Genomic DNA, 57,671 nt, shown 5'->3' on the forward strand with positions numbered 1-57,671 from the left:
GTTATTCAGGCAGTAAAGACGTTGCGAAAAAGATCAGTTCAGAAACAATTTCACACAGTGAAGATAAGAAAACACTGTATTATCTTTCACCAGAAAAGTCACTTTCTATTGCGAAAGAGGATGCTATAGATTATGAGAAATATGGCATCTCAAACGTGGCGATCGATACGAGTGGTTATACATTGTTCTCTGACTATAGCAAAAAGAAAACGAGCGATCGAAATCAGACGATCTCGACTTATCAGAAGCTGTTCAGCACGCTGAATAAAAAGGTAGGGAACGTTGCTTTATATGAACCGAACACGTACTTATGGAGTCAAACAGACAGATACCTCGACATTCCGATGAATGCGTCAAACTATGTGTTTGAAACAGACACCGTGCCGTTTCTGCAGATCGTGTTAAAAGGGTACATGCCATACTACGCACCGTTCTCGAACTTTCAGTCAGATTCAGAAGATCAGATGCTGCGCATGATCGAGTACGGCGCGTATCCGTCGTATCTTTTAACGAATGAACCGTCACATCTTTTAGCTAAAACAGCGTCGAAGGACGTTTATACATCTGAATATTCAATCTGGAAAGATAAGATTTTGTATCAGTACGAAAACATCAAGAAAAGTCTCGGTGAGGTAGAAGGCGAAGAGATCGTGAGCCGTCATGTGCCTCAAACAGGTATCGTGGAAGTGGGATATACAAACGGAAAAGTGATCATCGTCAACTACACGAACGCGGCTTATAAAAATAACGGAGTCGAAGTAGAGCCAAAGAACTTTGTTGTAACAGAAAGGGGAGAAAGCGATGAAACGACTAGGCAATAATAGAAATCTTACTGGATTGCTGTTTGTTTCACCATGGATCATCGGCTTTCTCATCTTTACGGCTTTTCCGCTTTTATACTCACTCTTTTTAAGCTTTCAAGAAGTAAAGATCACAACGAACGGCATCAAAACAAACTTTGTGAAGTTTGGAAACTATCAATATGCGTTTACCGTTGACGGAACATTCGTAGACCGTGTATTAACGTATTTAGAAGAAATGGTTATATCCGTTCCGATCATTATCGTCTTTTCGTTAATCATCGCTCTTTTGTTGAACCAGAGAATCAAGTTCCGTGGCATGTTCCGGACGATTTTCTTCCTGCCTGTTATTATCGCGAGCGGACCGGTGATCAAAGAGTTGATCGACCAAGGAATCACGACCATTCCTTCTATTGAACAGTACGCAATCTATCAGGCATTAAACGATAATCCGGATGGTTTCTTTAACGGCATACTGCTTTATCTGATCAAAAATCTGATTGTAATCCTGTGGTATTCAGGTGTACAGATCCTGATTTTCTTGGCGGCCTTACAAAAGATGGACAAGCAGATTTTTGAAGCCGCAAAGATCGACGGTGCAAGCAACTGGGAGTTCTTCTGGAAGATCACCCTGCCAAGCCTTACGCCGATGATCATCGTAAACCTGATCTATACGATCGTCACTTATTCCGTCTTCTCGTTGAATCCGATCATTGAGCACATACAAAAGAACATGTTTAAAGTAGACACGGGCTATGGCTATGCATCGGCTCTGTCTTGGATCTATTTTCTGATCATCGCAGGATCGCTCGCAATCGCGGTTGGTGTGATGACGGTAAAAAGAAAGAAAAAATACACCTAAGAGGATGTGATCAACGTGCAAACCAAAACACAGCAAGTAAACAAGTATTACTTTAAAACAAGACGGATGTTTTTGGGCATGCAGGGGACGGATGGTCTTCTCTATAAGCTCTTGATCTACGGACTCTTAGTGGGGATCGGGTTCGTGTATTTGTATCCGCTTCTCTACATGGGTGTGTACAGCTTTAAGAGTTTGGACGATCTTTTGAATCCGCTCGTAAACTGGATTCCAACACAGTTTTATACCGGAAACTATGAGCAGGCGAATACCGTTCTAAACTTTTTCTCAACGTTGATGGAAACGCTGTATGTGACGGTCCTTCCTGCGTTGGCACAGACTGCTGTTGCAGCGGTCGTCGGTTATGGACTTGCTCGATTTGATTTTCGCGGGAAAAACATGATGTTCGTTCTTGTGCTCGCAACGTTTATCATCCCGCCGCAGGTGACACTCATTCCGAGATACATCTTCTTTAATGAGCTGAATATACTCGGAAGTTTGAGTGCGTTCTTGCTTCCGGCAACGTTCGGACAAGGATTGAACAGCGCGATTTTTATCTTGATCTTTTATCAGTTTTTTAGAGCGGTACCAAAAGCACTGGAAGAGGCAGCACAGCTGGACGGAGCAGGGCATTTTCGGATCTTTTTCACCATCGCATTGCCGATGGCGGCTCCTGCGATCATCATCTCGTTTTTGTTCTCGTTCGTTTGGTATTGGAACGAAACGTATCTCGCGGCGATCTATTTTGGTGATGCGTTAACGACTCTTCCACTGCAATTGCAGAAGTTCGTCGCGACGTATCAGCAGATGTTTCCTGCTGAGATGGGAGTGAGCGGCGGCAACCAGTTAAACGAAGGAATCAAGATGGCAGGAACGGTCCTGTCGATTCTGCCGCTTTTGATCGTGTACTTTATTACACAGCGCTGGTTTGTTGAAGGTGTGGACCGTTCGGGGATTACTGGGGAGTAATGTTTTGGTCCTCACTCTTTTTGTGAGATTCTTCTTAGAAAAAGTGGAATGGAGCAGAAGGTGTGAGACTCCTGCGGGACGAGCGGGCAGGTGAGACCCTTAAGGGCGCAAAGCGGCAAGGGGCTCACCGGTCGCCCCGCGGAAAGCGAAGCACCTGGAGCGTAATGAAACGCTCTTCACTCGGATGGTTTGAAAGACCCACAAAAAAGAGAGGGGAATAACGATGGATACACAGAAACTATTGGACCTTGAAGCAAAAGGATGCTTTGATTTCTTTTGGAAAGAAGCAAACACGGATAAAGAGAGCCCTGGATATGGGTTGATCCTCGATCAGTCAGCGAACAAAAAAGTAGCAAGTATCGCATCAAACGGCTTCGGATTAACCGCGATCATCATCGGAATCGAGCGCGGATGGATTACGAAAGAAGAAGGCTATGAACGCACAAAAGGGACGCTTGAAACATTCCTGAACAACGTAGAACACGCGAGCGGTTTCTTTTACCACTTTTTAAACATGCAGACAGGGAAAAAGAACGAAGAGTGGTATGATTGTGCGTCGATCATCGATACGGCAATCTTTTTGTGTGGAGCTGTAACGTCAGCTGAATACTTCGGCGGCGAGATCGCAGAGCTTTTTGAGAAAATCTATGCTCGCATCGATTGGAACGTGTATTATGATGAGCCGGTGAACCAGTTCTATATGGGATATAACCCGGAAACAGGCGGCTTCCACCATTGGGACATGTACGCGGAGCAAATGATGACGTATGTGCTTGGTGTCGCATCTCCTACACATCCGGTTCCTGCCAAAATCTATGAAGGATTTCAACGCAGAAAAGGAACGTACAAAGATTATGAGTACATTCATGCGCCAGGCAACGCGATGTTTGTTCATCAATATTCACATGCGTTCATCGATTTTAGAAATATCGTGGACGGAGACGGAATCAACTGGTTCGAGAACTCGGTAAAAGCATCCCTAGCAAACCGTGCGTTCTGTAAAGAAAAATCGAGTGAGTTCAAGACCTATCATGAAAACGCTTGGGGCTTAACCGCTTGTGCGAGTCCGACCGGCTACCGCGTTCCTGGTGCTCCTCCTTATTATGAAGGGTGTGAGCCAGAGCTCGAAGGAACGATCGCACCGACTGGAGCAGCGGGATCGATTGTTTTCACGCCAGAAGAGTCGATCGCGGCGATGAAGTATTTTTATGAAGAACATCCACAGCTTTGGGGTGAATATGGCTTCCAAGATTCTTATAATCTGGATGTAACCCCTGCCTGGTATTCAGACCATGTCATCGGGATCGACAAAGGCATCACACTTCTCATGATTGAAAACTATCAATCAGGTCTCGTGTGGGATCTGTTTATGAAAAATAAGTACGTGAAGCAAGGTGCTGATCTGTTAGGTTGGAAAAACCAGAAGGAAGTCCTGCAAAATGATTGAGATCAAGAATAAACAGATCATCATCGACGGAAAGCCTGTCCTGATCACGTGCGGTGAGATTCATTACTACCGTCTCGATAAAAGCGATTGGCAAGACCGGTTGGACAAATTAAAAGAGACAGGATGTAATGCCGTTGCGACATATGTGCCATGGCTTTGGCATGAGCCTGTCGAAGGACAGTTCGATTTCACTGGAAAGACGCGTCCTGAAACAGACCTTGCCGGGTTCATCGATCTTTGTACGGAAAACGGCTTTTATTTCTTCGTTCGTCCAGGTCCGTTCATCATGGCCGAGATGAAAAACGAAGGACTGCCCTATTGGGTGTACGAGAAGCATCCTGAAATCATTCCAGTAGGGTGGGACGAAAGCGAACCAACAACGCCGACCGTGGATTATCTTGCACCAGGATATTTACAAGAAGTTCGTAAATATTATGAAAAAGTAATGGAAGTCATCACGCCGCGCATCTATCCGAACGGCGGGAAGATCATTGCGTTTCAGCTTGATAACGAGATTGGAATGCTGTCATGGGTGAGCAATACACCAGATTTGACGGACAACGTGTTGAACGATTTATCAAATTGGCTGAGCGAACGATACGGCGATAACGTTTCAGTCCGCTATCCATTTTCGTTGGAAGAGGGTGCTGAGCGAAACGCTGCATTCCGTTCTCCAAAAGAAGAGTATGCAGCCCAGCTTTTAAAAGATCTTGGGTACTACATGCGCTATCGATTCGCAAAATATATCGCGATTTTGAGAGAGTACGCGGAAGAGTTCGGCGTAAAAGACATTCCTTTCGTTGTAAATATCCACGGAACGGGCGGGGGCAGAGGCCTGACGTACCCAATCGGAATCAGTCAGCTTTATGAATCGTACACACAAGGACCAGGATACATCTCTGGATCTGATATTTATTTTGGCGACCTTGACATGAAAACGTTCCAAGATCTCTACATTATTAACGGTCTGATGGAAGCCGTTCATGATAAAGACCAACCGTTAACGTCTGTTGAGTTCAACTGTGGTGACGGAAACTTTGGTGAGACACTCGGTGAACGATATGATCCGTCGGCTGCCGATTTTAAATTGCGCATGTGCCTTGTTCAAGGAAACCGATTGATCAACTATTATCTGTTTGCAGGTGGAAAAAATGCAAGGCTCGATACGCTTGTTGACGATGGCAACGACCGCATCGCATCAACGGGTGAACGTCATGGTTTTGCGGCCCCAATCGGTCCAGAAGGAAACTACAACTATACGTTTCCACGCATGTCACGTGTAAACCAAAGTGTGATGGCGGTGAGTGATAAGCTCGCGCGAATGGATGAAGAACGTGATGAAGTATCGTTCGCGTTCATTCCGGATTATTATATGACAGAATACCGTTATCCGAAGAGTGACGTGATGCGTGAGATCATCTCAAACATTGAAGCAAACCGAGGTGCTGGAGCTTGGGAGATTATGGGACGAGCCATGCTATTAAATGGCTACCGTTTTACCGCAGTCGATGTGCAGAACAAACCGCTCGATGCAGCTGTGACACCAGTCCTCGCTTTACCTTCTGCTCGTTATATGGACAGCGCGATTCAGGAGAAACTTGTAAGCTATTTGAATGATGGCGGACGGATTCTCCTGTACGGTGAGGTTCCACTTTTTGATATGGAAGGGAAAGACTGTACGATACTAGCGGAAGCGCTTGGTGTGACGTATAAAGGCACGAGCCGTGATGGTCACAGAAAATACCTTTCGATCTATGGAGACAGCTGGGCTTCAGCGCAGCCAGAGATTCGTTCAGGATTCGTACAGCGTTTTGATGTAGGGCCAGATGTGACTCCAATTTTAAGGGTATACGGATCTGGTGATGTGTGTGGCTTTGAGTCTGAAGTGGGAAGTGGACGTGCAATCGTTATTGCAAGTTCCTATCGTTGCGATCTGCCTTTCTTTAAAAAAGCATTTGAACGATTAGGCAGTCATGTAAAACTAACGCACGACTATCAGCATCACGGTATCTTTATGACATCGACTGCTGATGAGGAAGGCGAACGTTTTATTCATCTTTTAAATTTAGACGGCTTCGATAAAGAATTTACCGTTTATGAAGATGGGAAAGCGTTGTTCGGTGGTAGGAAGCTGTTGTTGCAGAGCAAAGACGGTGTGATGCTGCCTATGAATCTAGCTGTGGGCAACGCGAAGATTGCTTACGCGACAGCAGAAATTACTGGTGTAAGTGCAGATCACATTGATTTCCGCTTAACACAGGTGCAAGATGTGATAGCTTTTGACCCTGGAACGAAGATTTTACCGAGCGCTGATTATGTGATTGAAGAAAATAATGAGTTGACGCTTGTTCGCAGTAAGAAACACGCAAAAGTGGACGTTCAACTTCGGGTATGGTTGGGATAGTAAGGTGAGGCCGCTCTTAGGGAGCGGTCTTTTTCTATGTATTTAGATAAAAAGTTGTTTATGGAGGTTGAAAATAGCATGTTTAATTGCTCTTGTAAGCAACTTCAGGCCTTTTATAGTGAAAATACTGGGTAATATAAGTGGATTATTAATGATCTGAGCGCCATTGAGCGAAAACATGTGTTGACTGAGCGAAACGTAAGGTCTATTGAGCGAAAACAAGGGTTCACTGAGCGAAACGAAGGGTCTATTGAGCGAAAAGTGATCATGACTGCGCGAACGTGTAATACATATAAGAACACGTACCGTAAAAACACAAAAAAAGGACTGCTCAACTCTAGAGCAGTCACTTCAAATCCATTATTTAACCAACCTAAAAGGAACACTCACAACATCATGACTGTTTTTCCCGATAAACGCCTCAAACTTACCAGCATCACTCTTAAACTCAAGGTTCTCGTGATGGTAGCGAAGCATTTCCTCTGTGATCTCGAACGTAACTTCCTCCGACGCGCCCGGCTCAAGAACAACCTTCTTATAACCTTTCAACTCTTTCACCGGACGAACAACATCACCAGCAATATCGCGAATGTATAACTGAACAAGCTCTTCACCAGCAACATCACCTGTGTTCGTTACCGTGACAGAAGCCGTAATGAATCCATCCTCCGTCAACACATCACTAGACAATTTCACATCATCATATTTAAACTCCGTATAGCTCAATCCAAATCCAAACGGGAATAGAGGCTCGTTTGGAATGTCGAGATAATGCGAGAGATAGCGCTCTTTATTGTCTGGAGTTGGCTGAGGACGACCTGTGTTGAAGTGGTTGTAATAAACAGGCACCTGTCCAACCGAGTACGGGAACGACATCGATAAGCGGCCAGACGGATTCACGTCTCCAAATAAAAGATCCGCAATTGCAGCACCCGCTTCAGTCCCAGGGTACCAAGCTTCCAGCACAGCGTCGACTTGATCTGTCACACCATGCAGGTCAAGCGGTCGGCCGTTAAACAGAACCGTCACGATCGGCTTACCTACCTTTTTCATTTCTTGGATCAATTGAAGCTGAATTTCAGGCAGACGGATATCAGCGCGACATCCCGCTTCACCGCTCATAAACGAAGCTTCTCCAAGTGCAAGCACGATCACATCTGCATCACTTGCAGCTTTAACAGCTTCAGCCAGTTGCTCAGCTGTTCCTGACTCCACTTCACAGCCTTCAGCAACTGTCAAAAGAGAAGGATCAGCTAACTTGTTTAACAGACCTGTGTCCACTTTTACGACATCATCATAGGCACCTTGCCACGACCATGGTCCCATCAGATCGCCGTTTGTCGCGAACGGGCCGATCAGTGCAATTTTTTGCGTTGGTTGAAGGGGAAGAACGTTACCTTCATTTTTTAATAAAACACAAGACTTAGCACCGAGTTCACGTGCAACTTCACGATGCTCATCACACAAAATGACTTCCTCCGCACGCTTCTCATCAGCACCGCGATATGGATCTTCAAAAAGTCCGAGCTTCTGCTTTAACGTTAAAATTCGTTCAACTGATTCATCAACAAGAGATTCAGATAACTTGCCGCTTTCCACAAGCTCCTTCACGTGGTCGATGTAGCATGTTGTCATCATCTCGATGTCAACACCAGCCGTGAGCGCTTTATATGCCGCTTTTGCTTCATCTTCAGCTACACCGTGCGGAAGCTGCTCTTTTACAGCACCCCAGTCCGAGATGATCACACCATTAAAGCCCCACTCGTCACGAAGTAGGTCGCGCATCAGCTTCTTGTTTGCCGTTGCCGGAATGCCATCTACTGTATTGAACGCCGTCATCACCATCTCACAGCCCTCATCAAGCGCCGCTTTATAAGCAGGGAGGTAAGATTCGCGAAGTTGGCGCTCAGACATGTTCACCGTATTGTAGTCGCGTCCGCCTTCAGGAGCACCGTATGCCGCAAAGTGTTTCACGCAAGCGGCAACACGGTCTTTGTCGTTCGTGAGGTCTGTTCCTTGGAAACCACGAACAAATGCACGAGCAAACTCGCTGTTTAAGAAACCATCTTCACCCGTAGATTCCATAACACGACCCCAGCGCGGGTCACGAACAAGATCGACCATTGGTGCGAACGTCACGTGAACACCAGAAACGGAAGCTTCTTTTGCAGCGATCTCCGCACTTTTTTCAGCAAGATCCATATCCCACGAACAGCCGATCGCGAGAGGTACAGGAAAGATCGTCTTAAAACCATGTACGATATCAGCCATCATCAATAAAGGAATGCCATGACGGTTTTCTTTTAGATGTGCGTCTTGAATGTTTCTCGTTTCACGAGCACCTGATCCGCCAAGAACAGACCCCGTATTGCGGACCACCTCATCCGAAATCCCCATCTCCTGCATAGGACCCGTGATAAAGCCTTGATCAGATGAACCTTTAAAAAAAGGAGTAGCAAGCTGAACCAGCTGTCCGATCTTTTCTTCTAATGTCATGTCTTGAATGAGATGTTGCACGTTTTGCTTAAGCATAAAGATAGTACCTCCTATGAGAACGGTCTAGTTAATCGAAACGTTTCGATTGTTTTCTTAATAAAAATTATAAGCGCTTTCATTTTGAGAGTCAATGAAAAATCGAAACGATTCACCAAATGGTAAAAGGGGCACCTCTTCATGATAAAAAAACAAAAACCCGGTCTCGATGCCGGGTTTCTCATTTTACTAATTCATTTAGTTTAGCATTGCGTTCTTCTCTTTCCGTTTCATCCGCAAGATCATACTTCTTCAAAAGATGAAAGACTTCATTTAAGTATGCTTGATCAGCGTCAGTAGATAAAGAATCGCCAACCTCCATCACCAGTTCACGCGGCATAAAAGCAGATTGTTCTGCAAGCTTTTGCTGCACATCTTTGAGCGGGTGGTCGATCGTACATTTGCCCATTTCAATCCGATCTCCTTTCAATTCTTTGTTTACTATTGAGAAAATCGTATCATATTTAGCTATACGATTGGAAGAATAGTGTCCTTCATGGGATTCATGTTACGCTATTAAGGTAATAAAAATAATGGAGGTGTCGTTAAACATGCGTTTAAAAGGTAAAAAAGTAATCAGCCTCGTGCATCATGATTTTGAAGATCTAGAGTTATGGTACCCGATATTGCGTTTGCGTGAAGAAGGAGCAGTGGTTGAACTTGCCGGTGAGAAGGCAGGCGAAACATACATCGGAAAATATGGTGTTCCAGCGGATGCGGATTTTGCTTTTGGTGATGTCGATGCAAACGAGTACGATGCGATTTTAGTTCCTGGCGGATGGGCGCCTGACAAGCTCCGCCGGTTTCCTGAAGTGATTGAGATGGTTCAGCACATGGAGGAGCAGCAAAAGCCGATTGGCCAAATCTGTCATGCAGGCTGGGTTCTCGTGTCAGCAAAAGTTTTACAAGGTAAAAAAGTAACAAGCACGCCAGGCATCAAGGATGATATGGAGAACGCTGGTGCTGAATGGATCGACGAACCGGTTGTCGTAGACGGACATCTCGTATCAAGCCGCCGTCCGCCTGATTTGCCGGATTATATGAGAGAGTTTGTTGAAGTTTTATATAAGAAATAATCAAATAAAACTGACTGATTAGTAGAGGTTTTATAAAGCTGCTAAAAGTCAGTTTTTTTATTTCGTAAAAAAGTATTGAAAAGTCAGAATATTTTGTATACATTTAATATGCAGACTGTCGACAGGCGACATGAATACTTCCACTAAACCGAATGGTCTGCACAAATCCCTCCACCAAAAAGCATATTTCAATCTCAACTCAACAAAATTTTTATAAAAAAACAGATTCACTTATTCCTTATTAACAACAGATAGGAGACTGATCTTCAAATGAATCAGGGAATGCTGCAAAAAGCAATACCTTATTATGAACAAGTACAACAAACCTTAAAAGAGCGAATCTTCAATGGGATTTATGAACCGGGGGATCGGTTATATGAGGTTCAGATTGCTAGAGAATTTGCTATCAGCCGCAGTCCGGTCAGGGAAGCTATTAGAGCCTTGATTAATGAGGGTTTGTTGATTATGGATGATAAGTCTCAAATCTATGTTTATGAACCTTCTTTAAAGGATGTATATGAAATCTACGAATGCCGAGTAGCTCTTGAATCTACTGCTGTTACATTAGTGGCTCAAAAAGCTAGTGAAGATCAAATTTTACAGCTCGAGAAAACGTTATCTGATTCTGCTTCTGCAATTAAAAAAGGCGAGAAGGAAGAGATGGCATGTTTAAACGCAAAATTTCATGAGCTCATTATTGATTTTAGTGACAATATGAGGTTGAAAAAGCTTGTAAATGAACTTAAATCACTTACAAACTATTATCGATTTTTAAACTTGGAAGGAGAGGATCGGCCAAACGTTATATATAAGGGGCATTTTGATATTTTTCAAGCGATAATAGAAAGAAATCCTGAAAAAGCATCTCAGAAATTAAAAGAACATACGCATGATGACCTTGAAAATTTGGTAAACCTATTAAACCATAAAAGGGAGAGATAATCTTGCGAGTCGTTCATGTTAAAGAACTGACGGAAACTGTAGCAAAACTTTGCTGGGAAGCGTGTTATTATTTGCCGGATGATGTATTAAATGGGTTTAAAAAAGCAGAACGAACAGAGGCATCTCCAATTGGAAGGTCCATTTTGCAGCAGTTAGTTGAGAATGCAGAGGAAGCGAAGGCGAACCATATGCCTTATTGCCACGACACGGGAATGGCAGTTGTATTTGTGGAATTAGGTCAAGACGTACATGTCACGGGAGGTGACCTAATGGACTCTATTCAGGAAGGAGTGCGGACCGGATATCGAGAGGGCTACCTTCGAAAATCGGTTGTCGGTGATCCACTTTTACGTATTAATACGAATGATAACACACCAGCCGTTGTACATACGGATATCGTTCCTGGCGATTCTGTGAAAATCACTGTGTTGCCTAAAGGCGGAGGAAGTGAAAATATGAGTGCCATGAAGTTTTTGCTGCCGGGAGAAGGTGCTGAGGGAGTTAAAAACTTCGTCTTGCAAACGATCAAGGAAGCAGGAGGGAAGGCGTGCCCGCCAATTGTAGTCGGTATCGGAATTGGTGGTAGTTTTGATAAAGTAACATCACTAGCGAAACATGCTGTTTTGAGAGAAATTGGTGTGCATCATCCAGACCCGCATATTGCGGAATTGGAAAAAGAGCTTTTAGAAGAAATCAATCATACAGGGATTGGACCACAAGGGCTTGGAGGAACGAACACAGCGATGTGGGTTCCTATCGAAACATTCGCATGCCATATTACAGCACTACCGGTTGCTGTAAATATCCAATGTCATGCTGCTCGTAAAAAAACGGCAGTGATTTGAGGAGGAAGTGAAAAATGGCTGAATATCGATTAAAGACTCCATTATATGATGAGGACATTCAAAACCTGAAAGTTGGTGACAGTGTACTTCTAACAGGCAGGATTTATATGGCCAGAGATGCCGCACATAAACGAATGATAGAGCTTCTTGATAAAAACGAATCATTACCTGTGGACTTAAAAGGTGAGATTATTTTCTATGCAGGTCCATGCCCTCCTAAGCCTGGTCAGGTTATAGGCCCTGTAGCTCCAACAACTGCATTTAGAATGGATCCATATGCGCCTGCTATGTATAAATATGGTGTAATAGGAACGATTGGTAAAGGACCAAGAAGGCAGATGGTGAAAGATGCTTGCAAAGAGTACAATGCGATTTCTTTTGCAGCCATCGGTGGATTATCTACAATTTTAAGCAGAAAAGTAAAGTCCGAAGAAGTCGTAGCATATGAAGATCTTGGACCTGAGGCAATCAGAAAGTTAGAGGTAGAAGACTTTCCTGTCTTAGTGGCATATGATGCACATGGACAAGATCTGTATGAACAAGAAATTGCGAAATACGAAAACTATAATAAACAATCCAAAGAAGGAGCTGTAAATTATGAAAACGTATGATATCGCAGTAATACCGGGAGATGGGATCGGTAAGGAAGTCGTTCCTGTATCATTAAAAGTATTGGATACAATCGCTGAGATTCACGGTGGTTTGAAGTTCAACTATACGGAGTTTCCATGGAGTTGTGATTATTACTTAGAGCATGGCAAAATGATGCCTGAAGATGGTATTCAGACCCTTAGCAATTTTAATGGAATTTTCCTCGGTGCAATTGGAAATCCAAATGTTGTTGCTGATCATATCTCATTATGGGGACTATTAATAAAAATCAGAAGATCTTTTGAGCAATCTATTAATATACGGCCAGCGAAATACTTTAAAGGATTACGTTCACCTTTAGTAAACCCAAACGATTTTGATCTGATTGTAGTCAGAGAGAACAGTGAAGGAGAATACAGTGAGGTCGGAGGCAGAATCCATAAAGGTGAAGATGAAATTGCGATTCAGAACGCTGTATTTACCAAAAAGGGAACAGAGCGTGCGATGAAATATGCATTTGAATTAGCGCTGCAGCGAAGAGGACATGTAACATCCGCAACAAAATCTAATGGAATCTTTCATTCGATGCCGTTTTGGGATGATGTATTTAATGAAACCAAACAAAAATATTCCGATGTTCAGACGTCTTCCTATCATATTGATGCTTTAGCAGCCTTTTTTGTGACCCGCCCTGAAATCTTTGATGTTATCGTAGCAAGTAACTTATTTGGTGACATACTCACGGATATTGGTGGAGCGATCATGGGAAGCATTGGGATTGCACCAGCGGCCAACATCAATCTGAATGGAAAATACCCATCTATGTTTGAACCTGTACACGGATCTGCTCCGGATATATATGGTCAAGGGATTGCGAATCCAATTGGACAGATATGGACAGCGAAAATGATGCTCGACCATTTTAGAGAAGCAGAACTGGGTAAAAAATTATTAGATGTCGTAGAAGACGTTACCAATGATGGATTCAAAACCCCTGATATTGGCGGAAAAATGTCTACAATAGAAGTGGCTGATGAAATATGCAGTCGTTTGCAAAAAACATATTCACTTTCTTAAGCATAAAGGAAAAATGGCTCTGCTTGTCGTTGTACAACGATAACAGAGCCGTTATTTTATTTATTGTCATCAAAAAAGAACTGACCTCATCCATGGCCAGTTCTTTTAACGTATTACTTACTCTTACTTTCAGCATCTTTGATAATGTCTGCGCCGATCTTTTCAGCCCATTCACTATAGACAGGTTCAAGGTGCTTCTTAAATGCGTCGATTTCACTTTCAGAGAGTTCGTGAATTTCAACTTGTCCGCGATCTTTTAGCGTTTTTAATGCCTCATCATTTAAATCAGCGGCAGAATCTCTTGCTACTTTTGTTGCTTCTTCTACCCCTTTTTCAATAATTTTTCTTGTTTCATCATTTAAGCCATCCCAGAACTTTGTGTTTGTTAGTAATGCATAATCAACACGTGTGTGGCCCATTACAGTCATATACTTTTGTACTTCATCGAATTTCTTGGATTCAATATTGCTGAACGTGTTTTCTTGCCCATCAACTGTTCCTTGCTGTAAAGCAGTATAAAGTTCCCCAAATGGAATAGAAGTTGATCCTGCACCTAAGTCACCATATAAGGCTTCAAGAAGCTGTCCACCTTGCGTACGGATTTTCATTCCGTCCAAGTCCTCTGGGGTTTTAATCGCCTTTTTCTCATTCGTGATATGTTTTGCTCCGTTCGGCCACATAGAAAGTCCAAGAACACCGTCTTTTTCTAGGCGTTTAAAGATTTCTTGCCCTTTTTCCCCGTCCCAAAATGCGTTAGCCGCCTCATCATCTTTAAATAAGAAAGGCATAGAAGGAATATTGAATCCAGGATCATTCCCTACAAGCTTTGCCATATCTGGAATAATGAATTGAACGTTATTCGCTACAAGGTTTTGATATTCATCTTTATCTCCAAATAACTGGCTGTTTGGATACACCTGCACTTTGATTTTTCCGTCTGATTCTTTTTCAATGTATTCTTTCATCGCCAATGCGCCATGTTGCTTAGGTGTGTTTTCGGCCACAACGTGTGAGATTTTTATTGTGAGTTCTTGCACACCATCAGCTTCACCACTTCCGCCTGAATCAGAATCAGCAGAACTACAAGCCGCAAGACTAAATACCAGAGCGAATGTCATTAGGGCCAGATACAATTTCTTCATTTTCTTCACGAGAATTCCCCCTTTTTAATAGATAAGAAGTTACATAACGGTAGATTTCCGTATGATCTGCAAGTGATTCCAATGCTAGACTCGCTTCCTCAAAACGTTGATGAACGACGCGTGGCAGAACGGTTTCTGCTCCATAATCTTCAAATAACCGCTTAGCCATCTCTACATCTTTTTTCATTAATTCAAGACTAAAGCCTGAATCAAACCTCTCGTTTAAAATAAAGGATGGAAATTTGTATTCTGTGGACCCGCTTCTGCCTGTGCTATGATTGAAAACCTCAATCCCCTTTTCGGGCTGCACACCGTAACGTTCCATTAGTTGTACGGCTTCACATGCAGATAGAAGGTGGGTGGCAGATAAGTAATTATTCAATGCCTTAAGTAAGTGGCCGCTTCCAAGAGGTCCAATATGAAAGACTTGTTTGCCTAACGAATGAAGCAAGCGCTTACATTTTTTGAAAACCTCTTCTTCTCCTCCTGCCATAATGGTTAAAGAGGCAGACCGAGCTTTTTGGATACCACCGCTGACAGGTGCATCCATAAAATCAATCATGCGTAATTTTAGTTTTTCGTAGTTAGTTTTTGTGTCATGAGGATACGAACTGCTCATATCAATAATGGTTAAGCGTTCTGTTTGATTGGAATGCATAGTTTCATATGTAGCTAGAATCTCTTCTATTACATGGTTGACTATTGTGGAGGAAGGAAGCATCAGTATGATGGTTTGAACAGCAGGTACCCAGTTTGAAAAATGACCGGTTTTCCCGCCAGCTTTTTGAAGCTCGCTCGCGGAGGCGGGATTCACATCGGATCCATAGACATGATAACCGCTGTTCAATAGATTCATAGCCATTGGAAGACCCATTTTACCTAAACCGATAAAACCGATGTTTTCATTGTTTTCATTCATGAGGGAAACACACCCTCTAGTTCTTTATGCAGCGAGCCAATGCGCGGGTGTGCCCGGCCGCTTGAAGTGACAACTGCAGCTATGACAATTTCGTCATTTCTTGGAGCGTCAGGGATTCTTACTTCAAAGGTCATATGATGGCTTCTAATTTTCGGATCCATCTTATGCTTGATAGCTAAGTCTAGACTGCTTCCTGCTGCACCTCTTTTTTCTGCCGATGGAAGCAAAGTTTCTGCTTGGTCACATTGGGAACGAAACGGGTTGCCAAAGGTAAGAGTATGAATAATGGCAGAGCCATGTTCAATTTCTCCGTCGAGGCCTACTAAAGCTCCCTTACCGTATGCTTCGACTTCCTGACCTGAAATTCCTAAGGCTGCTATTGCCTTTTGTGGTAATATCTCGCCAAGTTTTTCAGAATAAGTTTTAATGAGAGGCAGTAGATCCTCTACATATTTCCCTGCATAAGGATTTTTAATAACAGCTAAAGCGGCAGCAATACGTACTGGTTTAGCAGATTTCTTAAATCCTTCAATAAATGTTTCTTCACAGATCGTTACGACTTTTCTAATCTCAAGTTCCATCGTTTCACCTCCTTTAATTTTTGGATCTTGGATACAATTTAAAAAAACAGATGTCCTAATCTTTAGATGTTAAAAAGAGTATAACAAAACTATAAAGTATTGTGAATACTTAAAAAATTAATAAAAATAAAAATTTTCTGTTTTCTTTTATGATTACATTTAGTATATTGGAAATTAAGTATAAAACTAAGATTGGATACAATCCATCAAAAAGGAGTTGAATGGAATGAAACTCTTTAAATGGCTTGATCGCATCGAAGAAATACTAGCAGGGACGCTGTTTATTGGAGGGGTACTGGTAAGTTTGTATGGAGTATTCACAAGGTATGTGTTAAATGCACCTCAAGCTTGGATTACGGAAATTTTTGAGTTTTTACTTGTTTGGTCTATTTTTATCGGGTTCGGTATGGCTTTAAAAGACAATAGACATATCCAAGTAGAATTAGTATTCGATATGTTATCCACCACTTTTAAGAAAACCTTAGCTGCAATAAGTAATATAATAGGTGGTATCTACTCCTTCTATTTAACTTTTTCATCTTTTGAATTGATAACGCTTACAAAACTACAAGGAATTAAAACAATTGATGTTGGTATTCCGTTATGGATAACTTATTTAATATTACCTATTGGTATGGGACTGCTGGGTATTTATTTCTTCGTTAAAGCAGCTAAAGCAATCCGCGGGGACAAGAGTGAAATTACAGGCGAACTTGAAGTCATGTATGAGACCTTAATAAAAAATGATGAGTTAGAAACTGAAACTAAAAAGAAAGGGGTAGGAGCATGAGTCCTGTACTAGTATTATTTTTATTGTTTGCCTTTCTTTGCTTAATCAGGGTCCCTATTGCGATCTCTTTAGGTTTATCGAGTGTAATCGCTCTTTCTATGATTGATTTTACCCTCTATACAGTTATCCAAAAAATGTTTAACTCACTGAATTCTGCCACGCTTATGGCGATTCCTGGATTCGTTTTTGCCGGGATTATCATGTCAAAAGGCGGGATATCTAAATACTTAATCGAATCATTGAGATCATGGGTTGGTCATATTTCAGGCGGCCTAGCTGTTGTAACCATTCTTTCATGTATGATATTTGCGGCTATTTCCGGTTCGAGTCCGGCAACTGCAGCTGCTATAGGGAGCATTATGATTCCAGGTATGGTACAAGCAGGATATGATAAAAAGTATGCAATGGGTTTGGTGGCAGCATCAGGAACACTAGGAATCTTAATTCCTCCCTCAATACCTCTTATCATCTATGCCTCAGTAGCAGAAGAATCAGTAGGTAAGCTATTTGCTGCTGGAGTAATTCCTGGATTGCTGCTAGGTGGGATTCTTCTCGTTTCTGCGATTATTCACGCAAGAATAAAGAAATATGGAAAATTACCGAAAGAGAGTATGGAACAGCGTGTAAAAAAGACATTAAAGGCCATACCTGGTTTTTTGCTTCCAATTATCATTCTTGGCGGGATTTATTCTGGTATCGTAACGCCTACAGAAGCAGCATTTCTTGCTTGTCTATATGGCGTGGTCGTATCTGTATTTATTTACAAAGAACTATCATTCCCCGTATTTAGAGAAGTACTGAAGGAATCTATTAATATTACATCTATGATATTCCTAGTTATCGCATCTGCAATGATCTTTGGAATGTTTCTTACTACAGAACAAGTTCCTCAAGCTTTCGCACAATGGATTGAAGAAAGTACGACGAATAAGTGGATCTTCATGCTTGGTGTGAACTTCATGTTCTTTATCATGGGAATGTTCTTAGAGGCCGTGGCTATTATCTTGATCACACTGCCAATCTTATTACCTGTATTGGTGATGTTTGATATTAACGTCATTCATTTTGCGATCATTATGACGATTAATATGGAATTAGCAATGATCACTCCGCCGGTAGGGCTGAATCTATTTGTGGTAAGCGGTATATCCAGAGAAAAAGTAGGCGCTGTCGTAAAGGGAGTTATGCCATTCTTTGCACTGATGATCTTAGCTTTAATCCTAGTTGTCATTTTCCCGCAACTTTCCTTATATCTAGCAAAATAAAAAACTACAAAATCAGCACAGAACTTGAGAGGTACAAAAATGAAACAATCTATTGATTTTACAACATTGCAGGAAAAAGTAACTGCGACAATAAGAGAAGCCATCTTCACTCAAACATTTAAGCCTGGTGAACGACTCATTCAAGATGAACTTGCAGCAAAACTGGGTGTAAGCAGAATGCCTATACGAGAAGCATTGCGTTGCCTCGAGAGAGAAGGGTTAGTTGAGGTGCTTCCTCATAAAGGTGCTCAAGTAATTGGGATTTCCAAAGAGGATATTGAAGAGCTCTATTATCTTCGTTCCTTTCTTGAAGGAGTGACGGTTCAGAAATCGATGAATTTCCTTACATCAGGTGACAGGGAAGAATTGCAGCACCTTGTAGAAAAAATGGATCAAGATATCCGCAATAACAATCTCGATCTATTCGTTACTCACAATCAGGAGTTTCATACTTTACTGCAAAAAGGGTGCAGCTGGAAAAAAGTGAAGATGCTTAATAAGCAATTTATTGAAGGATACCCAGCGCATGTTCCAAGTTTAATTCCTCATTCTATGCAGGTTTCGAATGAAGAACATAAAGCGATGCTGGAAGCCCTTGACCAAAAAGATCCTGTAAAATTACGTCAACTTGTTGAACTTCATATTATGAGAGCTGGAGAAAAGCTTACTCAATTAATTGAGTAAGTTCGTTCTTCGCTTAAAATTGGATCCAATATCCTTAAAACGGAGGTTCTTTATATGAATACTCATTTTCGATCTTATTTATTTGTACCCGCTGCCTCAATAAAAATTATGGATAAGGCACTAAACAGCGAGGCGGATAGCATAATTGTTGATTTTGAAGATGCTGTAGCACTTGCTGAAAAAGAAGCCTCAAGAGAAAGAGCCAAAAGCCATCTGCTTAGCAGACAAAACGAAAAAACAGTCTTTATTAGAATCAATGACATTACAACACCTTTTTGGAAAGAAGATTTAGAAGCTGCCATTTTAGCTGGGGTTTCAGGCGTGATCGTTCCTAAAGCAGAAAATGCAGGGAATATGCAGGTAATATGCCAAACAGCACTTTATTATTTAAACAAAGTGAACCGCACCCCTGATTCGTTTGAAGTATTGGCATTGATCGAAACAGCGCGTGGTGTGCATTTTGCCTATGAAATTGCTTCTTCCCATTACCTAGTGAAACGTCTCGTTTTTGGTTCCATTGATTATTCTCTCGATGTGAATTGTGAATTAACTCCTCATGGAACGGAGCTGCTATTTGCTAGATCCCAGATTGTTAATGCTTCAAAAGCTGCCGGTATCGATAGCCCTGTTGATGCCGTTTATCCTGATTTTCAAAATGAACACGGATTGAAAAATGAGGCGGAACGCGCAAAATCTCTCGGATTCACCGCAAAACTCGCTATTCACCCTAAACAAATTCCTATCATCCATGACACCTACACACCTACACAACAAGAAGTTGAATCGGCACTTGAAATCGTAAAAGCATTTGAAGAAGCAGAACAGCAAAATATCGCTTCTATTTCAGTTGGAGGAAAGCTTGTTGATTATCCCGTTTATAAAAAAGCAAAAGCCCAACTGCAATTCCTGAATAGGGAAGGAGAGCAAAAAGTATGGTAACAAAATCGTTAGTCACTCAAATTATTGAAACACGGTATGAAGATATAAGTGAGAATGCTCTTTATGAAGCAAAGCGCAGTCTGTTAAATTGGCTTGGTGTCGCCATTGGAGCTGCAAATCATGAATCCATGGACAAACTTTTTGCCGTCGCTAAACGGATGGGCAGTCAACCCCAAGCCACAGTTTTTGGCAGAGAAGAAAAAACAGATCTCCTATTTGCATCATTATTAAACGGTATGTCCTCTCATGTATACGATTTTGATGATACGCTGCTTGATACAGTCCTACATCCTTCAGCTCCTGTATTTCCAGCTATTCTGGCTGTGGCTGAAAACAAAGGGAAAAGCGGAAAAGATGTGCTTGAAGCTTTTGTAATTGGATGTGAGGTAGAAGCCCGGCTTGCACTAGCCGTTTATCCATCCCACTATTGGAGAGGCTGGCACATTACAGGAAGTGTCGGCGGGATTGGAGCAGCTGTGGCGGTCAGTAAATTATTAGATCTGGATCATGAAAAAACGTCTTTTGCGATCGGGATTGCTGCAACTGAGCCTGTAGGTTTAAGAGAAATGTTCGGAACGATGACTAAACCATTTCATCCTGGAAAAGCGGCGATGAACGGCTTGCTGGCAGCACTTATGGCTGAGCAGGGGTTCACAAGTTCTCATCAATCCTTAGAAGCAGAACGTGGATTCGTAAACGTTCTTTCAGAGGAAAACAAACTGGACATTCTGACGGAAAAATGGAATGAAAAATGGGAAGTAGAAAAGAACAGTTATAAACCATTTGCAAGTGGAATCGTCACACACCCAGCAATTGATGCGATTATCTCCTTACAATCTAGATTTCAATTTAAACACGATCAAGTTGTCTCGATTCACATTATAGGACATCCTCTTGTAAAAGAACTGACAGGCAAACAAGTTCTTAATACCGGACTGGAAGGTAAGTTCAGCGTCTTTCACTGTGTAGCTGCAGCATTTATTTACGGAAAAGCAGGTGTTGATCAGTTTACCGATGAGTGTGTTAATAATGAAACAATAAAGAATTTACGTAAAAAGATCACATTAGAAGTGGACGAAAAGAAAAAAGAAGATCAAGTGGAATTAATTATTAAACTAGCAGATGGCAGAGAATTTACTGAATTTGTAGAACATGCTATCGGAAGTGCGGATAAACCGATGACGAATGACCAGCTCATCGATAAATTTCTTGATGTTACAGGAGACATAATTAGTTCTGATGCAAAAAGAGAACTGGTGGATCTAATCTATAAGATAGAGGAACTGGAGAATCTAACTCCTTTCTTTGAATTGTGCCAGCCTGCAAAGTCGTTAAATAAGCATTAAACATATAAATTGTGTTCTCTTTGATGAGTTGAAAGGAGAGTACGTATGAGTTCTCCAAAGCCTCGAGCAAATATAGAACCTGTAACGGGCTCATCTGCTGTAACGAAAAATCATATTAAAAAAACACTTGTATTAATTCTGGGTGTAGCTCTTGCAGCTATTGTTTATAAAATTTTGCCGGCAGAATATGCTGAACCCGCGAGGATTATGCTGGCTTTTCTGGTACTTAGCGTTTTTTACTGGACGTTCGAACCGGTTCCTTTAGGTTTAACTGCCCTGCTGCTGCTCGTATTGATGCTGGTATTTCACGTTGTTTCAACTGATATTGTTTACAGCGGCTTCTCCTCTCCTGCTGTCTTTTTAATAATAGGTGGCATGATGCTAGCAAAAGGAGTGAATGATACGCCGCTTGCCAGGCGTGTTGCTTACATTTTTTTGGCCAAGTGGGGAGGAAGCGCAAAAGGGTTATTAGCAAGTATTATGATCATCCCGCAGATTCAATCTTTCTTTATTCCAGCCGCTGCGGTAAGAACGACATTGCTTCTGCCTGTGGCCCTCATGTCGCTCGATACGATTGGGGAAAGAGGGAATGGGAATCTTAAAAAAATGATCCTTTTAGGCGTTGCATTTGGAGGAACGATCAGTGGTACTGCAGTAATGACGGCGGCGATTGGCAATATATTAACCGTTGAATTATTAAAAGAGTTTGTTGGTATAAAAATCACGTATCTTCAGTGGTTTCTATATACGTTTCCGCTGTGGCTTGCGCTCATTCCTGTTGCCTGGTTGTTACTTATAAAGAAATTCCCTTTAACTGACAAGGAAAAAGAATTTCCTCATTTAAAAGCTGAGATGGGAAAAAAACTGGAGAACTTAGGGAAGATGAACAGTCAGGAAAAAAGGTGCTTAGTCATACTGATTTCCATCGTCAGTTTGTGGTTAACAGAGCCCTTTCATGGACTACATCCCAGTGTACCCGCATTAATTGGTGTTATCTTGATGGCTCTTCCTATTATTGGGTGCACTACATGGAATAACCTGATAAAAATCAATTTTGACACGGTTCTCTTGATGGGAGTTACCTTATCACTTGGGTATGCTTTTAATGAATCAGGTGCCGCCAAGCTTGTCGGGGAAAGCTTAAGTGCTGGATGGATCATCGAGCTTCTGAGATCTCCGTTAATAGCGGTAGCCATCGTATTAATCATTACACACATCTTGCATCTGGCTGTAGCCAATGTATCAACTGCAGTCGTTACGCTAATCCCTATTTTTATTGGACTTGCTGCCAAAGCAGGAGCGGACCCGGCATTAATCTGTATTACCGCTTCATTAGCTTGCTTGCATGGCTATATTCTTGTTGTTGAAGCAACTCCTAATATCATTGTCCATAGCTCAGGTGAAATCGAACAAAAGGAATTTTTGATTCCCGGAGTCATTCTTACACTCATTATGAGTATTTTTACTATTTTTTTAGCGGCAACTTGGTGGAAGTGGATAGGTTTTCTGTAAAAAGAAGTCTGAATATTATAGACATTTTATTTTGGATCCTGTATCCTAAATACAAATTAGAAACAAAGGAAGGTACTATACAGAATGCCGCCAAAGTATGATTTACGGATTGAAAATAGAGATACTCTTCACTTAAAAGTATCAAATGTGATAAGAGAAGCCATTATTAGAGGTGACTTTAAGCCAGGAGAACGTTTAAAGCAATCTGAACTCGCGGATACGCTAGGCGTAAGCCGAATGCCGGTCAGAGAAGCATTTCGAAAACTGGAATCTGAGGGACTTATCGAGCTGGAGCCACATAAGGGAGCTATCGTAAAATCAATTCAAGTCAATGATATTGAAGAGATCTACACATTACGAGCAGAGCTTGAAAAGATGGCCGTCTATCAAAGTATTGATTATTTTTCAGAATCAGATTTGAAAGAATTAAATGAATTAGTGAACAACATGGATGCTGCAGAAGATGTTGAGGACTTTGTTTTGTATAACATTGAATTTCACAAACTCTTAATCAAGCGGTGCAATTGGAACAGACTAAACACGTTTATCAGCACATTATGGAGCGGTTTTCCTCAGCAGACTCCGCATCTGATTAAAGGGCAGACGAAAACATCTAACAAAGAACATCGTCAAATCGTAGAGGCTATCATGAAGAAGGATAAGGTGAAAGCTGGCGATCTCGTTTCGGACCATATTTTACGTACAGGACAACTATTAATAAAAAGCTTAAAAGTTGATGCGCGAAAATAGCGCGTTTCTTTTTAAGGGGAATTGGATCCAATATCCACAATAGGAGGGAAAGTTCATATGGGAAGAATGTTGGAAAATGCGAGTAAGAAATTATTAAAAGAAAACGGTATTCCTGCTCCAAATCATTGGGTGATCCATAAAAGTGACGAAATACAAGCGTTACATCTTAAGAAACCGTGCGTGTTAAAAGCATTGGTTCCTGTCGGGAAAAGAGGAAAGGCTGGGGCTATCAAGTTTGCAGACTCCGTACACGAAGCTCAAGAAAAAACGGAAGAACTGCTGAAAATGACAGTTAGAAATTATGAAGTGAATAGTGTCCTGCTAGAAGAAAAACTCGAAATCGCTGAAGAATGGTATATTTCCATCACGATTGATCCTCAAAAACAGATGCCGGTTATCATCGCAACAACTGAAGGAGGAGTAGAGGTAGAAGATCTTGTTAAGGAAGCTCCTGAAAAGGTAGTCATCTATCATGTGGAACCATTCTCCAAACTCTATTCCTATCAGGCGAAAGAAATCTGGAGCAAACTTGGTGTAACAGGAAAACCTCTCATTCAAGCCACCACCGTTTTATGCGGACTTTATGACACCTTTTTAAAATACGACTGTTACATATTGGAGATCAATCCGTTAGTGCTGACGAAAGATCAACAAGTTATGGCAGCGGCTTCTGTTATGGGTATTGATGACTCTGCGCTGTTTAGGCAGCCTGAGCTCGCAGGGCTAGTGGAATCGGGAAGTGAACGTTCGTGGAGGCCATTAACTGAACTTGAAAAAGCGATGGTTCAAGTGAATGATGCTGATTACAGAGGGACAGCCAGGTATACAGAAATGGATGGAGGCAGCATCGGTTTTATGTGCGGAGGGGGAGGAGGCAGCTTGCTCAGTTTTGATGCCCTTACCTTCTTAGGTGCACAACCTGCGAACTACACGGAGACCGGTGGAAATCCTTCAGAAGAAAAAGTGTATGGTCTTACAAAAGGAATCCTTTCTAAAGAAGGAGTGAAAGGACTGTTTGTTGCTCACAACATTACAAACAATACACAAATCGATGTTATGGCTAGAGGTATTGTAAAGGCTGTTCAGGAGCTGGGAGTAAAACTTGATGAGTTTCCTATTGTTGTCCGTGAAGCTGGTGTGAATGATGAAGAAGGCAAGCGGGTATTTGAAAGCGCTGGCATTACGTATTACGGGGAAGAAGTGACGATTGAACAAGCCGCCGCTGAAATGGTGAAAAAGATGGAAGGGGTGATCTAAATGGCAATTCTAATTGATCAGAATACAAGGATGGTGATTCAAGGAATTACCGGCCGTGAAGCGCAGATGGTAGTTGATCATACACTTGCTTACGGTACACGCATCTATGCAGGTGTTACACCCGGGAAGGGCGGACAAAATGTATTAGGTGTACCTGTATATGACACGGTATGGGAAGCGGTAAAAAAACAGAATGTAAATGCTAGCTTAGTTGTTGTCCCCCCGGCTTTTGCACTCGATGCTGTTTTAGAGGCAATTGATAACGGAATCAAACTTATTGTCGTAACAACAGAAAACATTCCGCAGCTTGATTCGGTAAGAATGCTGTATGAAGCTCGGAAGAAAAATGTTGTTATCATCGGTCCTAATACGGTCGGCATCATTAATCCAAAAGACAAAGTGAAGATGGGATCGATTGGCGGAGACCGGCCGGAGCGCTGCTTTGTTCCTGGCAATGTAGGTGTTATCTCAAGAAGCGGCGGAATGACAGCTGAAACATCCTGGATGGTGAAGCGTGCCGGATTCGGAGTTACAACCTCTGTCGGAATCGGAGGAGATAGCTTTATCGGATCAACCATAAAAGATTTACTTGCCTTGTTTGAAGAGGATAAAGAAACAAAAGCAGTCGTAACTTTTTCAGAACCAGGAACTTCTTTTGAAGAAGATGCGGCACAATTTTTAAAAGAAGGCGGATTTACTAAACCTTTAGTTTCATACGTGGCAGGGAGATTTACAGAATCCATGCCAGAAGGAACGGTGTTTGGTCATGCAGGTGCGATGATCTCCGGAAATACGGGGAGACCTTCACTAAAAATGAAAGCACTCCAAGATGCGGGGGCTCACGTGATCGAACGCTATGACGATGTGATATCTGTTTTGAAAACGGTACTTGGAGAAAGGGTTGGGGGAGTAAAATGACATTATCTCAAACTTTAGCAAGCTATGTTAATCGTACGCGCTATGAAGATCTACCGGAAAATGCCGTTGAATTTACAAAGCTTTGCATTCTCGATTGGTATGGTTCTGCAGTTGCGGGTAAAGATACGAAGCCCATTCAGGCGATAAAAGAACTTGTTGAAGAATGGGGAGGAAAGGAACAGGCGAGTCTTGTAACAGGTGGTAAATCTTCAGTTGCAAACAGCATTCTAGTAAATGCGGCGTCGAGTCATATTGTTGAATTGGACGATATTCATAAGTCATCTATTATTCATGCAGGTACAGTTGTAATCCCTGCTGCAGTTGCCGTTGCAGAAGCGTATGGGTTAAGCGGTAAAGAACTCATCACAGCGATAGTAACAGGTTATGAGGTTTGCTACAGAATTGGAGAAGCGGTTTCTCCTTCTCACTATTACTATTTTCATAACACAGCTACGTGCGGAACGTTTGGAGCAGCAGCAGCTGTCGGTAAATTGTTAAAATTGAACGATGAACAGCTAGCGCATGCTCTAGGGAACGCCGGATCGCAAGCTGCTGGGTTATGGGAATTTATTGAAGATGGAGCGATGACCAAACAGCTTCATACTGCTAAAGCAGCTTACAATGGAGCAATAGCCGCTCTGCTCGCAAAAAAAGATTTTACAGGCGCAAGTCAGATTCTTGAAGGAAGACGCGGATTCTTTCATGCTATGGCAGAATCAGTAGACCCTTCAAGAATTACGAATGGACTCGGCCATGTCTATAAAATAGTAGAAAATAGTTTTAAAATACATGCATCTTGCCGGCATACTCATCCGGCAGTAGATTGCATCCTCGACATCATGGCAAATCATGACATCAAGCATACATCCATTCAAAAAATTATGATCCATACGTATCAAACCGTATTGAACATCACAGATAAACCTAACCCTGACACTGTATATGCATCTAAGTTCAGCAGCCAGTTCTGCGCAGCCCTCGCAGCCGTTAAAGGCAGCGCTACCTTATATGACTTTGATGAAGAGACACTAAGAAGACCAGAGATTAAACAATTAATGAACAAAATAGAGGTTCATGCTGATCCTTACTATGACAATCTGTATCCAGAAAAATGGGGAGCAAAGGTAGAAATTGAGTTGCAGAATGGCAAGGTTTATACCGAAGCGACCGACTATCCAAAAGGCGATCCTGAAAAGCCAGCCAGTAAGGAAGAATTGATTGAGAAGTTCTTATCCATGACGTTTTCTAAGTTAGAAAATGCGGAAAAGCATGCAGAGAAAATTCTAAAGCTAGAAAGGATAACGGTAAGAGAGTGGCTTGCTGAAGAAACGAGGGATGAAGCGTGCAATCCAATTCATTAACAGTGGATCCTCAACCAGTAAACAGAAACATAAAAAAACGTTTTGTCCTTTCAAGGCTTCACTCTCTAGCTGGTATCGTTCCATTAGGAATCTTCATGGTAGAGCATCTATTAACAAATTCAACTGCTCTGTTTGGCAGTGAAAAATATAACGAACAAATTCATCTGATTCAAAGCATTCCTTTTTTGCCGTTGCTTGAGATCTTTTTAGTTGCCATCCCGCTTATTTTTCATGCAGGGTACGGAATCTATTTGTCTATGATTTCTAAATCAAATATTCAAACATACAAGTATGAAAGAAACAGATTGTTTTTCTTTCAGAGAGTCACGGGAATAACGACACTCGTTTTTATTATTTATCATGTCTGGTCTTTTCGATTAGCACCTGTGTTTTATGGGACCGAAATAAATTTTGATCTTGTGAATAGTCACCTGGAAAATGTATTTATCTTTTCTTTCTATGTGATCGGAGTAGTTGGGGCAGTTTTTCATTTCACAAATGGTATACGTACAGGATTAATAACATGGGGAGTGACGAAAGGTCCTGCCTCTCAGCGAATTGCACAAAAAATTTGTTTACTATTATTTGCGGTGTTCGGTGTTCTAGGCGTAACGAGCTTATTCGCATTTATATAAGAAAATGGAGGTGAAACATCTTGGACAATCAAGAATCAATCGTAGTTGGCGGCGGACTTGCAGGACTAATGGCAGCGATTAATCTTGCTGAAGCCCAAAAAAAGGTAAAGCTCTTCTCATTTGTACCTGTTCGCAGATCCCATTCTGTTTGTGCTCAAGGGGGCATCAATGGAGCGGTAAACACAAAGGGAGAAGGAGATTCAGTCTGGGAGCATTTTGAAGATACGATTTATGGCGGAGATTTTTTGGCGAATCAGCCTCCTGTAAAAGCAATGTGTGAAGCAGCACCAGATATCATCTATCTCCTTGCCAGAATGGGCGTACAGTTTAATCGGACTGAAGAGGGACATATCGACTTTAGAAGATTAGGTGGAGCAAAGTATTCCAGAACCGCTTTCGCAGGATCCACAACTGGTCAGCAAATCCTTTATGCGCTTGACGAACAAGTAAGAAGATTTGAAACAGAAGGTTTAGTTGAGAAATTTGAGTACTGGGAGTTCCTTTCACTTGTTATCGATGATGACGGCAGGTGCCGGGGGATTTCGGCTCAAAACTTAAAAACAATGGAGATTCATACGTTTAAATCAGATGCCGTGATTCTTGCGACTGGCGGCATCGGTAATATTTTCAGAAAAAGCACGAACTCCATTATTAATACAGGCAGTGCACATAGTATTGCTTATCAGCAGGGCGTTCGTTATGCCAATGGAGAGTTCATCCAAATCCATCCGACCGCGATACCTGGAGATGACAAGCTTCGATTGATGTCAGAATCAGCAAGAGGAGAAGGTGGAAGAGTATGGGTGTATCGCGACGGGAAACCATGGTACTTCCTTGAAGAAAAATATCCTGCGTACGGCAACCTTGTCCCAAGGGATATCGCAACACGTGAAATTTTCCATGTATGTGTTGATTTGAAGCTAGGAATCAATGGTGAAAACATGGTTTATTTAGACCTCTCACACCTTTCACCTGAATTACTAAATAGAAAGCTCGGAGGCATTTTGGATATTTATGAAAAATTTGTTGGTGATGATCCTCGCAAACTGCCTATGAAGATTTTTCCAGCCATGCACTATTCTATGGGAGGTCTTTGGGTAGATTATGACCAGATGACGAATATTCCTGGATTATTCGCATGTGGAGAATGTGAGTATCAGTATCATGGAGGAAATCGCCTTGGCGCCAACTCCTTAGTGTCAGCGATATATGGCGGAATGGTTGCAGGTCCGAATGCCGTTAATTATATGAACGGCTTAGAGGTAAAGTGTGAGGACTTACCGGATTCTATTTATCAAACGGAATTAAAGAAACAGAAAGAAGAATATGAAAAGCTTCTTAACATGGACGGAAACGAAAACCCTTATCAGCTTCATGTGGAAATGAGCGATTGGATGGTTGATAACGTTACGGTTGTCAGACATAATGACCGGCTTCAAAAAACAGATGAAAAACTTCAAGAGTTGCAAGAGCGGATGAAAAACATTGGGATAGACGATCGAAGCTCATGGCAAAACAGAACAGTCCCTTTTGTACGCCAGTTGAAACACATGCTGGAACTCGCAAGGGTCATCACAGTTGGGGCACTGCATCGAAACGAGAGCAGAGGAGCCCACTACAAACCAGAGTTTCCGGAAAGAGATGATGAGAACTGGCTGAAGACAACGATTGCTACATACACACCATCAGGACCAAGTCTTTCCTATGAGCCTGTAGATATTCAACATTTGAGACCAAGACCGAGACGGTATGATGTGGTTACGTCGAGCAAAGAATTTTCAAAAGCCTAAATGAGGCAGAAAGGAGAACGGTATGAGTGCTGAAAAGGTAATACGGCTAAAAGTAAAAAGAAAAGACAAGATGGACAGTGAATCGTACTGGGAAGAGTTTGCGATTCCTTACCGCCCTAACATGAATGTCATCTCTGCTTTAATGGAAATACAGCGAAACCCTGTGAACACAGAAGGAACTCAAGTGCGTTCTGTTGCATGGGAATATAACTGTCTAGAAGAAGTTTGCGGAGCATGCAGTATGAGAATTAACGGGAAAGTAAGGCAAGCCTGTTCAACTTTAGTGGAGAAGCTCAAACAGCCAATCCAGCTAGAGCCTATGGAAACATTTCCTGTTGAAAGGGATTTAGTCGTAGATCGTCAGCGGATGTTTGATGCTCTGCAAAAAATAAAAGGATGGATCCCAATCGATGGTACATATGCAATGGGATCAGGTCCATTAATTTCGTCTGGGGAACAACAAGAAGCATATAAATTTTCAACCTGTATGACTTGCGGCTGCTGCCTGGATGCTTGTCCCAATGTAAACAGCGGCTCTCCATTTATTGGCCCTCAGGCGCTGGCTCAAACAAAGTATTTTAACATGCACCCCACTGGAAAATTAACAAAAAATGAACGCCTGGAAGTGGTTATAGGTGATGAAGGCATTTCGAATTGCGGGAATTCACAAAACTGTGTTGAAGTATGCCCGAAAGATATTCCTTTAACAACGGCTCTTGCAGAATTAAATCATGAAGCCAATCGTTATGCATTATGGAGCTGGCTGAAAAAGTAGAGCTTAGTATGGAGGTCATTTTGATGTCAGATAAATCTTATCATTTTGATGTGATTGTAGTTGGCGGTGGCCACGCAGCATTAGTTGCTGCCATTTCAGCATGGGATAGCGGTGCATCTGTTGCACTCGTTACAAAAGGGAAAGCAGGACTCGGAGGATCATCTGTGATTTCTGACGGTGTGTATGCAGCCATTTTTTCTGAACATGATTCTAGTGACATTTATTATACGGACATTTTAAAAGGCGGAAAGGGATTATCCAATCCTCGGCTAGCAAAAGTGCTCGCAGAAGAATGTACAGAAAGAGTGATGGAGCTTGAAAGTGTTTATGGTGTGGAGCTGCAGTTTGAAAAGATTGTTGCTACCCCAGGACACTTCTATCCAAGAAGGGTATATGCCGGAAAAGGAATCGGGAAAACGGTAACGAAAGCGCTAAGAGATGCTGCTATTGACAAGGGTATAACCCTGTTTGAAAATTATACTGTGCTTGATCTGATTAGTGACGGAAAACAAAATTATGGAGTGGTCGCACAAAAAGATAATCAAATATACGAGTTTATAGCCCCTTCTACCATTCTAGCAACAGGAGGATTTGGCGGACTTTATACATCAACAGACAATCCAAGAGATATTACAGGTGAAGCGATCGGAATGGTTTGGCGGCACGGTATTGAATTAATAGATATGGAGTTTGTGCAATTTTATCCTTATCGTTTGAAGTCACCTGCAAATATCGACGTTATGACGAAAATTTTCGGCAAAGGTGCCATTTTACGAAACGAAAAACAAGAACGGTTTATGGAGAGATATCCCAAAAAAGAACTGGAAACCCGGGACGTTCTTAGTTATGAGATGTTCCAGCAAAAAGAGGTTTATTTAGATTTTTCAAACGTATCAGAGAATGATTTAGAAATAGACAGTCCAGCCCTTTTTCGTCTTATAAAAAAAGGTCATGAGGGAAAATGGATAATGAGTCCCGTACAGCATTATTGTATGGGCGGAATCAAAGTGGATGAGTGGGGAAAAACCAGCTTGAACGGGTTATATGCTTGCGGCGAATGTACAGGAGGACTGCATGGAGCAAATCGTCTTGGAGGAGGGTCCATTACTGAGGCTCTTGTATTTGGAAAACGGACAGGATATGCTGCTGCAGAAAACAAGAAAGAGATCACCTTATTTAATTATACAAAGACCGTTAGTCCAACTGATATTGAGGTTAATAGAGAACTAGAAAAAGAGATTTATACAAAAGTCAGAGAAATTATGTGGGAGAAAGCAGGAATTGAACGGACAACCCAAACACTTTTACAAGCAAAGGAAGAATTAAATCAACTTGCTGAAGAAACTTCTTCTGTACGATTAAAGGATAAAATTCGAGCAGCCTGGGCTTCCGTTTATGCGGCTTCCATTCGTATAGAAAGCAGAGGAGCACATAAACTTCAAAATGCAGCTTCAGAAAAAAAGGAATGGGAAGGTAATATTGAAATTCATAATAAAAGTGCCCGGTTTATTCCTGCAGCATTAGATGAAGGCAGGAGAAAAAAGGAGCAGGTAGCTTATGAAAATCATCAAGTATGAGGAAATAGTAAAGCACGTTTCAAAAATGTGTCAGGAAGCAAACTTTGATTTAGGTCAAGATGTGGTCAATGCCTTTCAATCGGCTCTAAAAAAAGAGAAATCAGAAACAGGAAAAGATATTCTGGAACAGCTGATAGCCAATGCTGATATTGCAACAAGTGAGAGAGTCCCCATGTGCCAAGATACTGGTGTTTCTGTTTTTATTATCGAGCTTGGGCAAGACTGTCATATCACAGGCGGCAAGCTGTATGATGCCATCAATGAGGGTGTCAAAAAAGGGTATGAAGAAGGGTATTTACGGCATTCAATCGTAGACCACCCCATTACGAGAGAAAAAAGTAAAGGGTATAACACACCTTCTATTATTCACGTTGAACTCGTTGAAGGAGACGAGTTGGTCATTCATATGTCCGCTAAAGGCGGCGGCAGCGAAAACATGAGTACGTTAAAAATGCTTAAACCCTCTGATGGTGTCGAAGGTGTGAAAAATTTTATCCTCGACACAGTCAGAGTGGCTGGTCCTAATGCCTGTCCACCGCTTGTGGTAGGCGTTGGTGTTGGAGGGAACTTTGAAAGAAGTGCCTATTTAGCGAAAAAGTCGTTATTCAGACCAATCGGACACAGAAATGAACGGACAGAAATAAGTGAGCTTGAAATGGAACTGATGGAGAAGATTAACCAGCTAGGTATCGGACCGCAGGGAATGGGCGGAAGTACAACTGCATTAGATGTAAAAATAGAAATTGAGCCCTGTCACATTGCAGCACTGCCGGTTGCGGTAAATCTGAATTGTCACGCAAGCCGACATAAGGAAATCCGCTTGTGAAAAGGAGAGTGAAAACATGGCTGCCATTCAATTAAGCTGTCCAATTTCAGATGAAGAAATTAAAACATTAAAAGCAGGTGACAGGGTATTGCTGAGCGGAACCATTTATACAGCCCGCGACGCTGCTCATAAGAGAATGTCAGAAGCACTCCAAAACAGTGGGAAACTGCCTGTTCAGATTGCAGGACAGATTATATATTATGTTGGTCCTACACCTGCAAAGCCCGGTCAGGTGATCGGATCAGCTGGTCCCACGACAAGTGGAAGAATGGATAAGTACACACCAGCATTGCTTGAACTTGGTTTGAAAGGAATGATCGGAAAAGGATATCGTAGTGATGAGGTTGTTGAATCGATCAAAAAAAATAAAGCTGTATACTTTGGTGCTATTGGTGGATCAGGTGCATTAATAGCACGAACGATAAAGTCCTCAGAAATCATTGCTTATCAAGATTTAGGGCCAGAAGCAATCTATAAATTAGAGGTGAAAGAATTTCCTGCCATAGTTATTATAGATAGCAAAGGAAACGATTGGTATGAAATCGGAAAGCAGCAGTATCAATCATAATACTGTGCGTGTTTAAGCAGCCCTATGCAGGCTGCTTTTTTTGTTCCCAATCCCTTATCCCATTTATACACTAATTAATAATAATGTTGAAAGGTAGGGGGAGACTTATGCAGTCCAAGGATGAATTCATCAAAAGCGAAGGAACATCGTTTCCAGGAAAAACCTATGTCGATCATCTGCTTCGTCCTGTTTTTAACGTTCAGCGGGACTACTTATTTAAACAGATGTTTAACATTCATCGTGCTCATGTTGTGATGCTTGCTGAACAAGGTATTTTAGATAAAAAAGAAGCGGGTGTAATTCTAAAAGAAGTTGAGGAGGTCGCTCAAACCGACTGCCAAAAACTCGAGTATGACCCGCAATTTGAAGATCTTTTCTTTATGATGGAACATAAAATCAGTGAACAAATTGGCCCGGACCTTGCAGGGAAAATGCACATCGCCCGAAGCCGAAACGACATGGGTGTGGCTATGTACCGACTTGTTTTACGAAAACATATCTTGATGCTGGTGGAAAGTTCACAGCTTTTGGCGGATGCTCTCCTAGAAAAGATAGAAGAACACGCAGAAACCGTTATGACCGCTTATACCCACACTCAGCCCGCACAGCCGACAACACTCGCACACTACTTAAACGCAATCTTAGATGTTTTCCTCCGAGATATTAAAAGACTTTGGTCTGCTTATGAAACTGTGAACCGATCTCCAATGGGTGCAGCTGCTCTATCAACAACTGGCTTCCCGATAAATAGAAAAAGAGTCCGCGAACTTCTAGGTTTCAGTGAACTCGTCGAGAATTCCTATGATGCAATAGCTGGAGCGGATTATCTCGTTGAGTCCGCAACGGCTGTACTGTCCATGATGGTTAATTGCGGCAGATGGATTCAGGATTTCCTGCAACTTGTAACGCGTGAACATAACATCATTAAAGTGGCTGATCCATACGTGCAAATCAGCTCAATTATGCCGCAAAAACGAAACCCTGTTTCCATTGAGCATTCACGCGCACTCGCCAGTTCATCAGCAGGAGAAGCACTCGCTACCATTCATATGATTCACAACACACCGTTTGGTGACATCGTCGATACAGAGGATGATCTTCAGCCCCACCTTTACCGAAGCTATGAAAAAGCGAACAGAGTGTTACACCTTATGCACGCGGTCATACGTACGATGGAAGTAAACAAAGAAACTGCACTGAAACGGGCAAAAACGTCATGCATCACGATTACCGAGCTCGCTGAATTTCTCGCAAAAGATAAGAACGTCCCGTTTCGAACCGCACACCAAATTGCAAGGAGCATCGCAAAAAATTGCTCCAAACAAAATACAGAGCTCTATGAACTTCCGATTCAAACAGTAAATGAAATCATCCAAAACCAACAAAATGTATCACTCACTCAAAAAGAATGGAATGAGATCATCTGTCCTGCCGAATTTGTTGAGAGGCGCAGCATACAAGGCGGGCCGAATCCGGATGAGGTGAGGAGGATGGCAACAATGAGAAAACAGAGATTACTACAAATAAGTAATAAGTTAAATGATGAGCTTAATAGACTCAGTTCATCAGAACAAAGCTTAAGTGAGACAGTAAAACGAATGATTGTAAGTCCACAATAGGTTATGGTTTATAAACACGAAAATTTCCGCTTAAATTCTACACGTTTCAACAATTTTCTTGTATTAGAAAAATTTCCCCTTTATGATTAAGGTAGACTATTTAAGGGGCTGGGACGAATGAAGAAACGGCGATTTTTTACTATACTGGTCATTTTTGCATCTATAGCAAGTGTGGCTGGCGGTCAGATCTATTACAACAATAAATTAGAAAAAACTGTATACGCAGCAAAGCGTGAATTAGCAGATAAATCGATCGGGACAGAGGAAAAAAACAAATGAATCCGTGAAAGAAGTGGTTCATTTTAAGAATGCACCCAAAGACCTCTCAGAAAGATATAATCAAAAGAAAGCCGCTGGTGAAGTTTTTGCTTTTCATTTGATTGGTTCAACAAATACTTCTCAAGATGAGGGAACGTGGGCAAAGGTTTTTACAAGCGAAATGAAGAATATATATAAAGAAGACATCTCGATTCAAACGAGTAGTTTTGCAAAATATACAAGTACTGAGCTCATCAAAAATAAAATCTATGATGATATTACCGCAATAAAAGCTGATGTCGTTTTGATTGAACCGCCTTTATTAAATGATAATGAAGGCATCAGTATGAAGGATACTTTATATGTTCTCAGTAATATGATTGCAGATATTAGAACGACGAACCCAGAGTCGATTATTTTACTTCAACCTTCAAATCCGATTTTTTCACCTGAAAAATATGCGAACCAAATAGCGGAGTTAGAACAGTATGCTAAGGACAAAAACGTTTCCTATTTAAACCATTGGACTAGCTGGCCAAGCGTGGATTCAGAGGAAATTAAAGACTATTACGACAGCAGAACCTTAATGCCCAACGAAAAAGGCCACAAGCTATGGGCAGACTATATGATTTCTCTGTTTAAATAGCAGTTAAGACTTCGGTTATCCGGAGTCTTTTTTGATTGCTAGGATATGTTATAGTTACTAAACGTACTATTATTAAACAGGTGGTCTCTCATGAAAAAAATCTTAATCTACTGGCTGCCAGTCCTCCTTTGGATAAGTATTATCTTTTATGCCAGCTCTCAACCCTATGAAAAACAAGATCTTCGTCCTGCGCTCTCAGCGAATCTGGACTTAAGTATTATAGAAAATCTGTTTTCATCGGTCACGTTTCATTACGCGGGTGACGAAATTAGTATTCAAGCGTTAGGCGCAGCTCATTTTCTTGAGTTCTTTATCAGAAAAGCTGCACACTTTTTTACGTATTTCGTCTTAGGATTCTTAATAAATCGTGCTTTAAGCTATCATTTTTTAAACAACCGTTTAACATATATGAGTTCTTGGTTCTTAACCATTCTGTACGCCATCTCTGATGAGGTACACCAAAGCTTTACACCGAACCGAACGCCGCATGTAGAGGATGTAATGATTGATGCTGCTGGTGGACTGATCGGGGTCACTCTAGCACTCTTTATCTACAGAAAAATTCGTACAAAAAGAATTTAGATTAGTGCTACAATAAAGAAAAAAGAATGCAGGTGATAACATGCAAATGCCGATGACAATGCAATCTAGCCTAGTGACGATTGGAAAAGAAAAGCGATTAGAAGGTAATGTGTTCGAAATTTCACTAGAAGGTTATAAGCTGTTTATTTTGGATCATCCTGTACCGGTGCAAAAAAAGGAAAACAGCTCTCCGGTAGGGAAAGCTGTTATAAAAGAAGTGACGTGGAAAGAAGACTCCACTCGTTTAGTCTATGAACTTATTGATCTGCATGGTGTAAATTAAGAAAGAAGGAACTCGGAGATTCCGAGTTCCTTCTTCTACTTATAAGTAATCGCCTGCGATCCCATCTGTTCCCAAGCCATTACAAAATCCGCTCGCGGCAACTTCCGGTTTTTCTCCTTTTTCAGCGGATCATTCACATAAACGTGTTTCTTATCGAATCCAGTAATCACAACAGAATGTTCTTTCCACGTAATCTCAACTTGTCCTGATGGAGTATTCCATGTTCGAAATTCGCTATCAGGTAATGCCCTAAACTCTGCATTTATAATAATCCAAACGGGTTTTCCTTTTTCCACTTTAGCCAACAATTCATCGAAAGACCCACCGCTCATATCTTCAATTCCGCCAGGCAAGTATTCCTCAGCTAGTTCAGCCACTGGACCGTGATAAACACCATATCCCATGTTATCAAACGTATAGATGTCACCGACAAATCCATCGTTCGGGTTGCCGTAATAATAAGTTCCATTTTCGTTTTTGTAAGGTGTTTCCACTTTCCTAATCTTTTCAGCAAGCTCCATTTTATCAACATCTACACCAGCGTGCTGAAGGACCATAGCCAATGATGTCACTTCACAGCCGCGATCGAGCTCAGGCATTTGCTGTATTAGAGGCACATTATCTACCGTAATTCGTCCTTTTTCCTTAGTAACCCCTGTAGACCTACTCTCTGCGGTTAATTCTAATTTCTCATTTTCAGTTTGTTTTTTATTTTGCTGAAAGCCTAAGAAACCTCCAAGGATAAATGCTACAAACAAGACAATTAATAGTTTTTTCACCTTAATACTCCTTGTCTTCAAGTTACTACATATATTACCAAAATATTAATTAAATAAGCATAAATTGAATCAATCCAACAACTTCAAACAACTAACTACTAATATATTGCATATTTATTCTGTAATTTAGAAGGAATTTGTCGATAAAAGAAGAAGTGAGACTTATTGAAAATTAGTAAAAGGAGGAAGAAATGGAAAATAAAAAGGTTTTAAAGCGTTTTATTATGACTTCTACTTTTGCTGGAGCATTTTTGGCAGCACCGGTTATTGGAGAAGCTGCACTCGGGGACCAAACTCTTAAGTTAGGACAAACAAATAGTGATGTAAAGGATCTGCAATCCATTCTAAAAAGTAAAGGGTACTTTCATTATCAAGAGACCACCACTTATTTTGGACCGATAACAAAGAAAGCCGTAATGGACTTCCAAAAAGCAAATGGTCTTGTTGTTGATGGAATTGTGGGAAAGCAAACCTACGGTAAATTGCTGCAGAATTCCCATCAGGAAGAAAAACCAACAGTACAAAAACCAACAGTACAAAAACCAACAGTAAAAAAACCAACTGTGCAAAAGCCAACTGTCTCCACTACTAAGCCAGCTGGAACACAACAAACCCAACAAGCTGGAAAAGTATTAAAACTTAATTCAACAGGTCCTGAAGTAAAACAACTTCAGACAGATCTCAAAAGTCTAGGATTCTTTACTTTTTATAAAACGACTGATTTTTACGGAACGATTACAACAGAAGCCGTTCGAAAATTCCAAATCAACCAAAAGTTAAAGGCAACAGGGGTGGCTGATCAAATAACACTTGATCGTGTTCAGAAGCAAGTGGCGGCAAAGAAGGCACCAAATACCACAACACCGATCACAGCAACACCGCCAAAACCTACCGCTTCAACACCTGCGCCGCCTCCTAAGGAAACGGTCATACTTAAATTTGGCAGCAAAGGAACTCAAGTTATGCAGCTTCAAACACGCCTCAAAAAGCTTGGTTATTTTACATACCCTATGATTACTGATTATTATGGAACGGTAACAGAGGAAAGTGTTGAAAAGTTCCAAAAAGCAAGTGGTCTTCCGGTTACAGGTGAAGTAACAAATTCGGTGTTAACTAAGCTATCTCAGGCAGAGAAAAACCAGACATCAAAACCAAGCAAGACGCGTGATCAAATTACAATCAACGTGATTGCTAATGCTTCTGAACTTATGGGTGTTCCTTATGTGTGGGGTGGTACGACAACAAATGGGTTCGACTGTAGCGGATTTATCCAATATGTTTATGCTAAAGAAGGGGTGCAGCTTCCTAGAACCGTTGCACAAATGTGGAACGCAACAACAACTGTAAGTAATCCAGCAGTAGGAGATCTTGTTTATTTTGAAACGTACACAGCAGGACCATCTCATTTAGGTATTTACATAGGCAATGGTCAATTTGTACACGCTGGATCAAGTACAGGCGTTACTGTTAGCGATATGAACCTGTCATATTGGAAAAATAGATATTTGGGCTCAAAACGGGTAAACTATTAAAATAGCTTTTGAATAAAATCTTCTGAACTCTCAGAAGGTTTTTTCTTTATCAGTAAACTATCAGATGTTTATCAGTAATAAATTCCCAACTATTTTGTTATAATAAACAAGTGTTTAAAAGGGATAATGTTTGTCGTGACAAAACTTGTTGAGAAGGAGATATGATTTGAAGAATATATGTAAACTCATTTTTATGACTGCCTTTTGTTTAGGGCTGTTATCAGCTTGTTCAGAACCACCAAAGCCAGAAAATACATTGAAAAAGTATGTAGGCTATTGGGAAAAGCAAGATTATAAGAATATGTATAAGCTGCTAGATTCTAAATCCAAAGAGGAAATCTCTGAGAAAGATTTTGTAAAGCGCTATGAAGCGATTTATAGTGGCATTGAAGTTAGTAAGTTAGAAGTGGATATAAAAAAGCAAAAGAAAAAAGAGGAAGAAGAAAGCGAGAATGTGAGTCTTCCTTATACCGTTAAGATGGAAACACTTGGCGGACCGATAGAATATTCACATGACATGAAAATGAACCTTGAAAAAAAGGATGATTCTGAAAAGTGGGGGATCCAGTGGAATACGTCGCACATTTTTCCAGAAATGAAAAAAGGCGACCGAATCTCTGCTTCTACCATCTCTCCGAAAAGGGGGCAGATTCTAGACAATGAAGGCAAGCCGCTGGCAATTAATGGTGTAGCAGCTGAAATTATTATTGTTCCTGATAAATTGCCTCAAGATAAAGCAAAAACACTAACACCTTTATCTAAACTGCTGGGGATGACGACAGAAGAGATACAAAAGCAGCTGGATCAGCCGTGGGTGAAGCCGAATCAGGCGGTACCCATTAAAAAGGTATCAGCAGATGACGCGAAGTTAAAAGACATCATTGCACTAGATGGTGTTGATTACCAAAAGAAATTGACACGGCTTTATCCTTTAAAAGAAGCTGCAGCACACCTTACTGGTTATATTGCACCCATTTCTGCCGAGGATTTAGAGAAGTTAGAAGGAAAAGGTTATTCATCACAAGATTGGATTGGTAAAGCGGGGCTTGAACAAGTATACGAGGAACAGCTGCGTGGCACGAGCGGTGGGCTAATTAAGATCCTCGATAGCAAAGGTGAGGAAAAATTGATACTCGCACAAAAGGAAGTTCAAAACGGAACAGATGTAAAAACAACGATTAATAGCAGAGTACAGCTTTCAATCTATAACCAAATGAAGGCTGACGTTGGAACGGCATCGGCCATTCATCCAAAAACAGGAGATGTACTTGCGTTAGTGAACAGTCCGTCTTATGATCCAAACCAATTTACGTTAGGATTAACAAAGTCTCTTAGACAAAAATGGGCAGATGATCCAAAACAGCCAATGTTAAACCGTTTTAAATATGTCTACGCACCAGGTTCGACACTCAAACCTTTAACGGCTGCGATCGGGCTCGAAAATGGAACTCTTAACCCTAACGCAGAAATGAAAGTATCGGGTAAAACATGGCAAAAAGATAAGAAAGCTTGGGGCAGTTACAAAGTAACTAGGGTTACTGACGTTCCGAGCGTCAACTTAGAAAAAGCGCTAATCTATTCTGATAATATTTACTTTGCTCAAGCAGCGTTAAAACTAGGTGAAGACAAGTTTACAGAAGGCTTGAAGAGATTCGGATTTGGGGAAGAAATACCTATTTCCTTCCCATTTACTGCATCTTCTGTTGGGAAAGGTGGCATGAGTGAAGGGCAGCTCGCTGACAGTGGCTTCGGCCAAGGACAGGTTCAGATGAGTGCGCTGCATGTAGCTATGTCCTACACACCGTTCTTAAATGAAGGGAACTTGTTGGCGCCAAGATTAGATCAGGCTAAAGAGGAGTCTATCTGGAAAGAAAACGTGATCTCACCAGAGACAGCGAAATTGGTAAGTGGGGATCTGGTCCAGGTTGTAGCCAATAAAAACGGAACAGCCCATAAAGATGCCTTTATGAAAGACTTGCCGCTCGCAGGGAAAACCGGAACGGCTGAGCTTAAAGCTGCGGGAGAAGACAAAGGGAAAGAATTGGGCTGGTTTGTTGGCTATAACACACAAAATCCATCCCTTCTCGTTTCCATGATGATTGAAGACGTTGAAGAACGTAACGGCAGTCACTATGTAACTCCTAAAGTTAAGAATGTGTTTAAAGAAGTTCTTAAATAAATTGGAAGCTGACATCCAAGGTATATCAAGTGACCTTTTCGATGTCAGCTTTTTAATTTTTCTAATGTATACGAATTAATTATTCTAAGGAACTAGATGGGACTAGTAAGTATATGTGGTACGTTAAACGCAAATGTACATGAGCAGTCATTGAATAAATTTATGAACAAGTTCCTCTAGGATATGGGTATATAGGACTGATTAATTGGTTTGAATTACGTAAAACCCTTTCCTATATACGACATTATTTAGCATAATATTACAAAAATTACACAAATGCTGTCAGATATGTAACGAACATGTAATAAACCGATGGGTCTACTTATGCTACCATAGACTTAGGACGATGGGGTCAAGCAAAAGGTAGAAACATACAATACATATTTGTTTTTTACTACATAAATTGAACTAGTCTACTAGAATAACTTGAACCCAATTGGTTATATCTAGCCTAATCAATTGGAGGGTAATTTATTATGAAAAAGAAAATTTTGTCTATCGCAGTTGCTGCTGGTGTAATTTTATCAGGTGGAGAGTTTGCTCATGCTTCACTTGGAGATGATATTATTAAGACGGGTCATAAATATTTAGGTACTCCTTATAAATACGGTTCAGCTTTTGGAAATACACGTACTTTTGATTGTTCTTCTTTTACTTCATATGTTTTTGCACAAAACGGAATTACAATTCCACGAACAAGTGTTGGACAAGCTTCAGCTGGAGTAGCTGTTTCAAAAGCTAATCTTCAAAAAGGTGATCTAGTATTCTACGACACGGACTTTGATGGAAGAGTCAATCATGCTGGAATCTACGCAGGTAATGGAAAGATGCTTAATGCACAATCAAACGGAGTTGCCTACACAGATGCATTTTCTAAATATTACTGGGGAGCTCGATATATAACAGGCAGACGTGTGATTACTCAGAAAGCAACAGCCGCTGCTGCCAAAAAGCCTATTCAAGCTAAACCAGCTGCCAGTACAGGTCAAGGAAAAGTGCATAAGGTTCAAAAAGGGGAAACACTTTGGAGCATCAGCAAAAAGTATAAAACAACTGTAGCTGCTATCCAAAAGTTAAACAATTTAAAATCTACTTCTCTGAAAGTAGGTCAGGTGTTGAAGATAAGCGGACAAGCTCCATCTATTAAAAAAGCTTCAACAGTGAAAACTGCACCTATTAAAAAGACAACAACAGTTTCAATAGCATCTACTACAAAAACAATCTCTTATACGGTTAAGCGTGGAAACTCGCTGTGGGGAATCAGCAACAGCTATGGTGTTTCAGTTAATCAAATTATGAAAACGAATAAGTTAAAGTCAGCTTCTATCTATCCTGGTCAAAAGCTGATCATATCCAAATAAGCATCAGCCTGTTAATAGCAGGCTGTTTTTTGTTATATAAATCTATGAATTAAGTGGTAAAAAGTGGTTTTTAAAGTATAATAAATTTATATTCCAAAACTTTGGGGGCCATGATGAATAGAAAAAAACTTTTAACCTGTTTGATTCTTACTTCACTCAGCTTTTCTTCTACTCATGCATTAGCTGAGAGTAAGTCCAAGCAATCCGAGAAAACGGCATATACCTATCAAAAAATGTTCCAAGGTAAAGACTACGTAAAGACAGAACTCATTATAAAATTCTCGAAAGAACTTGATAAGAAAGACAAGTCAATTTTAAAAACCTTTTTTAATCTTGTTAATATAAAACCCATTGGAAAGAACTTTTATGTGGTGTCTTTTTCTGATGAAACGAATTTACCTAAACTAGTTAATAAGCTTTACGATAACAGAATAGTAGAATACGTAGAACCTAATTATAAAATTCAGAAAGAATATATTCCTTCTGAACCTCTTTATAAAAAACAATGGTTTCATTCCAAAATTAATACGCCTTTAGCATGGGATACGACAAAAGGGGCAAGTGACGTAGTTGTAGCAGTAATTGATGGCGGTGTAGATGGTAAGCACCCAGAACTAAAAGGAAAACTGTACAAGCCATATGATGCAGTGGATGGGGATTCTACTTATTATCCCGATGATCACGGAACTCATGTTGCGGGAATAATAGGTGCGTCTTTTAATTCGGTAGGAGTAGCAGGTATTGCTCCTAACGCTAAAATTATGCCGATAAATGTTTTTTATGGAGCTACTACAACTGCTGAAGAAATTTCATCCGCTTTATTTTATGCAGCAGATCAGGGAGCTGATGTGATAAACATGAGTTTAGGGAGTTATTATTACAGCAAAGTGATTGATGATGCTGTTGCTTACGCAAGATCTAAAGGAACTATAGTTGTTGCTGCTGCTGGTAATGATCATGTAGACGAAAAAACATATCCAGCTGCTTATAATGGTGTATTTGGAGTCAGTGCCACTAACAATACTGATCGTGCTGCTTATTTTTCCAACTACGGAAGCTATGTTGATTATGCTGCACCTGGAGAAGATATTTATTCTACAATTGCCTATGGAAAATATGGATATATGAGCGGAACTTCAATGGCATCTCCTGTCGTAACTGGGACCATTGCCTTGATGCTTTCAAAAAACCCATTTTTAACAGAAGCGCAAGTAGATGCCGTCTTAAAGAAGTCAACTGTTGACCTATACACAGCAGGGAGGGATGACCTTTCTGGATATGGTAGAATTGATGCTTCTTTAGCGGTTAAAAATACTCCGGCAGCACTTTCAATCACAACTTTATCAGCAAAAGAATTAGTAATAAATGGACTAAACTCTATTACAGCGTCTTATAAAGCTTATATTGGTTCCTCGGTATCCGTAGTTGTAAAAGATGCAAAGGGCAAGATTGTAAAAACCATTAGTAAAAATGTTAAAGGTACTGACAAACAGGTAAACGTTTCATGGGACGGGAGAATCGACAACGGCAGTTACGCTGATAGTGGTTCTTACAAAATAATAGTTACAGCAGTTAAAGGTTCTGCTGCTAGGACGAAAGAGACTTCTTTTACCGTAAAAAATCAATTAAAGCCATCAATCAGTTTAGAAAAAACGACAATTTATTATTCTCCTAAAGTATTGAGAGCGGCGGCGGTCCCTATAAAGCTCAATAAAACACAATTAGTTACAGCAAAGATCTTTGATGCAAAAGGTGCACATGTGAAAAATATTATATCTAATAAACTTCTATTAGGTGGTAGTCAGACAATAGGCTGGAATGGTAAATACAGCTCTGGAAAACAAGTGCCAGATGGAAATTATCTGATGAGAATAGACAGTATTGATGCTAATAATCAAAAAGCAGATCGGAAGACAGCAACGATAATAGTTGACAGCAAGGCACCCCTTCTTAAGAGTGCTGCGATATCCCCCTCTGTTTACAAAGCAGGGAAAAGTATTACGGCTGTTAGTAAGTTCACAACAAATGAAGCTTCAAAGGTAATGATTTATGTTGTTAACAACAATGGTCAAAAAATAAGGACCTTGGCTAGCAAAATGTCGCTAAAATCAGGAACACACACTCAAAGCTGGGATGGGATAACGCAAAGCAAAACCTATGCAAAGGCAGGAAAATACAGGTTTGTATTTGAAAGTACTGATGTTGCAGGGAACAAATCGATAACACAATCAAATTGGATTTCTTTGCAAAAATAATAGATTGATACGGCACCTCTTCTAACAATGAAAGAGGTGTTTTTTTTATCAAATCATGTAAAAACATATCAAATTATTGGAAAAAACATATATACAAATGTCAATTTTTACCCTATTATTATGTTATTGTTAAATAAAAAAAAGGGTGGGTTTTGGTTGAGAAAATACTTTGCTTTATTGTCGGTTTTTGCACTATTATTTTCGTTATTTCCAACCGTTTCGTTTGCAGAAGTAGATGAGCAAGAACTAACTGAGTATTTAGAAGAAGTTAGTACGGAGCGCGGAATCGAGTTTACAAAAGAGGATCTTGAAGACTATGTGATGGAATATTATGAAGAAGATCTATCTTTTTTTGAAGATGTCACAGAGTTGAGAGATTCATTGGGTCCAGTCATTAAAGCAGACTATAGTAATCTTGAAACAATATATGAAGATTTTGAGTTAGACCAGGAAACATTATTTTCTTTACTTGAAGAAAACGGAGAAAGTATTGATAACTACATATTTGTAGATGATTTATATTTTGACGTAAGCTTTTTCTTAAATGGTGAGGAGATGCCTGAATTCGACGATTTATTCGCAGAGTTTGGTCTGACAGAAAATGAACTCAACGCACTAATGGAACATCTAGTAGCACTAGAGGACAAACTTACTGACCCGGCAATGGAAGAACGTCTGATGGAGCTTGCAGATCGTATGATGGCTTTTGAAGATTTTGAAAGTGTTGACGAACTTACAGATGCACAAATTGCAGAGTTTTTATCTATTGCACAAGAAGTGCTTGAAATTCTTGAGCTTAAATCTGAATTCTATTTAACGAATGGTACGGATACGCAACCACTCACACTAAAAGAACTACTATTTTTAAAAGAAATGAAATCAGGTTACAAACTTATGATCAAACTATCCGACCTAAATGGTAACTTTATTTTAGATATGTTATTTACTGCTGAAATGATAGGTGCTGAAATCATCCAAGAAACAGGTAAAGATATTAAAGAAGTTCCTAAAGTAGTAGATAAGATTGAAAAAATTAAGAGTTCACCGAAACAAAAACATAAAACAGTAAAGGGTGCAAAGCTTCCAAAGACAGCATCTGATTATGGAACAAATATGATGCTAGGTTTCGGAATTGTATTACTTGGTGCTTTTATGTTTAGACGTATAAGACAACAGTAATATGAGGATGAAAAAAAGATTCATATTTTCAGCTATTGCTATTTTGTTTATTGTTTTTGGACTATGGTTCTCATCAACAAATGCATACAAATTTGCTAAGGGTTATTTACTTTTTAAGATAGGACAAGATAAAAGAGAGCAGACTTTTACTAAACCAGAAACAAAAGCATCAGCTACTAAGGAAGTATCTGCTAAAACAGAACTATATACAAATCGACCTAAAGTGGGAGAAAACATTGGGAATTTGTACATCCCGAAGTTAAAAGCGGAATTGCCGATCTTTCATGGAACAAATGAAGATGAACTTGAAAAAGGTGTAGGACACTTTGCAGATAGTGTATTGCCAGGAGAGAAAGATAATTCTGTGCTTTCCGGGCATCGTGACACTGTTTTTAGGAAGCTCGGTGAAGTGAAAAAAGGTGATCTTCTAGTAGTAACAACGACTGCTGGAGAATTTACGTATAAAGTAAAACAAGTCAGAATCGTTGATAAGGATGACCGTACGGTAATTGTTCCTAAGCCGCGGGCAACCTTAACCGTGAGTACATGCTACCCTTTTAATTTTGTAGGGGCAGCACCAGAAAGATACGTTCTTGTGGCTTTTCTTGTAAACTCAAAAGTTAGTTAATAAAAGAGGATGGCTCGATAGAGCCACCCTCTTTATTATTAAAGTTCAAGATGTTTTTTTAGCATAGAGCTAATACGTGTTCTTTCCTCTTCGTTCACATTAAAGTAATATACTCCTCCAATGTTTCCACCTTGTCCATTAATCTCTATAGATTGTACGCTTTTTCTAGCGCCTTTGTAATTGGCTTGGATGTCTTTCATATCGTCAAACGACATATTCGTTGATATGTTATCGCCAAGTACATCTAGTATACTACCTAGTTTAGTAATAGAAGACACCTGTGCACCTTCATTAATAATGCCGTTTACTACCTGGCGTTGTCTCTCATTACGCCCAAAGTCGCCTCTAGGATCTGCTTTTCTCATTCTGGAATAGGCTAGAGCTTCATCTCCAGTAAGATTTAGTGTACCTTTTGGAAAAGAATAACCTTGGTAATTAAAAGCTAATCGTTGGTTTTTTACCCTAACACCACCTAAGGCGTCTACAATTTGTTTAAAGCTTTCCATATTTACTTTCATATAATAATCAATGGGAATATCCAAGAAATTTTCAACTGTTTGAATGGTCATGTTCGTACCACCAAAAGCATAGGCATGGTTAATTTTATCTTGCTTACCTCTACCTATAATCTCTGTCTTAGTATCACGAGGTATGCTCATCATGTAGGTAGAATTATCATTCGGATTTACAGTAACAACCATTAATGTATCAGAACGGCCACGATCACCTTCACGCTCATCAACCCCTAAAACCAATATAGACAACGGATTGGCAGAAAGATCTAATTTATTCTCTCGCTTTTTGGAACCTGACCATTCGCTTTTTTCATGCATTTTGTTAGCCGTTTCTTTTACAGAGTTATAAACATAATAGGTATAACCTGCCCCTGCAAGTAAGATGATACTGAGAAAAATAATTATTACTTTAAGAAATTTCTTTTTTTTCTTTCTTTTTGTATTTGAACGCAACCCCATAACAATTACTCCTTTAAAATAATTTACATATATCATCATTTTTTTACATTGTTTTACATCTTCACTATTATATAAGACTGCATGATAGATTTCAATCCAAAAATTGTATCCATTTACTAGTTTTGCATAGAAGAACAGATAAAAAGTCTATATCGATTTGACATAGACTTTTTTTAGAATTAATTATTTTGCTTTTGAGCGGTTGATGTTTCTACCTTGACCAAATACTTTATCATACATGTAGAGTAATGGTCTGTATTTGTGATGAACTAAACCTATTAGTTCTGCTATTAATTCCAACATTAGCAAAAGGCCGAAAGTTATAGCTAACGAGCCCCACAGCGTTGTAGTTGAGAATATAACGGCGGCTAGACTAAAGATAATGCTTAATATATAGATAATAATAACGGTTATTTTATGTGACAAGCCTAACCGAAGTAATTGATGATGAAGGTGCCCTTTGTCAGCAGCAGAGATTGGCTGTCCATTGGCAAGTCTTCTTAAGATTGCAAAAGTTGTATCAAAGATAGGAACACCTAGAATAATTATGGGTACGACGAAACTGAATAACGTAACACTTTTATATAGTCCGAGCAACGATAGAATTGCGATGCAATACCCTAAAAAAAGAGCGCCGGTGTCTCCCATAAAAATTTTAGCAGGATTAAAGTTGTAAAACAAAAATCCAATTGTTGAACCTAAGACAATCATGGATATGGTTAAAATCATGATGTTTCCATTTAAACCGGCCATAATCGCAATGGTAGCTATTACAATGGCAGAAACTCCAGCTGCAAGGCCATCGAGACCATCAATTAAATTAATTGCGTTTGTAATGGCTAAGATCCAAAGGATTGTAACGGGATAAGATAGTAGATCTAGATCGAATTGTCCTACGAAAGGAATCGTAATAAAATCAATAGCTAACCCAGTGTGAACAACAATAAAAGCTGCTATAAACTGACCTAGTAATTTGTATTTTGGAGATAGGGAGTAAAGGTCATCGATTATTCCTACAATAATAATGATGATGCCAGCGAGCGTGATTCCTTTAATGGATTGATTGTGTAGATCAGCCGCAAAATAACCTGCCATAACCCCTATAAAGATAGCCAACCCACCAAGTCTCGGCATAATCTTTTTGTGTACTTTTCTGGCATCTGGCTGATCAGTAGCCCCTATCAAAATCGCTAACCTTATTACGAGTGGTGTAATGAGTAAGACCACAAAAAAAGAGACGATTGCTGCCATAAATATTTGAAAATTCATAAATACCTCATTTACTTTTTTAATATTTTAAAAAGAGTGAGTAGGTAATTAACTATATTTCTCTTCTCATCATTATAAATTGGTAATCAGTGGATATCAATCTTTTATTCTATTAAAAAGTTGTTTTTTTATCAAAATTCGACAGGTTCACACTTTCAATTATTGGATATATTTACAATTTTGTAATATAATATACGGAAAATGGGATGGAAAGTGAGAATTATAGATTTGAAATCAAATATACAGCAAAACTTCATTTTTGTTGCTTTTATATTTTTTATTTTGCTAGTGGGCTGGACACTGAAGAATATCTATTTTTCAGTAGAGATGGGAATTGTTCCACATAAAAAAGGTATCTTGCTGACGAGCGCTGGCGTCATCTTAATATTAGTCAGCCCTTTAATGGTCCGAATTTCTAAATGGGCATTCAGTTTAACATTTATTCTTTATGTACTAGTTTCTTTCCTTTTATATGCAGATGTTGTATACCAGCGCTATTATCATTCCATTCTTTCTATAGAAATGTTGGGGCAGGCGGGACAGCTTAAAGCTGTCGATGACTCGATTTTGACACTTATGCGGTTAACAGATATATGGTATGGAATTGATCTTTTAATTCTTCTTGTTTTCTTATTTTACCCTCTAAAGAAGGTAAGCTATAAACGCCCAGGAGTTCATTTTGTACTAGTAGCTTTTTGTTTAATCCTTGGATTTAGTTCCATGAAATATACGTATTTGCATCTTGTAAAAGATGACTTTAGTGAGCAATTAAAAGTAGCGAAAACAGGCATCATTCCAACCCATATATCTGAAACGTATAATAGTTACATGGAGCGTATGGCAGCTGCAGAAGTATTCAGCTCGCAAGATTCTATTAAGCAGTTAAAGGAATATGAGAGCGAGTTAGAAAAACGTCAAGAAACTCAGCAGATGTCACCTTACTTTGGTGACGCTAAAGGAAAGAACCTGCTTATGATTCAAGCGGAGTCATTAAATGACTTCGTTGTTAATCTCGAGGTGAACGGCCAAGAGATTACGCCGTATCTAAATGCCTTTATAAAAGAAAGCAGTTATTATCCTAACACGTATCTTCAAATCGGCAGAGGAAATACATCGGATGCGGAGTTTGTGGCCAATAATTCATTATATCCAAGCAAAAAAGATGGTGCCTATCGTACGTATGAAAAAGGGGTATTTCAATCGTTGGGACAAATTCTTAAAAGTGAAGGATATCAAACGAGTGCAGCACATGGAAATGTACCGGATTTCTGGAACCGCAAGAATGCTTACCCCGCTCAAGGGTATGACATTTTTTACAGCAAAGAGCATCCTTCGATAGATGATTCAAATGTTGTTGGATTAGGAATCGATGATAAAAGTTTCTTTAAACAACTTGTTGACATATGGAAGAAAGAAGATAAACCTTTTTACAGTTTTGTTGTTACATTAACCAATCATAGACCTTTTGAACTTCCAAAAGAACATCAAAAACTCAATCTTCCTGCACATATGAATGATACACCTGTTGGCCACTATCTCCAAAATGTGTATTATGCCGACCAAGCTTTTGGGCAGTTATTAGAGGGTTTAAAACAGGAAGGATTATATGAAGATACTGTAATTGTTTACTATGGAGATCACTATGGTCTGATTCCAGATAATGCCGATCAGCTTAAAAAGGACTTAAACATAGTTTTCAACAAAAAAGAAATGTTTAATATTCCATTAGTCATTCATCGCCCAACTCAAACAGAGGGTGAAGTTAACGAAGTCATTGCCAGTCAGATGGACATCGCGCCGACTGTTACTTCATTGTTTGGAACCCAGCAGCCGCTATATCAGCTTGGTTATGATTTAAGTGTAAAAAAAGAAGGATATGTTGGTTTTAGGCATGAGATTACTCCGTTCTCTTTTTTCTCAGAAAAATATGATTTCGAGATGTCATTAGACGGAGTTTTTGAAAATGGAATTTGTACGGATACCCAAACAGGTGAAAAGGTAGACGTTAAAAAATGCAGAAAAAATTATGATCGAGTTCAGTATGAGGTGGAACTTTCTGACTTTTTACTGCAATACGATGCGATTGAAAAATTAAAAAAAGGTAAATTTTGATTTCATAAGATGCTGACACAAAAAGGACGTAAAGTGACCTTTTGATGTGAGCTTTTTTTGCTTTTGGTCATTTTGTTTATTTGAAAAGTTGATTGGAGTGAAAGGTGTGAGACTCTTGGCCGGTGCAAAGCATCACTTCCTGGAAAGCGAGTGGCCTGAAACGGAGATCGACCATTTTTATGAGAAAAATAAAATCGAAAACAGATAACATCCCCGTACTTTAAGACTTTATGGAACAATGATGAGTAAAGGTATAAAAAATATAGGATATTTCACATAATTTAATCGTAATTATATACGTCCTTTATAATTCTTTTGGAGGTTTCATTTTTGGAAATAATTAAAAACTGTAAAAGCTGTAAATTAAGGTTAAGGATTCTTGGTTTATGGGAAATTAAAAGTGATTCTTGTTTTTAATGTTAAGAATTAGTGAAAATTAGATAATGGGATTGATTTCAGCAATAGTTATGATACGATTATTTGCGTAATTTACTAAGACTATTTACTAAAAGGGGATTCTTATGAATTTAAATTTATGGTTTGCTTTTATTGCATCATTCATAACAGTCCTGGTTATAACACCATTTGTTATAAAATTTGCTATAAAAATTGGAGCAACAGATAAACCTAATCATAGAAAAGTACATCAGAAAGTGATGCCGCGACTCGGCGGGCTAGCAATTTTTATTGGTGTAGTAGCTGGATACTTCGCTGGCGGTGTTTACAGTGAACAAGTAACGGGTATTACAATAGCTGCGCTTGTGATTTTAGCAACAGGAATATTTGATGATATGTACGAACTATCAGCAAAAGTGAAGTTGCTTGGTCAACTTCTGGCTGCAGGAATTGTCGTGGCTACGGGCTTAAAAATTGATTTCTTAACGATTCCCTTTGTTGGGGTTTTTGACCTTGGTGTGTGGACCGTTCCAATTACCATTCTGTGGATTATTGGAATTACAAATGCCATTAACTTAATTGATGGCTTAGATGGTCTAGCAGCGGGTGTATCCTTAATCGTAATATCCACAATTGCTTTTCTTGCGGGCTCAGCTGGTATGATGCTTATTTCCACTCTAGCTTTAATCTTAATGGGAAGTATATTAGGATTTTTATTTTATAATTTTAATCCAGCCAAGATTTTCATGGGCGATACGGGTGCTTTATTTCTCGGTTACTCCATCTCCATTTTGTCATTGCTAGGGCTTTACAAATCCGTAACACTTTTTAGTTTTATCGTACCAATCATTATTTTAGGCGTACCAATCTTTGATACAACATTTGCTATTATACGCAGGATCGTTAATAAAAAACCTATTTCTGCACCTGATAAACATCATCTTCATCATCGGTTGCTCGCTCTTGGGTTTTCCCACAGAACAACAGTGATCGCGATTTATGGATTAGGATTAATTTTTGCCATAAGTGCCATCATATTATCGCATTCTACGATGATCGGATCAGTTTTCATATTGATAAGCCTTCTTATCTTTATTGAATTAATTGCAGAAATGATTGGACTCGTACATCATAAATACAAACCATTCATGGCGATTTATCGAAAGGTTACTGGGAAACAATAAAGGGAGCACAAGCCGTTTGCTTACGCGAGCGGCTTTTTAAAAGGACATAAAAAAGGTGTCGAGAATCAAAATATGATAAAATGAGACCTGTGTGTTATGAGTCAAAACAAACAATTTGATTACAAGGAGTTTTGTGAAAATGCGTGTACCAATGCTAGATCTTTCAGAACAATATCAAACTTTAAGAGAAGATATGATTTCAGTATTAGATGATGTAATGGGATCTTCCCGTTTTATCCTTGGAGATAATGTGAAGAAGTTAGAAGCAGATGTTGCTCAATACAGTAATACTAAATATGCAGTTGGGGTCGGTAATGGAAGTGATGCTATTCATATCGCACTTCAAGCAGCTGGCGTTGAAGCTGGTCATGAAGTAATCACTACACCATTTACTTTCTTTGCAACGGCTGGTGCGATTGCACGTGCTGGTGCTACACCGGTTTTTGTTGATATTGACCCTGTAACTTTCAATATTGATCCTTCTAAGATCGAAGCAGCTATTACAGACAAGACAAAAGCGATTATTCCAGTCCACTTATACGGTCAGATGGCAGACATGGATCCGATTGTAGAGATCGCTAATAAACACAATCTTGCTATTGTAGAGGATGCTGCTCAAGCGATTGGTTCTACTTATAAAGGTAAGAGTGTTGGTGAACTTGGAACTGCCGCGACTTATAGTTTCTTCCCGACTAAAAACTTAGGTGCATATGGTGACGGTGGAATGATCGTTACAAATAACGACGAAATGGCAGAAAAAATGTCTGTTATTCGTGTACATGGAAGTAAGCCGAAATATTACCACCACGTACTTGGGTACAACAGCCGTTTAGATGAGCTTCAAGCTGCAGTATTAAATGTGAAGTTTCCTCATCTAGATAAATGGAGTGAAATGCGTCAGCAAAATGCTGCAACCTACACTCAACTATTGAAAGAACAACTAGGTGACAAAGTAGTTACACCTGTTGCTCTTGAAAACCGCAGACACGTGTTCCACCAATACACACTGCGTGTAGAGAAGCGTGATGAGCTACAAGCATACCTAAAAGAACAAGGTATCGACACGATGGTTTATTACCCGCTTTGCCTTCATATTCAGCCTGTGTTCAAAGACCTTGGCTATAAAGAAGGAGACTTCCCAGAAGCTGAAAAAGCTGCTAAAGAAGCTGTATCTTTACCGATGTTCCCAGAGCTGAAATTGGAACAGCAAGAGTATGTAGTTTCACAAATTGCGGCATTTTATAAATAAGGAAATTTGTTCGTCCTCTTAATCAGGGGGCGAATTGTTTCATTTTTAGCATTTTAGCTATAATATTGGAGGTTTTTTTGTGCACGAAGAAAAGCGGTATGTTTTGTATGATTACTTAGTGTTTTTCTGGAATAAAAAATGGTGGTTTCTCCTTTTACCATTGATTACTCTCGGACTGGCATTTTTGATTTCCATGATGCAGCCTGTGGAATACCAAGGAAGAACTATTTTATATACTGGGGACTTGGATGATTCTGAAACTGACCCTGAAGTGATTAAACATCTTTACAAAGATGATCTTAAGGGTAATAGACTGTCTGTAGAAGTCTTTGAAAGAGGACAATTGGTATTTACGATAACGGGCAATAATTCTGCACAAGTCAGTGATGTTATATCATCGATTAGTAAAAAGCATTCTAATGTATTAAATGAAAAATACAATAAGCGAATTCTATCTACCAAAGAAAAAATGCAGAAGAAAGAGAAACACTTAGAGAGCCTTAATAAACTAACAGATGTATACGGAGAGCGGTTAAATGAAGGTTCTCTGTCTCCTGAAGAAGAGTCAAGAATGACCGAACTTCAGTTAGCTTCTATAGAACTAGAGCAACAAATAGATAATAATAAAAAAGATATTGAGTTTTTTGAAAAGCCGCAACAGCTAGCTACAACAGTTGTGGAAAGCGGACGGAATCAAAAACCGATACTTATGCTTGGTTTAGTAGCAGGAGTGTTTTTATCACTGCTCACACTCATTTTATGGAAATACATCGAAGACGCACGGAGGTATAGAAAAAATGATTAAATTTGCCATCGTAGGAATGGGACACATAGCTAAGAAACATGTCGAAGCAATTAATGAGGCAGATGGAGCAGAACTTGTTGCTGTATGTGATGCAGCAGCCGAACGCCTTGAAGAATATTCCGCAAAATACGAAACCTATACAGATCTGGATGAGATGTTGAGAACGAATCAGGATATACAAGTCGTGAATATCTGTGTACCATCTGGTTTGCATGCGCGATTAACAAAGATCGTGGCAGAACACAGGCGTCATATTGTCGTTGAAAAGCCGATGTCTCTGAAGCTAGAGGATTCAGAAGAGATGATTCGTATTGCTAGAGAAAACAATGTGAAACTGGCAGTTGTTCATCCAAACCGATTCCGCCCAGCCATTATGAAGCTGCGTGAAAAGATGGACCAAGGTGTATTTGGCACGATGAGCCATGCGAATGCTACGGTTCGGTGGAATAGAGGACAAGCTTATTACGATCAAGCACCATGGAGAGGCACGAAAGAGTTTGACGGTGGTGTACTCATGAATCAAGCCATTCATAACTTAGACCTTATGCTTTGGTTTATGGGAGAGGTTGAAAGTGTTCAAGCTATGGCAGCTACACGCTTAAGAAAAATAGAAGCAGAAGATGTAGCAGCTGCAGTCGTTCGTTTCAAAAGCGGTGCTTTAGGTGTTATTGAAGCTGCGACAACGATTTACCCGAAAAACCTTGAAGAGTCTTTATCTATTTTTGGCGAAAAGGCTTCTGTGAAGATCGGTGGCAGCAATGCACTCTTTATCGAGACTTGGGATATGGAAGACGGTGTTGAAGGAGAAAAAGAATCTTTCAACGAGTCAATTAAGGATAATCCTCTTGGTAAGCCAGGGCATCAATGGATCATTGAAGATATGGTGCAAGCCGTCCAAGAGAATCGTGAACCGATTGTTTCTGGACAAGATGGCATGGCACCAGTTAAGCTGATTTTAGCGATTCTTGAATCGGCAGAAACTGGAAAAGAAGTAAAGTTAGCATAAGTTTTAAAAGATCAAAGGAGATGTAGTAAATGAGTCATTCAGAACAACTACTTAAAAAGATAGAAAATAAAGAAGCAGTTATTGGAGTTGTAGGACTAGGATACGTAGGTCTTCCGTTAGCTGTTGAAAAAGCAAAAGCTGGATACAGAGTAATCGGATTTGATGTTCAACAAGCACGTGTAGATCAAGTTAATAACGGCGTTAACTATATTGGTGACGTGGTTGATGAAGATCTAAATGAAATGATCAAGTCTGGTCGTTTAGAAGCTACAACAGATTACGCGAAAATCAGTGAAGTCGATGCTGTTGCGATCTGTGTTCCTACACCTCTTGATACTTATATGCAGCCGGATACTTCTTATGTTGAAAGTTCAGCAAATGAAATCGCAAAAAATGCCCACGAGGGAATGTTAGTTGTTCTCGAATCTACAACATATCCTGGTACAACAGAAGAGATCGTAAAGCCAGCATTAGAGAAAACAGGTCTTGTAACAGGAGAAACAGTTTTCATTGCATACTCACCAGAGCGTGTTGATCCAGGTAACAAACATTTTAATACGAAAAACACACCAAAAGTAGTTGGTGGAATTACAGCGAACTGTACAAAAGTCGCAGCAGCTCTTTACCGTGAAGTGCTTGAAGGAGATGTACATGAAGTATCAACTCCTGCAGTAGCTGAAATGGAAAAGATTTTCGAAAACACATTCCGACATATTAATATCGCATTAGCGAACGAGATGGCGATTCTTTGTCAGCGTATGGGTATTGATGTATGGGAAGTGATCGATGCTGCAAAAACCAAACCATACGGATTTATGGCGTTTTACCCAGGACCAGGTCTTGGCGGACACTGTATTCCGATCGATCCATTCTACTTAACATACAAAGCGCGTGAATATAACTATCACACTCGTCTAATTGAGCTTGCGGGTGAGATCAACAACGCGATGCCTGAATACGTTGTAGACCGTGCGATGCGTCTGTTGAACGAAGATGGAAAAGCTCTTCGTGGTTCAAATGTTGTGGTTCTAGGCGTAGCTTATAAGAAAGATATTGATGACATGCGTGAATCACCGGTACTTCCGATTCTTTCACAAATGAATGCTTCAGGTGCCAATGTAACGGTTGTAGATCCACACGTTCCAACTTTCAGATTGGATGGACAAACAGTGGAGACTTACTCACTTACACCTGAACTTCTGCAAAAAGCTGATCTCGTTTTATTAACGACAGATCATACAGCATTTGATTATGAGATGATCGCTCAAAACAGTGATGTATTATTTGATACACGTAATGCGATGAAAGATGTAGAGAATAAACCAGCTCGTTACGTTAAGCTTTAATTTAAAGGTGAGAGTAAGGGGGACTTAGAGATGATGAACTTTGTTGATTCAACGGTACAGTTAGATGAATCTGTAAAAGTTGGACACTTCAGTGTGATTGAAAAAGGGGCAAAGATCGGTAAGAATGTTGTGATTGGAAACCGCGTTACCATCCACGAGGATACAGTAATTGGAGATAACAGCACAATTTCTGATGGAGCTGTTCTTGGAAAACCGCCAAAACCGGCAAAAACAAGTACGGTTAAGCTTTCCGATAATATACCTGCTTTAACCCTTGGTGAAGACGTAACAGTTGGTGTCAACGCGGTGATTTATCGCGGAGCAGAAATCGGAAGCAGCACACTTATTGCAGATCTTGCAAGTGTGCGTGAAAATGTTCAAATCGCAGATTACGTAATCGTTGGACGTGGGGTTACGGTTGAAAACCATGTTTCAATCGGAACACGCACAAAGATTCAATCGAATTCTTACATTACAGCCTATACAACACTGGAAGATCATGTATTTATCGCGCCATGCGTGACTACTACAAACGACAACTTCATGGGCCGTACAGAAGAGAGATTTGACAAGATTAAAGGAGCAATCGTGAAGAAGGGAGCTCGTGTAGGTGGAGCGTCCATCATTCTCCCAGGCATTACAGTTGCGGAAGAAACATTTGTAGCTGCCGGGGCTCTTGTAACAAAGGATACAGAAGAAAAGACTGTCATCAAAGGCGTACCAGCTAAATATAGCAAGCAGGTTGACGAGCGGGAGTTGTTATAACTTGTTAGCGCAGCTTAAACGTTTAGGAGGGGATTCCCTCCTTTATGCGTTAATGAATGTGGGTACCAAATTAATCGCATTCTTGAT

At 40.1% G+C, this 57,671-nt stretch carries 53 protein-coding genes (2 of these 53 only partly in view); 45 read left to right on the top strand and 8 right to left on the bottom strand.

All coding sequences use genetic code 11. The annotated features are described in order from the left end of the window. The 5 genes from AWM68_RS18710 to AWM68_RS18730 all read left to right on the top strand — a co-directional run. Positions 1 to 821, top strand: the 3' end of a protein-coding gene (locus AWM68_RS18710; RefSeq protein WP_066245274.1) for a DUF5696 domain-containing protein. It extends 1,459 nt beyond the left edge of the window; the window shows 821 of its 2,280 coding nt (coding positions 1,460-2,280); the start codon falls outside the window, past its left edge; the stop codon is at positions 819 to 821. Then, positions 802 to 1,662: a carbohydrate ABC transporter permease gene (locus tag AWM68_RS18715; RefSeq protein ID WP_066245276.1), complete on the top strand. Its 861-nt coding sequence runs from the start codon at positions 802 to 804 to the stop codon at positions 1,660 to 1,662. Before AWM68_RS18710 ends, AWM68_RS18715 begins: the two co-directional genes overlap by 20 nt. Before the next feature lie 15 nt (positions 1,663 to 1,677). Continuing rightward, positions 1,678 to 2,628 carry a carbohydrate ABC transporter permease gene (locus AWM68_RS18720; RefSeq protein WP_231868451.1) on the top strand — a complete coding sequence of 317 codons (951 nt, stop codon included), beginning with the start codon at positions 1,678 to 1,680 and terminating at the stop codon, positions 2,626 to 2,628. Between the two features lie 223 nt (positions 2,629 to 2,851). Then, the gene (locus tag AWM68_RS18725; protein WP_066245279.1) at positions 2,852 to 4,075 is read left to right on the top strand and encodes a glucoamylase family protein; all 1,224 of its coding nucleotides are present in this window, start codon (positions 2,852 to 2,854) and stop codon (positions 4,073 to 4,075) included. After that, complete coding sequence (locus tag AWM68_RS18730) at positions 4,068 to 6,479, top strand: beta-galactosidase (RefSeq protein WP_066245281.1); 2,412 nt, start codon at positions 4,068 to 4,070, stop codon at positions 6,477 to 6,479. Before AWM68_RS18725 ends, AWM68_RS18730 begins: the two co-directional genes overlap by 8 nt. Positions 6,480 to 6,839: 360 nt before the next feature. Here the strand turns inward: AWM68_RS18730 and bglX are convergent, their stop codons facing one another. Both bglX and AWM68_RS18740 read right to left on the bottom strand, forming a co-directional pair. After that, positions 6,840 to 9,011: a beta-glucosidase BglX gene (gene bglX / locus AWM68_RS18735; RefSeq protein ID WP_066245283.1), complete on the bottom strand. Its 2,172-nt coding sequence runs from the start codon at positions 9,009 to 9,011 to the stop codon at positions 6,840 to 6,842. 181 nt (positions 9,012 to 9,192) lie between these two features. Continuing rightward, on the bottom strand, positions 9,193 to 9,420 hold the full coding sequence (locus tag AWM68_RS18740) for a hypothetical protein (protein WP_066245284.1): 228 nt from the start codon (positions 9,418 to 9,420) through the stop codon (positions 9,193 to 9,195). 142 nt (positions 9,421 to 9,562) lie between these two features. Between AWM68_RS18740 and AWM68_RS18745 the strand changes: the two genes are divergently transcribed. From AWM68_RS18745 to AWM68_RS18765, 5 genes are all read left to right on the top strand, one after another. Then, the gene (locus AWM68_RS18745) at positions 9,563 to 10,087 is read left to right on the top strand and encodes a type 1 glutamine amidotransferase domain-containing protein (protein WP_066245287.1); all 525 of its coding nucleotides are present in this window, start codon (positions 9,563 to 9,565) and stop codon (positions 10,085 to 10,087) included. Between the two features lie 270 nt (positions 10,088 to 10,357). Further along, positions 10,358 to 11,029 (top strand): GntR family transcriptional regulator, encoded by a 672-nt coding sequence (locus tag AWM68_RS18750; RefSeq protein ID WP_231868452.1) that lies wholly within the window; start codon positions 10,358 to 10,360, stop codon positions 11,027 to 11,029. Positions 11,030 to 11,031: 2 nt separating this feature from the next. After that, positions 11,032 to 11,874, top strand: a complete 843-nt coding sequence (locus AWM68_RS18755) for a fumarate hydratase (RefSeq protein WP_066245289.1) — start codon at positions 11,032 to 11,034, stop codon at positions 11,872 to 11,874. Between the two features lie 14 nt (positions 11,875 to 11,888). Continuing rightward, complete coding sequence (locus AWM68_RS18760) at positions 11,889 to 12,485, top strand: FumA C-terminus/TtdB family hydratase beta subunit (protein WP_066245291.1); 597 nt, start codon at positions 11,889 to 11,891, stop codon at positions 12,483 to 12,485. Beyond that, entirely contained in the window at positions 12,472 to 13,542 is a 1,071-nt protein-coding gene (locus AWM68_RS18765) for a tartrate dehydrogenase (protein ID WP_066245293.1), read from the top strand. Before AWM68_RS18760 ends, AWM68_RS18765 begins: the two co-directional genes overlap by 14 nt. Positions 13,543 to 13,655: 113 nt before the next feature. Here the strand turns inward: AWM68_RS18765 and AWM68_RS18770 are convergent, their stop codons facing one another. Genes AWM68_RS18770 through AWM68_RS18780 form a run of 3 tightly spaced genes read right to left on the bottom strand, consistent with a single transcriptional unit; the run spans position 13,656 to position 16,184 of the window. After that, a complete protein-coding gene (locus AWM68_RS18770) occupies positions 13,656 to 14,684 on the bottom strand; it encodes a DctP family TRAP transporter solute-binding subunit (protein ID WP_231868468.1) in 1,029 nt (342 codons plus the stop codon). After that, complete coding sequence (locus AWM68_RS18775) at positions 14,638 to 15,603, bottom strand: NAD(P)-dependent oxidoreductase (RefSeq protein WP_066245297.1); 966 nt, start codon at positions 15,601 to 15,603, stop codon at positions 14,638 to 14,640. The genes AWM68_RS18770 and AWM68_RS18775 overlap by 47 nt, the downstream gene beginning before the upstream one ends. Beyond that, positions 15,600 to 16,184, bottom strand: a complete 585-nt coding sequence (locus AWM68_RS18780; RefSeq protein ID WP_066245300.1) for an amino acid synthesis family protein — start codon at positions 16,182 to 16,184, stop codon at positions 15,600 to 15,602. The genes AWM68_RS18775 and AWM68_RS18780 overlap by 4 nt, the downstream gene beginning before the upstream one ends. A 226-nt stretch (positions 16,185 to 16,410) precedes the next feature. On the opposite strand from AWM68_RS18780, the gene AWM68_RS18785 reads away from it, so the two are divergent. The 21 genes from AWM68_RS18785 to AWM68_RS18880 all read left to right on the top strand — a co-directional run bounded on the left by AWM68_RS18785 (position 16,411) and on the right by AWM68_RS18880 (position 36,565). Continuing rightward, positions 16,411 to 16,974, top strand: coding sequence for a TRAP transporter small permease (locus AWM68_RS18785; RefSeq protein ID WP_066245302.1), 564 nt, complete (start codon positions 16,411 to 16,413; stop codon positions 16,972 to 16,974). Then, positions 16,971 to 18,239, top strand: a complete 1,269-nt coding sequence (locus AWM68_RS18790; RefSeq protein ID WP_066245303.1) for a TRAP transporter large permease — start codon at positions 16,971 to 16,973, stop codon at positions 18,237 to 18,239. The genes AWM68_RS18785 and AWM68_RS18790 overlap by 4 nt, the downstream gene beginning before the upstream one ends. Before the next feature lie 39 nt (positions 18,240 to 18,278). Continuing rightward, positions 18,279 to 18,923, top strand: a complete 645-nt coding sequence (locus AWM68_RS18795) for a GntR family transcriptional regulator (RefSeq protein WP_066245304.1) — start codon at positions 18,279 to 18,281, stop codon at positions 18,921 to 18,923. Between the two features lie 54 nt (positions 18,924 to 18,977). Then, positions 18,978 to 19,862 carry an HpcH/HpaI aldolase/citrate lyase family protein gene (locus tag AWM68_RS18800; RefSeq protein WP_066245306.1) on the top strand — a complete coding sequence of 295 codons (885 nt, stop codon included), beginning with the start codon at positions 18,978 to 18,980 and terminating at the stop codon, positions 19,860 to 19,862. Then, complete coding sequence (locus tag AWM68_RS18805) at positions 19,856 to 21,208, top strand: MmgE/PrpD family protein (RefSeq protein ID WP_066245308.1); 1,353 nt, start codon at positions 19,856 to 19,858, stop codon at positions 21,206 to 21,208. Before AWM68_RS18800 ends, AWM68_RS18805 begins: the two co-directional genes overlap by 7 nt. A gap of 45 nt (positions 21,209 to 21,253) precedes the next feature. After that, entirely contained in the window at positions 21,254 to 22,720 is a 1,467-nt protein-coding gene (locus AWM68_RS18810; RefSeq protein ID WP_066245309.1) for an SLC13 family permease, read from the top strand. A gap of 84 nt (positions 22,721 to 22,804) precedes the next feature. Continuing rightward, the gene (locus AWM68_RS18815) at positions 22,805 to 23,470 is read left to right on the top strand and encodes a GntR family transcriptional regulator (protein WP_066245311.1); all 666 of its coding nucleotides are present in this window, start codon (positions 22,805 to 22,807) and stop codon (positions 23,468 to 23,470) included. A 57-nt stretch (positions 23,471 to 23,527) separates the two neighbouring features. Continuing rightward, on the top strand, positions 23,528 to 24,727 hold the full coding sequence (locus AWM68_RS18820) for an ATP-grasp domain-containing protein (RefSeq protein WP_066245313.1): 1,200 nt from the start codon (positions 23,528 to 23,530) through the stop codon (positions 24,725 to 24,727). Beyond that, positions 24,728 to 25,645: a succinate--CoA ligase subunit alpha gene (locus tag AWM68_RS18825; RefSeq protein ID WP_066245315.1), complete on the top strand. Its 918-nt coding sequence runs from the start codon at positions 24,728 to 24,730 to the stop codon at positions 25,643 to 25,645. Beyond that, positions 25,642 to 27,006, top strand: a complete 1,365-nt coding sequence (locus tag AWM68_RS18830; RefSeq protein ID WP_066245316.1) for an MmgE/PrpD family protein — start codon at positions 25,642 to 25,644, stop codon at positions 27,004 to 27,006. The genes AWM68_RS18825 and AWM68_RS18830 overlap by 4 nt, the downstream gene beginning before the upstream one ends. Beyond that, entirely contained in the window at positions 26,988 to 27,641 is a 654-nt protein-coding gene (locus tag AWM68_RS18835) for a succinate dehydrogenase cytochrome b558 subunit (protein ID WP_066245318.1), read from the top strand. Before AWM68_RS18830 ends, AWM68_RS18835 begins: the two co-directional genes overlap by 19 nt. Before the next feature lie 20 nt (positions 27,642 to 27,661). Continuing rightward, positions 27,662 to 29,431: a succinate dehydrogenase flavoprotein subunit gene (gene sdhA, locus AWM68_RS18840; RefSeq protein ID WP_082820784.1), complete on the top strand. Its 1,770-nt coding sequence runs from the start codon at positions 27,662 to 27,664 to the stop codon at positions 29,429 to 29,431. 22 nt (positions 29,432 to 29,453) lie between these two features. Next, positions 29,454 to 30,206: a succinate dehydrogenase iron-sulfur subunit gene (sdhB, locus tag AWM68_RS18845; protein WP_066245320.1), complete on the top strand. Its 753-nt coding sequence runs from the start codon at positions 29,454 to 29,456 to the stop codon at positions 30,204 to 30,206. A gap of 23 nt (positions 30,207 to 30,229) precedes the next feature. Beyond that, positions 30,230 to 31,783, top strand: coding sequence for an FAD-binding protein (locus tag AWM68_RS18850; RefSeq protein WP_066245322.1), 1,554 nt, complete (start codon positions 30,230 to 30,232; stop codon positions 31,781 to 31,783). Further along, positions 31,764 to 32,609 carry a fumarate hydratase gene (locus tag AWM68_RS18855; protein ID WP_066245323.1) on the top strand — a complete coding sequence of 282 codons (846 nt, stop codon included), beginning with the start codon at positions 31,764 to 31,766 and terminating at the stop codon, positions 32,607 to 32,609. Before AWM68_RS18850 ends, AWM68_RS18855 begins: the two co-directional genes overlap by 20 nt. Then, the gene (locus tag AWM68_RS18860; protein ID WP_419865597.1) at positions 32,590 to 33,177 is read left to right on the top strand and encodes a Fe-S-containing hydro-lyase; all 588 of its coding nucleotides are present in this window, start codon (positions 32,590 to 32,592) and stop codon (positions 33,175 to 33,177) included. Before AWM68_RS18855 ends, AWM68_RS18860 begins: the two co-directional genes overlap by 20 nt. A 107-nt stretch (positions 33,178 to 33,284) precedes the next feature. Continuing rightward, positions 33,285 to 34,796, top strand: a complete 1,512-nt coding sequence (gene argH / locus AWM68_RS18865) for an argininosuccinate lyase (protein WP_066245328.1) — start codon at positions 33,285 to 33,287, stop codon at positions 34,794 to 34,796. Between the two features lie 117 nt (positions 34,797 to 34,913). Continuing rightward, positions 34,914 to 35,075: a hypothetical protein gene (locus tag AWM68_RS21585; protein ID WP_156488459.1), complete on the top strand. Its 162-nt coding sequence runs from the start codon at positions 34,914 to 34,916 to the stop codon at positions 35,073 to 35,075. A 4-nt stretch (positions 35,076 to 35,079) separates the two neighbouring features. Then, a complete protein-coding gene (locus AWM68_RS18870; RefSeq protein ID WP_066245330.1) occupies positions 35,080 to 35,700 on the top strand; it encodes an SGNH/GDSL hydrolase family protein in 621 nt (206 codons plus the stop codon). A gap of 90 nt (positions 35,701 to 35,790) precedes the next feature. Next, positions 35,791 to 36,282, top strand: a complete 492-nt coding sequence (locus AWM68_RS18875; RefSeq protein ID WP_066245332.1) for a VanZ family protein — start codon at positions 35,791 to 35,793, stop codon at positions 36,280 to 36,282. Between the two features lie 46 nt (positions 36,283 to 36,328). Further along, on the top strand, positions 36,329 to 36,565 hold the full coding sequence (locus AWM68_RS18880) for a DUF2584 family protein (RefSeq protein ID WP_197468200.1): 237 nt from the start codon (positions 36,329 to 36,331) through the stop codon (positions 36,563 to 36,565). Between the two features lie 35 nt (positions 36,566 to 36,600). Here the strand turns inward: AWM68_RS18880 and AWM68_RS18885 are convergent, their stop codons facing one another. Next, positions 36,601 to 37,344 carry a C39 family peptidase gene (locus AWM68_RS18885; protein WP_231868453.1) on the bottom strand — a complete coding sequence of 248 codons (744 nt, stop codon included), beginning with the start codon at positions 37,342 to 37,344 and terminating at the stop codon, positions 36,601 to 36,603. 191 nt (positions 37,345 to 37,535) lie between these two features. Here AWM68_RS18885 and AWM68_RS18890 point away from each other — a divergent pair, with 191 nt between their 5' ends. The 6 genes from AWM68_RS18890 to AWM68_RS18915 all read left to right on the top strand — a co-directional run bounded on the left by AWM68_RS18890 (position 37,536) and on the right by AWM68_RS18915 (position 46,478). Continuing rightward, positions 37,536 to 38,876, top strand: coding sequence for a peptidoglycan-binding protein (locus AWM68_RS18890; RefSeq protein WP_066245336.1), 1,341 nt, complete (start codon positions 37,536 to 37,538; stop codon positions 38,874 to 38,876). Positions 38,877 to 39,042: 166 nt separating this feature from the next. Beyond that, on the top strand, positions 39,043 to 41,055 hold the full coding sequence (locus AWM68_RS18895) for a penicillin-binding transpeptidase domain-containing protein (protein WP_156488460.1): 2,013 nt from the start codon (positions 39,043 to 39,045) through the stop codon (positions 41,053 to 41,055). A 476-nt stretch (positions 41,056 to 41,531) separates the two neighbouring features. After that, the gene (locus AWM68_RS18900) at positions 41,532 to 42,416 is read left to right on the top strand and encodes a C40 family peptidase (RefSeq protein WP_066245340.1); all 885 of its coding nucleotides are present in this window, start codon (positions 41,532 to 41,534) and stop codon (positions 42,414 to 42,416) included. A 113-nt stretch (positions 42,417 to 42,529) separates the two neighbouring features. Further along, complete coding sequence (locus AWM68_RS18905) at positions 42,530 to 44,671, top strand: S8 family serine peptidase (protein WP_066245342.1); 2,142 nt, start codon at positions 42,530 to 42,532, stop codon at positions 44,669 to 44,671. A 156-nt stretch (positions 44,672 to 44,827) separates the two neighbouring features. Then, entirely contained in the window at positions 44,828 to 45,850 is a 1,023-nt protein-coding gene (locus tag AWM68_RS18910) for a processed acidic surface protein (protein WP_066245344.1), read from the top strand. A gap of 7 nt (positions 45,851 to 45,857) precedes the next feature. Then, complete coding sequence (locus AWM68_RS18915) at positions 45,858 to 46,478, top strand: class D sortase (RefSeq protein ID WP_419865595.1); 621 nt, start codon at positions 45,858 to 45,860, stop codon at positions 46,476 to 46,478. A 38-nt stretch (positions 46,479 to 46,516) separates the two neighbouring features. Here the strand turns inward: AWM68_RS18915 and AWM68_RS18920 are convergent, their stop codons facing one another. Together AWM68_RS18920 and AWM68_RS18925 are read right to left on the bottom strand one after the other, a co-directional pair. Beyond that, positions 46,517 to 47,452, bottom strand: a complete 936-nt coding sequence (locus tag AWM68_RS18920) for a LytR family transcriptional regulator (protein ID WP_156488461.1) — start codon at positions 47,450 to 47,452, stop codon at positions 46,517 to 46,519. A 183-nt stretch (positions 47,453 to 47,635) separates the two neighbouring features. Then, positions 47,636 to 48,721, bottom strand: a complete 1,086-nt coding sequence (locus AWM68_RS18925; RefSeq protein ID WP_066245348.1) for a glycosyltransferase family 4 protein — start codon at positions 48,719 to 48,721, stop codon at positions 47,636 to 47,638. A gap of 228 nt (positions 48,722 to 48,949) precedes the next feature. Here AWM68_RS18925 and AWM68_RS18930 point away from each other — a divergent pair, with 228 nt between their 5' ends. The 8 genes from AWM68_RS18930 to AWM68_RS18965 form a co-directional block, all read left to right on the top strand. After that, positions 48,950 to 50,833, top strand: coding sequence for an LTA synthase family protein (locus AWM68_RS18930; protein ID WP_197468201.1), 1,884 nt, complete (start codon positions 48,950 to 48,952; stop codon positions 50,831 to 50,833). A 521-nt stretch (positions 50,834 to 51,354) separates the two neighbouring features. Further along, positions 51,355 to 52,413, top strand: a complete 1,059-nt coding sequence (locus AWM68_RS18935; protein ID WP_066245352.1) for a glycosyltransferase family 4 protein — start codon at positions 51,355 to 51,357, stop codon at positions 52,411 to 52,413. Positions 52,414 to 52,552: 139 nt separating this feature from the next. Continuing rightward, complete coding sequence (locus AWM68_RS18940) at positions 52,553 to 53,662, top strand: DegT/DnrJ/EryC1/StrS family aminotransferase (protein ID WP_066245354.1); 1,110 nt, start codon at positions 52,553 to 52,555, stop codon at positions 53,660 to 53,662. Positions 53,663 to 53,741: 79 nt separating this feature from the next. Continuing rightward, complete coding sequence (locus tag AWM68_RS18945; RefSeq protein ID WP_066245355.1) at positions 53,742 to 54,467, top strand: Wzz/FepE/Etk N-terminal domain-containing protein; 726 nt, start codon at positions 53,742 to 53,744, stop codon at positions 54,465 to 54,467. Then, positions 54,460 to 55,473, top strand: coding sequence for a Gfo/Idh/MocA family protein (locus tag AWM68_RS18950; RefSeq protein ID WP_066245357.1), 1,014 nt, complete (start codon positions 54,460 to 54,462; stop codon positions 55,471 to 55,473). The genes AWM68_RS18945 and AWM68_RS18950 overlap by 8 nt, the downstream gene beginning before the upstream one ends. A gap of 29 nt (positions 55,474 to 55,502) precedes the next feature. After that, a complete protein-coding gene (locus tag AWM68_RS18955) occupies positions 55,503 to 56,819 on the top strand; it encodes a nucleotide sugar dehydrogenase (protein ID WP_066245359.1) in 1,317 nt (438 codons plus the stop codon). A gap of 33 nt (positions 56,820 to 56,852) precedes the next feature. Continuing rightward, positions 56,853 to 57,584, top strand: a complete 732-nt coding sequence (locus AWM68_RS18960; RefSeq protein WP_066245745.1) for an acyltransferase — start codon at positions 56,853 to 56,855, stop codon at positions 57,582 to 57,584. A gap of 1 nt (position 57,585) precedes the next feature. Continuing rightward, a protein-coding gene (locus tag AWM68_RS18965) for a lipopolysaccharide biosynthesis protein (protein ID WP_066245361.1) crosses the window boundary here: on the top strand, positions 57,586 to 57,671 show its start. 1,327 nt of this gene lie beyond the right edge of the window; the window shows 86 of its 1,413 coding nt (coding positions 1-86); the start codon lies at positions 57,586 to 57,588; its stop codon lies off the right edge, out of view.

Origin of the sequence: Fictibacillus phosphorivorans, from assembly GCF_001619875.1 — a bacterium.
In the GTDB taxonomy this organism is placed as follows: domain Bacteria; phylum Bacillota; class Bacilli; order Bacillales; family Fictibacillaceae; genus Fictibacillus; species Fictibacillus phosphorivorans_B.

Excerpts from the sequence above, each read along its gene's own strand:
- AWM68_RS18715 (WP_066245276.1), top strand. The coding sequence starts at position 802 with ATGAAACGACTAGGCAATAATAGAAATCTTACTGGATTGCTGTTTGTT.
- AWM68_RS18725 (WP_066245279.1), top strand. The coding sequence starts at position 2,852 with ATGGATACACAGAAACTATTGGACCTTGAAGCAAAAGGATGCTTTGAT.
- AWM68_RS18730 (WP_066245281.1), top strand. The coding sequence starts at position 4,068 with ATGATTGAGATCAAGAATAAACAGATCATCATCGACGGAAAGCCTGTC.
- bglX (WP_066245283.1), bottom strand. The coding sequence starts at position 9,011 with ATGCTTAAGCAAAACGTGCAACATCTCATTCAAGACATGACATTAGAA.
- AWM68_RS18740 (WP_066245284.1), bottom strand. The coding sequence starts at position 9,420 with ATGGGCAAATGTACGATCGACCACCCGCTCAAAGATGTGCAGCAAAAG.
- AWM68_RS18745 (WP_066245287.1), top strand. The coding sequence starts at position 9,563 with ATGCGTTTAAAAGGTAAAAAAGTAATCAGCCTCGTGCATCATGATTTT.
- AWM68_RS18750 (WP_231868452.1), top strand. The coding sequence starts at position 10,358 with ATGAATCAGGGAATGCTGCAAAAAGCAATACCTTATTATGAACAAGTA.
- AWM68_RS18760 (WP_066245291.1), top strand. The coding sequence starts at position 11,889 with ATGGCTGAATATCGATTAAAGACTCCATTATATGATGAGGACATTCAA.
- AWM68_RS18765 (WP_066245293.1), top strand. The coding sequence starts at position 12,472 with ATGAAAACGTATGATATCGCAGTAATACCGGGAGATGGGATCGGTAAG.
- AWM68_RS18770 (WP_231868468.1), bottom strand. The coding sequence starts at position 14,684 with ATGAAGAAATTGTATCTGGCCCTAATGACATTCGCTCTGGTATTTAGT.
- AWM68_RS18775 (WP_066245297.1), bottom strand. The coding sequence starts at position 15,603 with ATGAATGAAAACAATGAAAACATCGGTTTTATCGGTTTAGGTAAAATG.
- AWM68_RS18780 (WP_066245300.1), bottom strand. The coding sequence starts at position 16,184 with ATGGAACTTGAGATTAGAAAAGTCGTAACGATCTGTGAAGAAACATTT.
- AWM68_RS18785 (WP_066245302.1), top strand. The coding sequence starts at position 16,411 with ATGAAACTCTTTAAATGGCTTGATCGCATCGAAGAAATACTAGCAGGG.
- AWM68_RS18790 (WP_066245303.1), top strand. The coding sequence starts at position 16,971 with ATGAGTCCTGTACTAGTATTATTTTTATTGTTTGCCTTTCTTTGCTTA.
- AWM68_RS18795 (WP_066245304.1), top strand. The coding sequence starts at position 18,279 with ATGAAACAATCTATTGATTTTACAACATTGCAGGAAAAAGTAACTGCG.
- AWM68_RS18800 (WP_066245306.1), top strand. The coding sequence starts at position 18,978 with ATGAATACTCATTTTCGATCTTATTTATTTGTACCCGCTGCCTCAATA.
- AWM68_RS18805 (WP_066245308.1), top strand. The coding sequence starts at position 19,856 with ATGGTAACAAAATCGTTAGTCACTCAAATTATTGAAACACGGTATGAA.
- AWM68_RS18810 (WP_066245309.1), top strand. The coding sequence starts at position 21,254 with ATGAGTTCTCCAAAGCCTCGAGCAAATATAGAACCTGTAACGGGCTCA.
- AWM68_RS18815 (WP_066245311.1), top strand. The coding sequence starts at position 22,805 with ATGCCGCCAAAGTATGATTTACGGATTGAAAATAGAGATACTCTTCAC.
- AWM68_RS18820 (WP_066245313.1), top strand. The coding sequence starts at position 23,528 with ATGGGAAGAATGTTGGAAAATGCGAGTAAGAAATTATTAAAAGAAAAC.
- AWM68_RS18825 (WP_066245315.1), top strand. The coding sequence starts at position 24,728 with ATGGCAATTCTAATTGATCAGAATACAAGGATGGTGATTCAAGGAATT.
- AWM68_RS18830 (WP_066245316.1), top strand. The coding sequence starts at position 25,642 with ATGACATTATCTCAAACTTTAGCAAGCTATGTTAATCGTACGCGCTAT.
- sdhB (WP_066245320.1), top strand. The coding sequence starts at position 29,454 with ATGAGTGCTGAAAAGGTAATACGGCTAAAAGTAAAAAGAAAAGACAAG.
- AWM68_RS18850 (WP_066245322.1), top strand. The coding sequence starts at position 30,230 with ATGTCAGATAAATCTTATCATTTTGATGTGATTGTAGTTGGCGGTGGC.
- AWM68_RS18855 (WP_066245323.1), top strand. The coding sequence starts at position 31,764 with ATGAAAATCATCAAGTATGAGGAAATAGTAAAGCACGTTTCAAAAATG.
- argH (WP_066245328.1), top strand. The coding sequence starts at position 33,285 with ATGCAGTCCAAGGATGAATTCATCAAAAGCGAAGGAACATCGTTTCCA.
- AWM68_RS21585 (WP_156488459.1), top strand. The coding sequence starts at position 34,914 with ATGAAGAAACGGCGATTTTTTACTATACTGGTCATTTTTGCATCTATA.
- AWM68_RS18875 (WP_066245332.1), top strand. The coding sequence starts at position 35,791 with ATGAAAAAAATCTTAATCTACTGGCTGCCAGTCCTCCTTTGGATAAGT.
- AWM68_RS18880 (WP_197468200.1), top strand. The coding sequence starts at position 36,329 with ATGCCGATGACAATGCAATCTAGCCTAGTGACGATTGGAAAAGAAAAG.
- AWM68_RS18890 (WP_066245336.1), top strand. The coding sequence starts at position 37,536 with ATGGAAAATAAAAAGGTTTTAAAGCGTTTTATTATGACTTCTACTTTT.
- AWM68_RS18900 (WP_066245340.1), top strand. The coding sequence starts at position 41,532 with ATGAAAAAGAAAATTTTGTCTATCGCAGTTGCTGCTGGTGTAATTTTA.
- AWM68_RS18905 (WP_066245342.1), top strand. The coding sequence starts at position 42,530 with ATGAATAGAAAAAAACTTTTAACCTGTTTGATTCTTACTTCACTCAGC.
- AWM68_RS18915 (WP_419865595.1), top strand. The coding sequence starts at position 45,858 with ATGAAAAAAAGATTCATATTTTCAGCTATTGCTATTTTGTTTATTGTT.
- AWM68_RS18920 (WP_156488461.1), bottom strand. The coding sequence starts at position 47,452 with ATGGGGTTGCGTTCAAATACAAAAAGAAAGAAAAAAAAGAAATTTCTT.
- AWM68_RS18925 (WP_066245348.1), bottom strand. The coding sequence starts at position 48,721 with ATGAATTTTCAAATATTTATGGCAGCAATCGTCTCTTTTTTTGTGGTC.
- AWM68_RS18935 (WP_066245352.1), top strand. The coding sequence starts at position 51,355 with ATGAATTTAAATTTATGGTTTGCTTTTATTGCATCATTCATAACAGTC.
- AWM68_RS18940 (WP_066245354.1), top strand. The coding sequence starts at position 52,553 with ATGCGTGTACCAATGCTAGATCTTTCAGAACAATATCAAACTTTAAGA.
- AWM68_RS18950 (WP_066245357.1), top strand. The coding sequence starts at position 54,460 with ATGATTAAATTTGCCATCGTAGGAATGGGACACATAGCTAAGAAACAT.
- AWM68_RS18955 (WP_066245359.1), top strand. The coding sequence starts at position 55,503 with ATGAGTCATTCAGAACAACTACTTAAAAAGATAGAAAATAAAGAAGCA.
- AWM68_RS18960 (WP_066245745.1), top strand. The coding sequence starts at position 56,853 with ATGAACTTTGTTGATTCAACGGTACAGTTAGATGAATCTGTAAAAGTT.